48 protein-coding genes and 3 pseudogenes are annotated in these 57,212 nt (G+C 46.1%); 22 read left to right on the top strand and 29 right to left on the bottom strand.

The genetic code is table 11. The annotated features are described in order from the left end of the window. Positions 1–96 precede the first annotated feature (96 nt). The 4 genes from QUB61_RS15165 to QUB61_RS15150 all read right to left on the bottom strand — a co-directional run bounded on the left by QUB61_RS15165 (position 97) and on the right by QUB61_RS15150 (position 6,268). The gene (locus QUB61_RS15165) at positions 97–1,497 is read right to left on the bottom strand and encodes a hypothetical protein (RefSeq protein ID WP_333129557.1); all 1,401 of its coding nucleotides are present in this window, start codon (positions 1,495–1,497) and stop codon (positions 97–99) included. Continuing rightward, a complete protein-coding gene (locus QUB61_RS15160) occupies positions 1,497–1,841 on the bottom strand; it encodes a hypothetical protein (protein ID WP_333129555.1) in 345 nt (114 codons plus the stop codon). The genes QUB61_RS15165 and QUB61_RS15160 overlap by 1 nt, the downstream gene beginning before the upstream one ends. A 193-nt stretch (positions 1,842–2,034) precedes the next feature. Next, the gene (locus QUB61_RS15155) at positions 2,035–5,346 is read right to left on the bottom strand and encodes a CHAT domain-containing tetratricopeptide repeat protein (RefSeq protein ID WP_333129553.1); all 3,312 of its coding nucleotides are present in this window, start codon (positions 5,344–5,346) and stop codon (positions 2,035–2,037) included. A 499-nt stretch (positions 5,347–5,845) separates the two neighbouring features. Further along, the gene (locus tag QUB61_RS15150) at positions 5,846–6,268 is read right to left on the bottom strand and encodes an endonuclease domain-containing protein (protein ID WP_333129551.1); all 423 of its coding nucleotides are present in this window, start codon (positions 6,266–6,268) and stop codon (positions 5,846–5,848) included. A gap of 66 nt (positions 6,269–6,334) precedes the next feature. Between QUB61_RS15150 and QUB61_RS15145 the strand changes: the two genes are divergently transcribed. Then, complete coding sequence (locus QUB61_RS15145; protein WP_333129548.1) at positions 6,335–6,631, top strand: hypothetical protein; 297 nt, start codon at positions 6,335–6,337, stop codon at positions 6,629–6,631. A 103-nt stretch (positions 6,632–6,734) separates the two neighbouring features. On the opposite strand, the gene QUB61_RS15140 is transcribed toward QUB61_RS15145, so the two are convergent. The 3 genes from QUB61_RS15140 to QUB61_RS15130 form a co-directional block, all read right to left on the bottom strand. Next, positions 6,735–10,391, bottom strand: a complete 3,657-nt coding sequence (locus QUB61_RS15140; protein ID WP_333129546.1) for a CHAT domain-containing tetratricopeptide repeat protein — start codon at positions 10,389–10,391, stop codon at positions 6,735–6,737. A 40-nt stretch (positions 10,392–10,431) separates the two neighbouring features. Beyond that, entirely contained in the window at positions 10,432–11,658 is a 1,227-nt protein-coding gene (locus tag QUB61_RS15135) for an RNA-guided endonuclease TnpB family protein (RefSeq protein ID WP_333129544.1), read from the bottom strand. Between the two features lie 691 nt (positions 11,659–12,349). Continuing rightward, complete coding sequence (locus QUB61_RS15130; protein WP_333129542.1) at positions 12,350–13,621, bottom strand: aspartate aminotransferase family protein; 1,272 nt, start codon at positions 13,619–13,621, stop codon at positions 12,350–12,352. Between the two features lie 126 nt (positions 13,622–13,747). On the opposite strand from QUB61_RS15130, the gene QUB61_RS15125 reads away from it, so the two are divergent. Continuing rightward, entirely contained in the window at positions 13,748–15,025 is a 1,278-nt protein-coding gene (locus QUB61_RS15125) for a ribulose bisphosphate carboxylase small subunit (protein WP_333129540.1), read from the top strand. 438 nt (positions 15,026–15,463) lie between these two features. On the opposite strand, the gene QUB61_RS15120 is transcribed toward QUB61_RS15125, so the two are convergent. Both QUB61_RS15120 and QUB61_RS15115 read right to left on the bottom strand, forming a co-directional pair. Then, a complete protein-coding gene (locus QUB61_RS15120; protein WP_333129538.1) occupies positions 15,464–17,011 on the bottom strand; it encodes an AAA family ATPase in 1,548 nt (515 codons plus the stop codon). Positions 17,012–17,765: 754 nt separating this feature from the next. Then, entirely contained in the window at positions 17,766–18,854 is a 1,089-nt protein-coding gene (locus QUB61_RS15115) for an ATP-binding protein (protein ID WP_333129535.1), read from the bottom strand. On the opposite strand from QUB61_RS15115, the gene QUB61_RS15110 reads away from it, so the two are divergent. After that, positions 18,853–19,038, top strand: coding sequence for a hypothetical protein (locus tag QUB61_RS15110; protein ID WP_333129533.1), 186 nt, complete (start codon positions 18,853–18,855; stop codon positions 19,036–19,038). The two genes, QUB61_RS15115 and QUB61_RS15110, sit on opposite strands and share 2 nt — an antisense overlap. Positions 19,039–19,050: 12 nt before the next feature. Further along, positions 19,051–19,260 (top strand): annotated as a pseudogene (locus tag QUB61_RS15105) (TRADD-N-associated membrane domain-containing protein); the annotation flags it as partial. Between the two features lie 132 nt (positions 19,261–19,392). Here QUB61_RS15105 and rbsK read toward each other — a convergent pair. After that, positions 19,393–20,313, bottom strand: coding sequence for a ribokinase (rbsK, locus tag QUB61_RS15100; protein WP_333129531.1), 921 nt, complete (start codon positions 20,311–20,313; stop codon positions 19,393–19,395). Positions 20,314–20,613: 300 nt separating this feature from the next. Here rbsK and nblR point away from each other — a divergent pair, with 300 nt between their 5' ends. From nblR to QUB61_RS15080, 4 genes are all read left to right on the top strand, one after another. Continuing rightward, a complete protein-coding gene (nblR, locus tag QUB61_RS15095) occupies positions 20,614–21,309 on the top strand; it encodes a response regulator transcription factor NblR (protein ID WP_333129529.1) in 696 nt (231 codons plus the stop codon). Positions 21,310–21,472: 163 nt separating this feature from the next. Then, positions 21,473–21,988 carry a DUF192 domain-containing protein gene (locus QUB61_RS15090; RefSeq protein ID WP_333129527.1) on the top strand — a complete coding sequence of 172 codons (516 nt, stop codon included), beginning with the start codon at positions 21,473–21,475 and terminating at the stop codon, positions 21,986–21,988. A gap of 662 nt (positions 21,989–22,650) precedes the next feature. Further along, on the top strand, positions 22,651–22,872 hold the full coding sequence (locus tag QUB61_RS15085; protein ID WP_333129525.1) for a hypothetical protein: 222 nt from the start codon (positions 22,651–22,653) through the stop codon (positions 22,870–22,872). A 106-nt stretch (positions 22,873–22,978) separates the two neighbouring features. Then, a complete protein-coding gene (locus tag QUB61_RS15080) occupies positions 22,979–23,194 on the top strand; it encodes a DUF2949 domain-containing protein (protein WP_333129524.1) in 216 nt (71 codons plus the stop codon). A gap of 55 nt (positions 23,195–23,249) precedes the next feature. Here the strand turns inward: QUB61_RS15080 and QUB61_RS15075 are convergent, their stop codons facing one another. From QUB61_RS15075 to trpC, 3 genes are all read right to left on the bottom strand, one after another. After that, positions 23,250–24,407: an alanine--glyoxylate aminotransferase family protein gene (locus QUB61_RS15075; protein WP_333129522.1), complete on the bottom strand. Its 1,158-nt coding sequence runs from the start codon at positions 24,405–24,407 to the stop codon at positions 23,250–23,252. Between the two features lie 83 nt (positions 24,408–24,490). Continuing rightward, positions 24,491–24,736, bottom strand: coding sequence for a DUF5340 domain-containing protein (locus QUB61_RS15070; protein WP_333129563.1), 246 nt, complete (start codon positions 24,734–24,736; stop codon positions 24,491–24,493). A 353-nt stretch (positions 24,737–25,089) separates the two neighbouring features. Further along, positions 25,090–25,989 (bottom strand): indole-3-glycerol phosphate synthase TrpC, encoded by a 900-nt coding sequence (gene trpC, locus QUB61_RS15065; protein ID WP_333129520.1) that lies wholly within the window; start codon positions 25,987–25,989, stop codon positions 25,090–25,092. A 106-nt stretch (positions 25,990–26,095) separates the two neighbouring features. Here trpC and QUB61_RS15060 point away from each other — a divergent pair, with 106 nt between their 5' ends. Further along, on the top strand, positions 26,096–26,431 hold the full coding sequence (locus tag QUB61_RS15060) for a DUF433 domain-containing protein (RefSeq protein WP_333129518.1): 336 nt from the start codon (positions 26,096–26,098) through the stop codon (positions 26,429–26,431). Beyond that, positions 26,428–26,787: a DUF5615 family PIN-like protein gene (locus QUB61_RS15055; protein WP_333129516.1), complete on the top strand. Its 360-nt coding sequence runs from the start codon at positions 26,428–26,430 to the stop codon at positions 26,785–26,787. The genes QUB61_RS15060 and QUB61_RS15055 overlap by 4 nt, the downstream gene beginning before the upstream one ends. A 165-nt stretch (positions 26,788–26,952) precedes the next feature. Here the strand turns inward: QUB61_RS15055 and QUB61_RS15050 are convergent, their stop codons facing one another. The 3 genes from QUB61_RS15050 to QUB61_RS15040 are packed head-to-tail and all read right to left on the bottom strand — an operon-like array spanning position 26,953 to position 29,045. Next, a complete protein-coding gene (locus tag QUB61_RS15050; RefSeq protein WP_333129514.1) occupies positions 26,953–27,273 on the bottom strand; it encodes a Txe/YoeB family addiction module toxin in 321 nt (106 codons plus the stop codon). After that, complete coding sequence (locus QUB61_RS15045; RefSeq protein WP_333129512.1) at positions 27,257–27,553, bottom strand: type II toxin-antitoxin system Phd/YefM family antitoxin; 297 nt, start codon at positions 27,551–27,553, stop codon at positions 27,257–27,259. The genes QUB61_RS15050 and QUB61_RS15045 overlap by 17 nt, the downstream gene beginning before the upstream one ends. Before the next feature lie 28 nt (positions 27,554–27,581). Beyond that, the gene (locus tag QUB61_RS15040) at positions 27,582–29,045 is read right to left on the bottom strand and encodes an NB-ARC domain-containing protein (protein WP_333129508.1); all 1,464 of its coding nucleotides are present in this window, start codon (positions 29,043–29,045) and stop codon (positions 27,582–27,584) included. A gap of 215 nt (positions 29,046–29,260) precedes the next feature. Between QUB61_RS15040 and QUB61_RS15035 the strand changes: the two genes are divergently transcribed. The 4 genes from QUB61_RS15035 to QUB61_RS15020 all read left to right on the top strand — a co-directional run bounded on the left by QUB61_RS15035 (position 29,261) and on the right by QUB61_RS15020 (position 31,392). Beyond that, positions 29,261–29,794, top strand: coding sequence for a hypothetical protein (locus QUB61_RS15035; protein WP_333129506.1), 534 nt, complete (start codon positions 29,261–29,263; stop codon positions 29,792–29,794). A 33-nt stretch (positions 29,795–29,827) separates the two neighbouring features. Then, a complete protein-coding gene (locus QUB61_RS15030) occupies positions 29,828–30,400 on the top strand; it encodes a hypothetical protein (RefSeq protein ID WP_333129504.1) in 573 nt (190 codons plus the stop codon). Between the two features lie 279 nt (positions 30,401–30,679). Further along, on the top strand, positions 30,680–31,006 hold the full coding sequence (locus QUB61_RS15025; protein WP_333129502.1) for a nucleotidyltransferase domain-containing protein: 327 nt from the start codon (positions 30,680–30,682) through the stop codon (positions 31,004–31,006). Beyond that, on the top strand, positions 31,003–31,392 hold the full coding sequence (locus tag QUB61_RS15020) for a HEPN domain-containing protein (RefSeq protein WP_333129500.1): 390 nt from the start codon (positions 31,003–31,005) through the stop codon (positions 31,390–31,392). The genes QUB61_RS15025 and QUB61_RS15020 overlap by 4 nt, the downstream gene beginning before the upstream one ends. 186 nt (positions 31,393–31,578) lie before the next feature. Here QUB61_RS15020 and lpdA read toward each other — a convergent pair whose 3' ends face one another. Beyond that, positions 31,579–33,015, bottom strand: coding sequence for a dihydrolipoyl dehydrogenase (gene lpdA, locus QUB61_RS15015; RefSeq protein ID WP_333129497.1), 1,437 nt, complete (start codon positions 33,013–33,015; stop codon positions 31,579–31,581). 624 nt (positions 33,016–33,639) lie between these two features. On the opposite strand from lpdA, the gene QUB61_RS15010 reads away from it, so the two are divergent. After that, positions 33,640–33,813 (top strand): hypothetical protein, encoded by a 174-nt coding sequence (locus QUB61_RS15010; protein WP_333129495.1) that lies wholly within the window; start codon positions 33,640–33,642, stop codon positions 33,811–33,813. Further along, entirely contained in the window at positions 33,803–34,081 is a 279-nt protein-coding gene (locus tag QUB61_RS15005; RefSeq protein WP_333129493.1) for a hypothetical protein, read from the top strand. Before QUB61_RS15010 ends, QUB61_RS15005 begins: the two co-directional genes overlap by 11 nt. A 532-nt stretch (positions 34,082–34,613) precedes the next feature. On the opposite strand, the gene QUB61_RS15000 is transcribed toward QUB61_RS15005, so the two are convergent. The 5 genes from QUB61_RS15000 to QUB61_RS14980 all read right to left on the bottom strand — a co-directional run bounded on the left by QUB61_RS15000 (position 34,614) and on the right by QUB61_RS14980 (position 41,603). Next, a complete protein-coding gene (locus tag QUB61_RS15000; protein ID WP_333129491.1) occupies positions 34,614–36,842 on the bottom strand; it encodes an AAA family ATPase in 2,229 nt (742 codons plus the stop codon). Between the two features lie 185 nt (positions 36,843–37,027). After that, positions 37,028–38,590, bottom strand: coding sequence for a polysaccharide biosynthesis/export family protein (locus QUB61_RS14995; protein ID WP_333129489.1), 1,563 nt, complete (start codon positions 38,588–38,590; stop codon positions 37,028–37,030). A gap of 129 nt (positions 38,591–38,719) precedes the next feature. Further along, on the bottom strand, positions 38,720–39,439 hold the full coding sequence (locus QUB61_RS14990; protein ID WP_333129485.1) for a cyanoexosortase B system-associated protein: 720 nt from the start codon (positions 39,437–39,439) through the stop codon (positions 38,720–38,722). Then, positions 39,439–40,314, bottom strand: a complete 876-nt coding sequence (gene crtB, locus QUB61_RS14985) for a cyanoexosortase B (protein WP_333129562.1) — start codon at positions 40,312–40,314, stop codon at positions 39,439–39,441. The genes QUB61_RS14990 and crtB overlap by 1 nt, the downstream gene beginning before the upstream one ends. Positions 40,315–40,463: 149 nt before the next feature. Then, entirely contained in the window at positions 40,464–41,603 is a 1,140-nt protein-coding gene (locus QUB61_RS14980; RefSeq protein WP_333129483.1) for a DegT/DnrJ/EryC1/StrS family aminotransferase, read from the bottom strand. A 215-nt stretch (positions 41,604–41,818) separates the two neighbouring features. Here QUB61_RS14980 and QUB61_RS14975 point away from each other — a divergent pair, with 215 nt between their 5' ends. The 3 genes from QUB61_RS14975 (at position 41,819) to QUB61_RS14965 (ending at position 46,327) form a co-directional block, all read left to right on the top strand. After that, entirely contained in the window at positions 41,819–42,856 is a 1,038-nt protein-coding gene (locus QUB61_RS14975; RefSeq protein WP_333129481.1) for an NADP(H)-dependent aldo-keto reductase, read from the top strand. 178 nt (positions 42,857–43,034) lie between these two features. Then, the gene (locus QUB61_RS14970; protein ID WP_333129479.1) at positions 43,035–43,640 is read left to right on the top strand and encodes a hypothetical protein; all 606 of its coding nucleotides are present in this window, start codon (positions 43,035–43,037) and stop codon (positions 43,638–43,640) included. A 2-nt stretch (positions 43,641–43,642) separates the two neighbouring features. Next, complete coding sequence (locus QUB61_RS14965; protein ID WP_333129476.1) at positions 43,643–46,327, top strand: P-loop ATPase, Sll1717 family; 2,685 nt, start codon at positions 43,643–43,645, stop codon at positions 46,325–46,327. A 42-nt stretch (positions 46,328–46,369) separates the two neighbouring features. On the opposite strand, the gene QUB61_RS14960 is transcribed toward QUB61_RS14965, so the two are convergent. Then, positions 46,370–46,783, bottom strand: a complete 414-nt coding sequence (locus QUB61_RS14960) for a DUF2281 domain-containing protein (protein ID WP_333129474.1) — start codon at positions 46,781–46,783, stop codon at positions 46,370–46,372. A gap of 68 nt (positions 46,784–46,851) precedes the next feature. After that, positions 46,852–48,864, bottom strand: a complete 2,013-nt coding sequence (uvrB, locus tag QUB61_RS14955; protein WP_333129472.1) for an excinuclease ABC subunit UvrB — start codon at positions 48,862–48,864, stop codon at positions 46,852–46,854. Between the two features lie 180 nt (positions 48,865–49,044). On the opposite strand from uvrB, the gene QUB61_RS14950 reads away from it, so the two are divergent. Next, positions 49,045–49,527, top strand: coding sequence for a hypothetical protein (locus QUB61_RS14950; RefSeq protein ID WP_333129469.1), 483 nt, complete (start codon positions 49,045–49,047; stop codon positions 49,525–49,527). A gap of 331 nt (positions 49,528–49,858) precedes the next feature. On the opposite strand, the gene QUB61_RS14945 is transcribed toward QUB61_RS14950, so the two are convergent. The 4 genes and pseudogenes from QUB61_RS14945 to dnaN form a co-directional block, all read right to left on the bottom strand. Beyond that, the gene (locus tag QUB61_RS14945) at positions 49,859–50,251 is read right to left on the bottom strand and encodes a response regulator (RefSeq protein WP_445300997.1); all 393 of its coding nucleotides are present in this window, start codon (positions 50,249–50,251) and stop codon (positions 49,859–49,861) included. Between the two features lie 42 nt (positions 50,252–50,293). Next, positions 50,294–50,398: pseudogene (locus QUB61_RS14940) on the bottom strand (ATP-binding protein); the annotation flags it as partial. Positions 50,399–50,422: 24 nt separating this feature from the next. Continuing rightward, positions 50,423–51,743 (bottom strand): annotated as a pseudogene (locus QUB61_RS14935) (IS4 family transposase). A gap of 512 nt (positions 51,744–52,255) precedes the next feature. Then, positions 52,256–53,395 (bottom strand): DNA polymerase III subunit beta, encoded by a 1,140-nt coding sequence (gene dnaN, locus QUB61_RS14930; protein WP_333129467.1) that lies wholly within the window; start codon positions 53,393–53,395, stop codon positions 52,256–52,258. Positions 53,396–53,674: 279 nt separating this feature from the next. Between dnaN and QUB61_RS14925 the strand changes: the two genes are divergently transcribed. Continuing rightward, complete coding sequence (locus QUB61_RS14925; protein ID WP_333129465.1) at positions 53,675–53,926, top strand: hypothetical protein; 252 nt, start codon at positions 53,675–53,677, stop codon at positions 53,924–53,926. A gap of 408 nt (positions 53,927–54,334) precedes the next feature. On the opposite strand, the gene dnaA is transcribed toward QUB61_RS14925, so the two are convergent. Further along, on the bottom strand, positions 54,335–55,708 hold the full coding sequence (gene dnaA, locus QUB61_RS14920) for a chromosomal replication initiator protein DnaA (protein WP_333129463.1): 1,374 nt from the start codon (positions 55,706–55,708) through the stop codon (positions 54,335–54,337). A gap of 187 nt (positions 55,709–55,895) precedes the next feature. Between dnaA and QUB61_RS14915 the strand changes: the two genes are divergently transcribed. After that, the gene (locus tag QUB61_RS14915) at positions 55,896–57,137 is read left to right on the top strand and encodes an HhoA/HhoB/HtrA family serine endopeptidase (RefSeq protein ID WP_333129461.1); all 1,242 of its coding nucleotides are present in this window, start codon (positions 55,896–55,898) and stop codon (positions 57,135–57,137) included. Positions 57,138–57,212 lie beyond the last annotated feature (75 nt).

The following is a 57,212-nucleotide window of genomic DNA, read 5'->3' as shown; positions in this document are numbered from 1 at the left end:
TAGAGTCGAACTCATGCACTGGCTAATTTCATAAATTCCTTTTTTTGTCAACTCCTAATACTGAACCGACGCCCTAGGCGGACTAATGGTTAATGGCTAATTCTTTGGTCGAGTGCGCCACCAGACGATCGCAGCAGATCCAAGGGCGATCGCGCCACTCAAAACAAAGGAAAATACAAACGGATGCCACAGGATTAAGGGTGCGGGGACGTGGTTTTGTCGCAGCGTCTCAAAGAGTTTGTCTGTGCCGCTTGATGCTGTAATTCCTCCGGCTGCTAAACCGACGCCGATCGCCTGTATTGTGCTTTCTAGGCGATCGCCTCGGTTTTTCTGTGCTAATTCGCTCCTGGCTTGTTCTATTTCTACTATCCCTCGGATTGAGGCGATCGCTTGTTCGATTAAGCCTGTGCCGTGTCGGAAATATCCTAAGTCGCCTGCTATTTGCGATCGCATATATGGAGCAGTTTTTCTACTGAAGTGATTTAATATTGATAGTTCTTCCTCATCGTTTTCTACTTTAGCAGAGATTTGATCTAATTTCTCATTGTAATTGTTAAGATTTATCGCAATTGTATTGCCGTAATCTTCTAATTCTGTCAGCCCTTGAGTGTAAGTCAGTGCTGTTTTCAGTAGCTTTTTCAACTCGTCCTTAAATTCCTGTAAATTGTCGGTAGTCAAGTCGCTGTCTAGTTCATCTATTCGCTGCTGCAACCAATTAACATTATCCACCACTTGTCGGTAAAAATCAAACAGTATGCGGTGAATTTGCCTGCTGTTGTGAAAGGCTTTAATAATTTTAGTGCGGTAGTAAAACAAGTCTACTATTTCCCGCTGGTAAGTACCAAGCTTATCTTCCGATGCTTCGCTGTTGGGAAACCAGACAAGCAAGTGCCGATAATTAGCAGTTTGCTTGATTAAACCGTACTCAAAAATCGGACTCCCAAATAACTCGCCGGCGCGGTTAAAAGGAGGGCGATATTTTTCGGGAAGTAAAGCGTTACAGCATTTGTCAGCTAGAGATTGGAAGGATTCGAGACTTGGTAGTTGTGGTTGCGGGGGTAATTTAGCGGTAATTAGAATTGTTTCACCTAGAAACTCTTCCCCGGTAACGATTCCTAATAAATTTTCGGGGTTAAATGTACTCAGCCATTGCGGGGAAACTTCCTCTACAAAACTATCAGGGAAACCCACATTCAACCACAGGGCATAGGTGTCTCCTATGTTGATGGGTACAGCAAACCCGCTGACATCTAATTGAGTTTCATTGTAGCTGACTTTAGAATTAAAATCCAAGCTGATGTCTGGCAACAAATCAACCGAGAAATTAGATGGTTCTTCGGGAAATTTGAGAAGGGGTTTTAGTTTTTGGGATGTAAAGCTTTCCAAAAAATCATCGCCCCAATTCCAGAGGGGATTATCTCTGCCGCTAGCGTCGCCGATTAGGTGAAAAGCAAAAGCGTAGACATTAGGATTTAAAACTTTTTCAATTTCATTCATTAATTTTCAGGCTTCTCAGATTTTATCCGCTTTTCTAAAGATTCTATCAGCCGTGGAAATAGGCGGGGAAACTGATTTTCGGAAATATTTTCGTCTCCTTGCGGTTGACTGGGTTTAGGGATAACTTTGCCTCTGGTGGCGACGGCTTCCAATGCTTTGGTAATTTCGGGATAGTCGATACACCAATTGCTGAGTATTTTAGAAATTGCTTGATTTGATTCATTTTCGGCAGCCGCAATATCTTTTTCAAGGGTCTTTAATGCTTCTGTGGCTGCTTCGGAAAATAAATTGGGACTGGTTTTCAAGACTACTAGAAATGAATTAATGATTTTTTCCGGCTTCATGGCTGAATTTATGTCTTGTAACTTATAATATTGTCATTTTACCATATTCACAAAGGACACGGCAATGCCATGTCCTGATTGCCCTGTTCTAATTGCCGTGTGACGGATTGTTAAACGGTCGGCACATTGCATTGTTAAATGGGAAGGAAACCATTGCCGTTTCCTACAAAAATTCATTGTTTCGCTGACGAATCTATTGCCCAATCGCACAAAAAGCCGCCCAGAAGTGGGGAGATTGGTAACGTTTGTTTTCGGGTTTTTGACCAAATGCAATAGAATTTTGCATTTCCTCTTTTCTTTCATCTGAAATTAATTTACAACTTGCAACCCAATCTACCAAATCTTGCACTGTTGCATCGCGCAGCCACAACTGAGACTCCCGCAAAGCAATCGCCACAGGCGGGCGACTTTCAGACAGGAAAATCTCATAAAACTTAATCATCAAAATCGCCGTAGATACATCATTGACAGCCCACAAAGTGCTAATTACACTCGTCGCCCCGGCATAGAAAAAACCGCTAGGCAATCCGATATACTCATCAGTATTATCTCTAATATCGGTTAACCCAGTTTCGCAGGCGGAAAGCGTCACTAAACTGCACTTACTCAGCCGCAAATCAAAGATTTCTTCCAGCGTCAGACATTCCGCGATGTCGAAGGTTTCGCCTCGGCGGGAACGAATATAACTTTTGTCGGAGGAAACCCCCCCTAGCCCCCCCTTGGTAAGGGGGGGGACTTCTCCTGTCTCGCTATTTACCAAGGGGAAATCCTCTCCTGTTTCGCCATTTACCAAGGGGAAATCCTCTCCTATCTCGCCACATGGTAAGGGGAAATCTTCTCCTGTCTCCCCCCTTGGTAAGGGGAAATCCTCTCCTGTCTCCCCCCTTGGCAAGGGGAAATCCTCTCGTGTCTCCCCCCTTGCCAAGGGGGGATTAAGGGGGGTTACTTTCGCCCCAGCTAAGATTAAAGCTGATTTCCGGGGATTGGAAAAGTCGAAAAAGCCGTGACAGGAAAAGTGGGCGATGTCGGCATTCTGCAACGCTGCCAACTGTTGCTGGAATCCTGTCTTACTTGCCTTTTCCCGAATCAAAACTTCCGCAGGATTAAAGGATTTGGCAATTGCTTCAACTTCGATATCGGTGAAGTCTAAGTCTTCTGTCGGGTTTTGAATGGCAAACAATCTTGTGGGTGATGATTCTTCCCCAGTCGGATTTACCCGCTGAGATAATTGTAATAGCTGACAACTGGGAGTATATCTCACGCCACCAGGGAAAAGTTCGAGGAGAGTTCCAGTTTCTTCTACATTCTGCCTTACCCTTCGGCTGGTTAATGCGTGAAGTGGCAACAAGTGTAAATATCGGAAGGTAACTAATATCAACCGCTGGCATTTTTCGGGGATGCGAGAAATTATTTCATCGAGGTGCAAGATTTTAGCTAATTTTTCCAGCCGGATTTCTAGCTGTTTTTCCCAGTTATCATTTTGATAGATGTAGTCGTTGATATACTGGTTTGCAAAATCTCTTAATGCTTCCAAGTCTGCATCGGAAGATTGCCAGACATCGGGTTGAGTGGAGTCCTGGGTAATAATAAAAACTTTAAAGCCGTTAAAGGTGATGTACCATTCCAAAATTGCCTCATCTTTACCTAACAGACTGCGAATTTCCTGAAAACTAATCCGCTGTAAATTTTGTGGGAGGCTGCGGGCTTTGTGAAACAATTCTACTAGGTTTCTGGTTTTGCTGCGTTCGATGTATTCTAGGGCGGCGGTTTTATTTTCCATGTCTAGGCAAACTTCTACCATTAGGTAATAAATTCTATTGTATTCTTCCGCTAATTTCTGTCGGTCAGCTTCGCCGCCCCTAATGATTTCACTCCGCATTGATTCGACTGTCTCAATGGCGGTGTTAAAGGTATTGTAAGCTTCTGGGAGTTGGGAATTATACCAGTAGGTAAGTCCGAGATTAAATAAGGTTTCAGCATGATTTATCGGGAATGCCTCGCGGGTGCGAACAGACAAAGCTTTCTGATAAGCGGAAATCGCCATTTCGAGATTATCCGCTTTTTCGCCTCTGATTCTGTAGACGTAGGCACCCGCCAAATTATTTTGACTCCTTGCCCAATCTTCAGGAAATGTCTCGCGGGTGTAAACGGATAATGATTCTTGATAAGCGGAAATCGCCATTTCGAGATTCTCCGCTTTTTCGCCTCTGATTCTGTTGCGGTAGGCTTCCCCCAAATTATTTTGACTCCTTGCCCAATATTCAGGAAATTCGTCGCGGGTGTAAACGGACAATGATGCCTCAGAAGCGGCGAGCGCCATTTCTAGATTCTCCGCTTTTTCGCCTCTGATTCTGTAGAGGTAGGCAATCGACAAATTATTTTGACTCCTTGCCCAATCTTCAGGAAATTCGTCGCAGGTGTAAACGGACAATGCTTTCTCAGAAGCGGAAATCGCCATTTCTAGATTCTCCGCTTTTTCGCCTCTGATTCTGTTGCGATATGCTTCCCCCAAATTATTTTGACTCCCTGCCCACTGTTCAGGAAATGTCTCGCAGGTGTAAACGGACAATGCTTTCTGATAAGCGGAAATCGCCATTTCTAGATTCTCCGCTTTTTCGCCTCTGATTCTGTTGCGGTAGGCTTCCCCCAAATTATTTTGACTCATTGCCCAATATTCAGGAAATGCCTCGCGGATGTAAACTGACAATGCTGCCTCAGAAGCTGCGATTGCCATTTCTAGATTCTCCGCTTTTTCGCCTCTGATTCTGTAGAGGTAGGCAATCGCCAAATTATTTTGAGTCATTGCCCAATATTCAGGAAATGCCTCGCGAGTGTAAACCTCCAATGAGGCCTCAGAAGCTGCGATCGCGATTTCTAAATTCTCCGCTTTTTCGCCTCTGATTCTGTCGCTGTATACAGCCGCCAAATTATTTTGAGTACCTGCCCAATTTTTAGGATATTCTTGACGGGTAAAAACAGTCAGGGCAACTTCATAACCTGCAATGGCAATTTCCAAATTACTCGCCCTACTGCCTAAAGGAAATTTCAGTATTGCATTGCTAAAAGTGTTAATAACTTCTATTATATAATAGCGATATTCTTTGCTGTTTAAATTTGGCAAACTTATCCTCACCCAATTTCCCAAAATTGCAGCAAAATCATCATTAATCAAGTTGAGATTATCCCCTAGCAGGGGATAAATTACATTACGATCGCCACCACTATCTGAAGTTACCTGCAACAGTTGTATCAAAAATTCCCATTGAGAATTAGCAGAGGGCAATTCCAACAATTTAGCGAGTTCGTCAGCCAAATTCGTTAAATAATCCGCTGCATTCTCATTTCCTTTCTGGCGTTTGATTTCTGCAGCCAGTTGCATTACCTGCACCAACCCGGCATCAACTAACTCGGAGTTTGCCTGCAAAATTTTGCTTTCTTCCCCGCTGGGGCAATTCAGTAGCAATTCAATCAGATTAAAATAAGCTTGGAGTCGTTGTTCGTCCATATCGGGTGGCGGGGGATTGGGCGGGGTAATTATTATTTAGTGATTGTATTATATGGAGAACGCGCGTAGTTTGTTAGTGCGATTTCTCAGTCTTGTTTGTGAGTCCACAATCTTTCGATCCCCCCTAACCCCCCTTCCTAAGGGGGGGACAAGAGTTAGGTTGAATATTGTTTGTGAGTCCACAATCTTTCGATCCCCCCTAACCCCCCTTTGTAAGGGGGGGACAAGAGTTAGGTTGAATATTGTTTGTGAGTCCACAATCTTTCGATCCCCCCTAACCCCCCTTCCTAAGGGGGGGACAAGAGTTAGGCTGAATATTGTTTGTGAGTTCACAATCTTTTTAAGTGGGATTCAGGCGTTTCACTAGAAGACTTCGCCCTCTCTTGTCCCCCCCTTATTAAGGGGGGCTAGGGGGGATCAGAACCCCGTTATGAACGAAAAACTTCGCCCTCTCTTGTCCCCCCCTTATTAAGGGGGGCTAGGGGGGATCGGAACCCCGTTATGAACGAAAAACTTCGCCCTCTATTGTTCCCCCCTTAGTAAGGGGGCTAGGGAGGATCAGACCTTCCAACTGATAGCAAACCCCCTCAAAATTCAGCAAAACTTCAACATTAGTAAACCTGACCACCTGAAGTCCATAGCCCTCTAAAATATTCGTCCTCTCCTCATCATAAATTTTCCCCTGTTCAGTAAAATGACTCTCTCCATCAATTTCAATGACCAGTCTTAATCCCGAACAGTAAAAACCAACAATAAAATTATCAATCGGCCGTTGTCGCAAAATGCGAACGGGCAATTTTCGCAAAAAACCTTGCCACATTTTTTTCTCTGTGACTGTCTGGTTTAGCCGCAGTTGTTTAGCGATGGGAACAAGTTTTGGGTTGTAGGGCAAATAAAAACCGGAGTTTTTGAGTTGTAGCACAATACCTCCTAGCTTCCCTGAAAAAGTTAGTATTAGAGTTATTATAGCTTTTTGAGGTACTGTTTAATGCTGGCTCTAGATCTTCAATCAATTCTCAATTCCATTCCCCATGAAATTCGCTGGCAAGACATCGTACAGTTTGAAAAACTAGACGATCGCGTTACCATTGCTGATGACCTTTGTGCCAATATTATTGGTGTAAATGAAGGTACTATCGAATGCGGTTCCAACGAAAACCCACCCAGTCAATTAGAAACGCTCGTTTGGTGGTGGGTTGTGCGTCCAGATTTAGGAGCGGCGATCGCCCTTGAAGCTCCTCAAAAGCTCAAAAACATTATCAGTCAGTACATTTTGCAAAATTGACAAAAATTCAGGATGAAACAACATAGCAAAAACAGATGAAGGCCGATCGCCCTTTATCCATTTCAACCGCCGAATCCTCAAAAGGGTAACTAATGACTGATAACTAAACCCCAGCCGCAGTAAAAGCTGCCCAATGATACGGATTAGCAAAAGGATAGGGTTTGCGGTTGCGAGTGTGCTGCAAAGAAGCCTCAGCAATAACGCGAGAACTGTGAGACAGCCGATCGAACATATGCGAAATTTGAGGTTGAAAATCCGCCAGCAACACCTCCAATTCCTCGCCAGTCAAATTCCGCAGCCACCTTTGAGCATCCGCCAGCGCTCGCGCCACATCTCCCACCTGCAACCGAGGAAACCGTGCGAGATTTTCATAAAACTTGCTCGTCAGCAGCAGCGCAGAAACATCGTTCACCTTCCAAAGACTGCTGACCACACTAGAGGTGCCAGCATACAACAAACCCGCCGACAAACCGACAAAATCTCCTGCAGCACCGCTAATTGGGCCGTGGGCAATTTCGCAAGCCGATAAAGTAACTAAAAAATATTGCCGCAAATCAAGATTAAAAATTTCCTCCAAACTCAGAACATCATTTCTCAAAAACACTGCGGATTTCAGCGGCCAACCCAAATTAAGCAAACTCAAACAAGCAAAGTGAGCGCATTTTTTCTGCTGCAACTGCCCTATTTGCTGGGGTAAATCCCCCTTATTAGCAGACATTCCTCGGGAAAAAGCCTCTTTAATTGCTGGCTTCTGGCGCAAAAGTTCTGCACTAGGAAAATACTGGGAAATATTGGCGATTTCCATGTTGCTGTAAAACGAATCTCTGGTGAAAGTTGGAACTGCCAAAAGGTGCTCCAAACGGGGTCGGTACCGACCAAGAGCAGCAGCGCGCGCACTTTGTCTAAACAGCAATAGCTGACAGCTAGGAGCATAACGAATTCCTCCAGCAAATCGATCGATCAAATAACTAGCAGGCGCTGAAACGTCGCCAAAGGCCGAACCTTGAGAAAAATCCGAACCAGTGTACCCCTCCACATCAAAACCGCTGCGATCGCTCCACCCAGTCCTCCAAATTCCCCTGCCGTCATCAAATCCGTCTCTCACCCCCAGAGGCAAAGCGTGCAGGGGCAAAGCGTGCAAAAATCGGTGCGGCACAAAAATCAGCCGATCGCAATTCTCCGGAATCAGCGCCACCACTCGATCGATTTCCAGCAGCGAGGCCAAGCGTTTGAGGCGAGCCGGGAGATGATTGATCCAGCGACCTTTTTGTTCGGAATAAGCGCTGAGGTACTCCAGGGCCCAACTTTCGGCAGCCACAGCATTTTGCGACGAACACAGGTGAACGGCGGGATATTGTGCACCCTTGACCACCACAAAAGCGACCAGCAACTCCCCCAAACTCGCCCACACCACAGCAGCGCAATTGGCATCAGGCAACAATTGGCGAATTTGCTCGAAAGCGATGGGTTGAACTTTGCGAGCTAGGCTGAAGAAAGGGTCGTTTGCCTGCACCTCCCGAGCAATCAACCCATCAAACTGCCGCCACAATTGATTTAAGTGCATCAAGTCCGAGTTCGGCAGCAGATAACCGCTGTTCAAACCTTGGGTATCGCCCTCAGGAATCAAGGTAGTGTTGGGCTCGGGTTCTCGCTGTTCTTGGTGCCGCTGTTCCCCCGCTATTTCCTGTTGCAGCGACTCCAACTCGCTTCGCACCGCTGCGGAAATTTCGGCTTTCGGAGTCAGTTGGCATTTAACCAGCAGTTCTACTAAATTCCGATTTTTGTGGCGTTCGGCGTATTCCAGAGCCTTAGCGCAATATTCGGGTTCGCTGGCGCCGAGTTCCAGGCAAACTTGCACCAGGCATTTATAGAGTCCAGCCCAGGTGCGGGTTAATTTGACTTTTGGGGTACTCGTCTGATCGCCCCAATCGACTGTATCAAGCTCGGGTTCGGAGCGCAAGAATTCAACAGTATCGACAGCAGCAGCAAAAACCCCGTAGGCGCGAAGCAACTCGCCTCGAACTCGGTAAGCTTGACCCAAATAAAATAAAATTTCAGCCCAGCGGTGGGGATGGGTTTCGCGAGTGTAGACTTGGCAGGCGCTGTGATAGCAGCGGATCGCGCTTTCCATGTGGGACAAGTTTTCCGTCTCTGTCACTTGGGAATAAGCCCTACCGAGATAAATTTGCAGCATGGCCCAGCGGTTGGGAGCTCCCTCCCTGGTGTAGACTTGGGTCGCATTTTGATAGCAGGCGATCGCGCTTTTGAGGTTGCGGTTTTTTTCCCCTTTCAGGTGTTCGCAGAAAGCGCGGCCGAGGTACGCACACAGCATTGCCCAGCGTTCGGGAGATTTTTGGCGGTTGCAAAATAGCAAAGCATTTTGATAGCAGGCCAGCGCCATTTCGATATTTTCAGCTTTTTCCCCTTTCACCCGCCGACTGTAGATCCTACCGAGGTAAGTTTGGATCGAAGCCCAAGCTTCGGGAAATTTGATGCGGGTATAGACTTGTAAAGCATTTTGATAGCAGGCGATCGCCATTTCCACATTTTCCACCGGATCGCCTTTGATGCGATCGATAAACACCCGCCCCAAATTCCTTTGAGTCGTCGCCCACTGTAGCGGAAAAGCTTCCCTAGTCCGCACTTGCAAAGCCCTCTGATAGCAGTTGACCGCGTATTCGAGATTTTCGGCTCGGTTGCCCCGCAGGAACTCGCAGTAAGCATTTGCCAAATTATTTTGAGTCGTGGCCCAGCGGCGGGGAAACCGCTTGCGGTTGTAGACTTGCAAAGCATTGTGGTAGCAACCGACTGCCAGTTCCAGATTTTGGGCTTTGTCGCCCCGCAGGCGGCGGCTGTAAGCACGGCCGAGATTGTTTTGAGTGCTCGCCCACTCTTCCCCGAAAGTTTCGCGCGTGCGAACTCGCAGCGCGTTTTGATAGCACGCGATCGCCTGTTCTAGATTGTCTGCCGGATCTCCTTTGAGGCGCTCGCTGTAAGCGTTCCCCAGATTATTTTGCAGCGTCGCCCACTGTTCCGGGTACTGTTGGGGAGTGCGCAGTTGCAGGGCATTTTCAAAGCAAGCGATCGCCTGTTCAATATTTTGAGCTTTATCACCTTTGGGGCGATCGCTGTAAGCGTTACCCAGATTGTTTTGCATCATCGCCCATTCTTGGGGAAAGTCTTTGCGGGTAAACACCTTAGCAACTGTTTCGTAACCGGCAATTTCGATTTCCAAGTTATTAGCCTTGCTGCCGAGGGGAAACCGCCCAATTTTGTTGCTCAGATTGCCGATCAGGGCTGCAATGCGCCTAGTTTCCGATTCTTTGGCAGCAGAAAACACCAAAGTTGCCCATCCGCGCAGCAGTTGTGCGAAATTATGATCGAGTTTATCTAAATTGTTTCTCAGCAACGGGTACAGGTGCTGCGAATCTGCGCTGCGCGCAACTGCCTGCAATACTTCTGCTAAAAAAGCCAGATATGCTGTCCCGGTTCCGGGCAATTTAGAAGTGCCCTTTGCAGATTCTAAGGGTGCGATCGCCTTTTGGAAAAATTTTGCAGCTTTGAGCAAACTTTCTCGCGTCAGTGCCGGCTTTTCCAAATAAAGCGTTTGCATGAACTCAAAGTCGATCGACTTTGGGTTCGTCCTCAAAATCAAATCTATTCCTGAGTCCACAGGATTTTCCAGCAGCGCTTGGAGCATATTAACATCAGTTTTGCGACGCTTTTCGTCCATCGTGCATTCCGCCAAACTATTAACCATAGGAGCGCTGCTTCCGTGCAACCTTGTGAACTACCCACCGCTAAATCGGAGTACCGAAGATAGTAGGGGCTTGTGTACTCATAGGCGAGGGCAGAAGCTTAGACTTTTGTGCCAGCTTTGGTCTTACCTCGCCTCCTAAAGCAGAGACGGCTGAACCTTCCGCCTTTAGGATTCTGATACCTTCTGCTCTGATATTTATCGCTGCATTCCCCTGCTGATTACGATCTGTACCACAGTGAGGACAAGTCCATTCCCTCATATCTAATGGCATCTCGGTCCTTTGATGGAAACAATTAGAACAGAGTTTGGAACTGGGAAACCATCTATCAACCTCAACAAAGTTCCCGCCTTTGCGTTCCCACTTTTGGGCCCCGAAGTTGGAAAAAGTTCCCCAACCCTTATCAGATATGGCTTTCGCCCAATTTTGATTGCGAACCGTGCCCCAGACATGAAGGTTCTCTACTATGACAGCTTCGCTATCGCTGCCCAACTTATAACTAAGTTTATGTAAAAAATCTTGCCGCGAATGCTTAACGCGTTCGTATACCTTGGGAATAACTTTTGTATATTTGTAACTAGAATTACTTTTTTTCTGCTGGGGCGTTAACTTTTGCTGCTGGCGCTTCAAGTTCTTCTCGTGCTTGGCAAAATGCTTGGCATTGTCATATTTAGATTTTTTTTCGCCCTCGGTGACAATAGCAAAGTGTTTCACTCCTAAATCAATGCCATAAATCCTACCTTCTTTTGTTGTCTGGTTCTCACCCTCTATTTCAGTCAGTATAGATGTCAGAGATTTTCCGGAATAATTCTTACTAATAATTACAGTCGGGATTTTACCCTCAATTAATCTCTGTATTTTTTGTTTTGCTATTCCCAGCTTGCGGGAAATTTTGAAATTACCCTCTACACTTTTAACGTTTTTAGGATACTGAACAGACTGTTTTTTATGCTGAAATTTGAACTCATAAAACCCAGCACGTTGCTCAAGAAAGTTTTTGTAGGCAGTGGTTGCGTTGAGCGTATTAGCTGGCAAAAATTGGTTGTAACACTCACCTAGCCCTGCACTTCTATCTAATTTTTTGAGAGCCGGTAAAAGTGTGTAGAGGGCGGAGCTGCAAATTTTTTTACCAGTTTTTTTATAAAGTTTAATTAATTTATTTAGATTATAATTCCACCACCAACCTGCACCACCAAAAGTGGGAGCTAATTGTATTTGTTGATTTTGGGTAGAAGCATACAAACGAACTTGGATAGCCTTGTGTAGCACTCAACATCACCTCCTTGGTTCTTCTATTCTCTCACAATATACAGTTGACGAGCAAAATTTTACGGAAAAATTTGGTGACGATGATTGCATCTTTCCTCTCTTGAAAGCAGTCTCAAAAATTGCTCAAAGATGCAATCGTCGTCACCCGCCCTTCCCACTATAAGGGTACTAGGTTTAGTGGGAAGGGCGCGAAATAGTTAAACCAGGATTCATATCAATTCCGGTTACACCGTTCGGGATGGGGAGTCGGGAGTCGGGAGTCGTCCGTGGGGGAATGTGGAATTATTGCCCTTGACTTTATCCTTCCCATGCAACCGGAAACGATATCACAAGTCCCAACAGACACGCAGATAGCGAAACTAGCACCTATAATCGCTAATAGTATTATTTGGCGCGTTGATCCTTAGTAAAATCGCGGTTAAAGGCGCCGTCAGTCTGTCGGGGCCGGTTTGACAGACAGTTCTAAATTTGATAAACCCGCCCCGACATACTTGCAGCGGGACGGGTTTACTTTTACTCCGATCGGACTTAGGCTAAGAAACCGGGTTTTTGGGAAACTATTGGGTTTAGTAACGAGAAATCTCGAAAGAAACCGGGTTTCTGAGGAAGAGTGTGTCTTGGACTAAGTGAGTTATCTAGGATATGGCGCGAGTTTCAGCGCTACAGCTAAAAAAAAGCAACTCAGTAGATTTTACTGTACCGCTTGAGAACGCAAGGCTGACTCCACTGCCAGCAGAGCTCGATCGACTTCAGCGGAGGTGACAATCAGCGGCGGGACAAACCTCAGCACTTTCGGCCCTGCAGGAACCAACAAAACTCCTGCGGCGATGGCAGATTGGACGATATCAGCGGATGTAAGTTCGATGTCGGCTTGCAATTCCATCCCGACAATCAAACCCCAGCCGCGCACCTCAGCAATTAAATGCGGATATGCGGCCGCCAACTTGTTGAGCCCTGCTTTCAACTGTTCCCCGCGCTGCTGCACGTTTTCCAGAAGGTTTTCCCGTTCTAAAGTTTGGCACACGCACAAAGCTACAGCGCAAGCAAAAGGATTGCCGCCGAAAGTGCTGGCGTGACTTCCCGGTTCAAATACATCGCAGGAAGATTTGCACAGCATAGCGCCGATCGGGATACCGCCACCCAATCCTTTGGCAGATGTAAAGATATCCGGTTCAATGCCGAGGTTTTCGTAGCCCCAGTATTTGCCGCTGCGTCCCATCCCGACTTGCACTTCGTCGAGAATGAGCAAAATGCCTTTTTCGTCGCAAATTTCCCGAATGCGCTGGAAGTAGGCGATATCTCCCGGGCGAACTCCGCCTTCGCCTTGCAGCGCTTCCAGCATAATTGCAGCTACTTGGCGTTCGTCTTTGTCGAGTTGCTCGATCGCACTTTCGATCGCACTAATATCGTTGTAGGGTACATAGTGAAATCCCGGCACCAAGGGGCTAAAACCCTTCTGGTATTTAGGCTGTCCCGTTGCCGTAATTGTCGCCAAAGTCCGGCCGTGGAAACTCGCAACGGCGGTAATGATTGTCGGATTCGAGATATTTAATTTTTCGTGGGCGTACTTGCGGGCGAGTTTAATTGCCGCTTCATTAGCTTCCGCGCCGGAGTTGCAAAAGAAGGCTCTGTCCGCGCAAGAATGGTCTACAAGCCACTTCGCCAGCTCGCCCTGTACGGGGATATAATAAAGGTTAGAAACGTGGTGCAGGGTCTGAATTTGCTTAGTTACGGCTTCCACCATTGCCGGGTGGGCGTGTCCCAGAGTGCAGGTAGCAATACCGGCCACAAAATCGAGATATTCGCGGCCCTCGGTATCCCAAACGCGGCAGCCGAGGCCCCGTTCTAGGGCGATCGCAAAACGCCCGTAAGTTGTCATTACATAGCTGTCGAAGCCCTCAGAACTGAACAAACTGGCTTCGGCTTGCACGCTTGGTTCTTTTAGTAAGGTTTCTGGACTCACGAATCGCTCCTTAACACATAATATGTAGACCTAGATTGTACGGTAAAAACCCTGGTTAGCGGTGCAGGCTGTTAGTTTTGTCATAAAATCATAACAGTAACAGCAATATCCCTGACAAATCTACTGATGAGTTATTACATTTCTCCTGACTTTCTCGATCGCGTTGCGGTGCACGTCACTAAAAACTTTTTAAATTTGCCCGGAGTAAGAGTCCCCCTAATTTTAGGAATTCACGGCCGCAAAGGAGAAGGCAAAACTTTTCAAACCGAACTGGTTTTTCGGCGGATGGGCTTTGAACCGGTGATGATATCTGGCGGGGAATTAGAAAGCCCGGATGCAGGAGATCCGGCGCGTTTAATTCGCTTGCGCTACCGGGAAGCTGCGGAGCAAATTCGCGTGCGCGGCGAGATGTGCGCTATCTTTATTAACGATTTGGATGCCGGTGCTGGCAGGTTCGATACTACTACTCAATATACTGTCAATACTCAGATGGTCAATGCCACTCTGATGAATATTGCTGATAATCCAACTAATGTGCAGTTACCGGGAAGTTATGACAGCACGCCGCTGCACCGAGTGCCGATTATTGTCACGGGAAATGATTTTTCTACGCTGTACGCGCCGCTGATTCGCGACGGGCGGATGGAAAAGTATTATTGGGAACCGAGCCGGGATGATAAAATTGGGATTGTTGGGGGAATTTTTGAGTCTGACAAATTGTCGAAAACTGAGATTGTCGGGTTAGTCGATCATTTTCCCGATCAGGCGATCGACTTTTTTAGCGCTTTGCGATCGCGCATTTACGACGAACAAATCCGCGAATTCATTCACAAAGTAGGAATCGAGCGAGTTTCCAAGCGTTTGGTAAACACTTTGGAAGCAGCGCCCGATTTTCCCAACCCGAATTTCAGCCTCGCTCATTTAATAGAAATGGGCAGTTTGATGGTGAACCAACAAAAGCGGATTCAGGAAATGCGCTTAGTAGATGAATACAACCAATCGCGGCTGTTTAACGTTAAAGGAACCCCCAATGCCCCTGCTGCTGCGCCAACGCAAAGTCAATTAAACGACCCGTCATCCAAATATTATAAGGCTTACGTTGAGCCAAGTTCTGAAGGCGGTAACGGTCATGCGGCGCGGCTGAGTTCCGAGGTATTGGAACAAGTAAAGCAGTTATTAGCAAGAGGCTGCAAAATTGGCATGGAATATGCAGATAATCGCCGATTTAAAACTGGTTCTTGGCAAAGTTGCGCGACGATTCAAACTGCACAGGAAAAAGATGTGGTTGCATCTTTAGAAACTTGTTTGGCGGAACACGGCGGCGAATACGTGCGGCTGATTGGTATCGATCCAAAAGTCAAGCGGCGGGTAGTTGAAACAATTATTCAGCGGCCGAAGGGTTAAAGCTAAAGTAGTTAAAGTTATGAAGGACACAACAGTGTTGATAGGTGTCAACTTAAGCTGTCAGCCCTCCCACCCGGTAGTCCGCCAGGGAATGAATTCCCTGTCTAATAGCTAAAGTCCACAGCGAGGAGGACTAATGAGTTTAAAAATTTTTATTCTCAGTCCTCTTGATACCAATTTTTTATGAGGCCCCGTAGAATCTGATCCCCCCTAACCCCCCGCGGGAGGGGGGGACAAGATTCTTCTCAAAGTCCCCCTTCTTAAGGGGGATTTAGGGGGATCGAGATATGTGCAACTTCACCTTAAATTGGTATGAGAGGACTTTAGCTTTGAGGCAGGGGTTTCAACCCCTGTCGGACTATCGGTTTAACGTGTTTGTTGACACCAATGAACACTGTTGTGTCCCTACAGGCAATATCTTGTTACTCTCGCCGTAGACTACAGGACAGACAGAGATGATGCAAACCAGCGGCGAATTAATTCTACTTGGAAACGGTAGCCCTCACTAACTTCCTCAATCAATTCGCGTTGCAGAAGTAAATTGAGAGCATCGGATTTATCGGGAAAGTGTTGCAAAATAGTTAATCGGCTGACTGTTGCCCCTTCTCCTTGTGCTGCCAAAAACTGCAAAATAGCTAATCCTGCTGCATCTGCTTGATTGCTTTGAATATCGGCAAAAAAGAAACTGCCAACACTTAAAGCCTCTGGTATTGCTGCTTCTACATCGGCTAAAGTTGCCCGTCGGCGGATAGATGGATTTTGCTCGTTTTTTAGTGCGATAATTTCAGCGCAGAGGAGTTGGATTAGGAAAGGGTGACAGCGGGTGAGTTGCAAAACTTGATCGACCGCATTGGGTTCGTAACGCAGGGTAAAATCTTGGACGGGTTGCTCAATTAGTTGACGCGCTTCGCGTTGTTTCAGGTAGCTGATATGAACGACTTGGACATTGATTAAATAGCTAGCCCAACGCTGAAATTCTTCTATTGTATGGGAACCAGCTAGCAGCACTTTGAAGCGGGGACGATGTTGAATCAGGTGACGCAACATTCCCAGAACATCCTCCCGATCAAAGCGTCCTTTTGTGATGGCATTATCTAGCGCCTCGAATTCATCCAAGGCAAGCAGGGCAATATTTGGTTGTAGCGCTTGTTCTACTTCGTCCAGCCATTCATCAAAGCGGGTGAAAGGGTCATCTTGCAGTGTTTCGCGCTTAAGAGATGGGAGAGTTAACGCACTTTGGCGCTGGGCTGAGTTTGCCATACTGCGGGCGATATTGTAGAGAAAACCAGCATAATCACTCGCTGATGAAACTGGCCCTTGTAAGTCTACAAACATGGGAATAATAGTGCTGGGTAGCAAGCGTCCCAGGTTGTTGAGGAGGGATGTTTTGCCCATGCGCCGCTGACCGTAGAGTAACAAAGGAGGGCGGCGGCGGTCTAGCAGTAATTGCTCGATGCGCGTACTGATGTAAGTTCCACTTAAGTCAACGGGTTTGACAAAGATTTCCTGTTGTTCTGTCAGAGGTATGCCGATTATATAAGGGTTGTCGATTTCTTTTCGCAGTTCGATAACTTCTGCTAGTTCCCGCACATAGTTGGTGACAATTTCATACCAACTATTTGCAATAGGGCGAAAACGTACTGCATATTTGTCACCACTGCGGGTCAATTCTCGAATTAAACTGTTTAATTTTTCTGCTACTGCACTGAGGGCTAAACGCTGGTTGTAAGGACTTTGCTGGTTGAGGGCTGCATCTACGTCTTGGCTGAGATAACTGAAGCTACTCAGTAGGGCGCTGACTGGACTGTTTAATTCGCCGATCGATATACTGTGGTGAGCGTTACTTATGGTTGTTACGTCTGCACAAATTTCTAGCCTTTGTACATCCTGTTTAATCTTTGTTAGCCGATCGGACGATCGCCTATACTTAGTATATCCAAAAAATATAAGTAAAAATGCACAAATGAGAGCAATTACATAAAACATTAGAATATGAGCTAGCAATAAATTAATGCAGCTCGCTAAAATTGCTGTGTTACATTTGCGTTAGGGAAAAAGAGAATAGAGTGCCCAGTACCTTTAGACTCTGGACACCCACGCTCCCCCTGAACATTACCGTTAAGCTACCGTTCAGAAGCTTTGATTAAACTTTTGAACAAATTGGAGAGCTAAATGGCTAATTTTTATCGACCACTGTTAATTGTTGCAGTGGTGATTTGCGCCATATTGAATGACGTACCTTTTAATGATCCAGTCGTGTTTCCCGTTATCATCCAATTACTCATTCCTATGGAGGATAGGAGCAAGGGCAAGGATGAGGACAAGAACGATCGAGACAAGAAGGAGGAATAGAAACCAATGTGAATCGTTGTTGAAGTCCGTTTGTTAATCAATAGGAGCTAAGTAAGGTAACGACTTACTTGGCTTTTTTGTTTTAAACGGTATCCTATCTTATCCTATCTTATCCTAAAACACTTAGAGGTTGATTAAAAGGTTGTCTTGAGGTTGTCTTGAGGTTGTATTAAGGTTGATTTGAAAGAAAGTGGGAAGAAACATTAAAGCTTTGCATAAACAGGATTTACGCGCTCTCTCTAAATTCAAAGGGGTCATCCGATTTTAGATTTTAGATTTTAGATTTTAGATTTTAGATTTTAGATTGAGCCCACAGATAAATGCGAGGGCTTGCGATCAAATTGCTTTACGTACTTAATTTTGAGTAGTTTCCTAAATATAACGATCGCTAGACCAATGGCTCAAATAAATGAGTGAAGGGCTGCATCTGTTGTAACCCTTCTTCATGCCAATCATCCCCCATTTCCCCATCTTCCAGACTAAATAATCGTTCTCGACACAGAATTTGCAGCAGCAGAGGCCAGCATTTACTTTGAGTCAAAATCCACTCGACATCCTCAGCAGGAAAAGGTATGGGCGAACTGGCTATCAACTCGCGCGCTTCAGCTTCAGTCATAGCTGCGAGAGTTGTGGTATATCCAAAGATATTGAAAAAAGGCGAACTATGTCCGGTGCTACGCGCTAATTCGATCGGCGATTCTGGAGTTGCCAAGACAAACCCTAAATTCCCATTGGTTTGGTTAGTTGCCAAAGAGCGCAAACCCTCCCAAAACCCATCATCTAATTCGGGACAGCGTTGCAATCCTGCGCCAATTTCATCTAATAGGATGACTGTAGGTTGACGTAAATTACTGCTAACCACATCCATAAATCTATCTAAGTCGCAAGGGCTGGGAACTGACATTTTTAGGGATTCTAAAATGTAGCGCAGCAGCCCTTCCCGATTTTGCCGTCGCGAATCTTGAAAATCTACGAAAATCCAACGATAGTTTTCTGGATGGGGCAACCAGTCTGATTTTTGACCGGGACGCAACTGTTCTGTTGGGGTGGTGGTAATATTTTTCAAGTATTGCAGCAAAGAAGTCTTGCCACTGCGCCTCTTGCCGATAATCGCAGCATTTTGCAGGGGACGGCGTTTCAGTAAGTCGAATAGGCGTTTGAGTTCCTTCTGGCGTCCAAAAAAGTAGCGCGGATGGGTGATGGGAGTACCAGTGATGAAAGCTGAGGTTTCCTCGAAGATAGGCTTAGGGATAGTTTCGTCTATATGTACGATATTTCTCCATTCATACCCCAATCTTTCGCTAATTTCCAGAAAATATGAGTAATCAACAGGTTGTCCCGTCAGAAATTTCTTGACTGTGGATAGCCCAATGTCCAATTCTTCAGCCAAAGCCTTCTGAGTCGGAAAGCCGTTGCGTCCTAAAGCCGATTTGACTTGTTCGATACACCCTGGAGAAACTTTGAGCGATCGCCCCATGATGCCTTTAGAGAAAATTACTAATTTAGATTATAGGTTCGATCTCAACTACAAGTCAACTCGCTCAACCTTTTTGCTCAACCCTGAACTCACGTTAAATTTAGAGGACGATCGACCATCGTCCTCTGATGATTCTTCCAAGATCGCTCGTCGTTGCCAGATGATTCAAGATAGTTGGCGTTAAGCTCGTTTTAGTTCTAACGCAACTTTTGGATTCATCATCACCAGCGCTTTAGTCAATATTTTAGGCATCGGACTGTTGTTTTCGGGAAAAGTCCTAGAAGGCAAACTTGCCACCGCTGGCGGATTAACATCAAACATTGTCAGCGTTGGGTTACTCAAGTTTACAAAAGAAACGAACGACAGACTCGATCGCTTAGCCAAAGAATTCAAAGACGACGATTAAATAAAAATCGTTAAAGTAGGGTGCGCCTTCGGCACCTGACAAATTAGCAATTCAACTAACGCGCGCTTTACAAGTCAAAGTAGGGTGCGCCTTCGGCACCTGACAAATCCAACTAGTACGCACCTGACAAATTCAAATTAAATCCTGCAAAAATTTATCAAAAGTTGCCCGATCGGGCATAGCACCTTGAGCACCCACTTTAGTTGTGCACAGAGCGCCCGCTGCTGCGCCCCACCGCACCGCCTCTGACAAGGACAGACCGGCATCTAATGCAGAGGCCAAACCGCCGTTAAAAGCATCGCCAGCAGCCACAGTGTCGATCGCCTCCACAGCAAAAGCCGGTACAAAAAAGGTTTCATCCGCCGTAACAGCAACAGCCCCCCGATCGCCCAATTTGACAATAACATTCTTGACACCGCGCTCCTGCAAGTGTTTGGCAGCTACAATCGCTGTTTCCGTGTCATTCACCCGAAAACCGGCTAACTGGCCCGCTTCCACTTCATTCGGCGTGATAATGTCAATTAGCGGATAAAGTTCGATCGGCAAATCCGCCCTAGCCGGTGCTGGATCGAGAATAACTCGCACCCCCGCTTGACAAGCAGCTTCCGCAGCTTTTTGGACAACTTCCAGGGGAATTTCTAACTGTAACAGCACAGATGTAGCTCCTGTTAAGAGTTTTTTGAGACGTTCTATATCTGCTTCACCGACATTGTTATTCGCGCCCGGAATCACAATAATATTATTTTGACCCGTCTCGTCTACCGCGATAATTGCCACTCCTGAATGAGTGTTTTGGTCTATTAATACATTGTCTGTACTTAAACCATAAGATTGTAAATTTGTCAATAATTCTTCAGCAAATTTATCGTTGCCGACGCGGCCGATGATGTTGGTAGAAGTGCCGAGACGGGTGGCCGCGACTGCTTGATTTGCTCCTTTGCCGCCGCCGGCCGTGAAAAAATTGCTACCGATGATAGTTTCCCCTGGTTGCGGCAACCGGGGAGTTTTTGCTGCTAGGTCGATATTGATACTGCCGAATACGATGATGGTCATAATTTAAATTGGGAATTGGGCGAAGCGGAGGGATGGGGCATGGGGCATGGGGCATGGGGCATGGGGCATGGGGCATTATAGAATTGGGAATTGGTAATGGGTAGCAACTCGCAAATAACCCATAACGAATAGACATCTCCCATAATTATCGTGGAACAGGCATCCTGCCTGTTCAAAATCTGCTTTTTAGGAGAAGTCTAATAACAACAAATAACAACAGTCAACAGCCAACAGTTAACAGCCAACAACCAACGGCCATCAAACGTGCTAGAACAGTTATGGTCTTCACCGGTCAATTCAATGGCTGCAATTACTCTCGATCGCAATCCCTGTGTCCTTCTAGTTGAAACAGACGAAGTTCTCGCCGGACACTTGAGTCTCGACTTAAAATCCTCCGGCTACGAACCTGTAGTGGCTTCTAATACCGCCACCGGCCAACATTTAGCCGGTGAATTGCAGCCAGCTTTGATTGTAATTGACCGGATACTTGGTCCTGAGTCGGGGCTCTCACTCTGTTCTCACCTCAGAAGTATTGGCAATCGGGTGCCGGTGCTGCTATTGATCGGTCGTGATACAGTTGACGATCGCGTAGCTTGTCTGGAAGCTGGCGCGGATGATTATTTTCTCAAACCTTACCGCACTGAGGAGTTTTTGCAGTTGGTGCGCTTGTATTTGCAGCCGGATAACACCAGCAACGAACAATTGAGGTTTGGCGATTTAGTTTTGGATTTGGCCTCTAGGCGGGCCCTGCGCAATGGACGGGCGATCGACCTGACGATGAAAGAATTTGAGCTGCTAAAGTATTTGATGGAACATCCCCGCGAGGTTTTGACTCGGGAACAAATTCTGGAAAATGTTTGGGGTTACGACTTTCTGGGCGAGTCGAATGTGATTGAGGTTTACATCCGCTATCTGCGGATCAAGATTGAAGATGAGGGCGAAAAGCGCTTGATTCAGACGGTGCGCGGTGTTGGCTACGTGATGCGCGAATCTTGAAGCAGTCATTAGTCATTAGTCCTTAGTCATTAGTCCTTAGTCAGTTGGCAGTTGTCATTAGTCATTAGTCAGTTGGCAGTTGTCAGTTGGCAGTTGTCAAAAAAAGAATGTTTTAACTTCCAATTACCAATTGCCAATCTCAAATCTAAAATCTTAAATCATTATGAGTTATTTAGCTAATTTTCTGAGTATTGGGGTAATTCTATTTTTGCTGGGATGTTCGCCGGCTTTACCTGTCGCAGATGCTGGTGCTACTGGTATTTTGGCCTCGCAGTCTCCGAGGGCGACAACATCGGGTCAAGTGCTGCCTGTTTCTGCTAGAGCTCGGATAGCCGATCGCCCAATCGAACTCGAAGTGGCGAAAACAGTGGAACAGCAGGCTATGGGTTTAATGTACAGAACTTCTTTGCCGGATGACAGAGGAATGCTGTTTGAGTTTAAACCGGCGCGGTCGGTCAATTTTTGGATGAAAAATTGCAAGATTTCTCTGGATATGATTTTTCTACGGGATGGAGTAGTTGAGGCGATCGAACTTTCTGCACCTCCTTGTACTGCCACTCCTTGTCCTACCTACGGGCCCGATACTGCTGTCGATCGAGTTATTGAACTCCGGGGCGGGCGAGCTGCTGAACTCGGTGTCAAAGTGGGCGATCGTATTGAAATCGAGTTTTTCCAGTAAAACTTCCGACAGTTTCAGTTCCCTCGCGCATGGGGGCTAGAAACCCGGTTTCTTCCGATATTTCTCATTACTAAACCCAAAATTTCCTAGAAACCGGGTTTCTTCGGTCAACCTGCCTCAGCGAACTAAGTTTTGAGGTTGTAGTCTGAAACCCTTATTCTACGGTTGCCAATCAAAAAATGTCCGAAGCGTTGTTCCAGTAAAACCTGCACGCAGACACAATCCCCCGGTTTCCATCGCCCAGAGATCCGCCTGCCTTCGGAATACCGGAGAAAATTTAGAAACTTTACAAAAATTGATTAAATTTGTTAAATTATTAATGTAAGATTCAGTACAGACACCAAAAGATTTGCTAGGATGTCGATCTTACTGAGTCTGAACTTGAGCTTGTTTGCGGAAGCTGTGGATTGTTGGTCGCGGGTGTGAGACGAGTCAGCGACTCGTTACCAATCCTGAGAGACGATACTCAGCCTCAAGAGGTAGCAGCACGAAAAGAAATTCTCTGGAACTTCTGAAGTTCGAGCTAAATCTACTAAACCTATTTGAAGTAAAATTCTACGAGCCAAGTTAATTGGCAAAGTTAACTTCTGGTAGCAGGTAGGGGTTCGATCGAAATATTTAACCAATTTTGAAGTAGATTTGCGGATTCTGCATTTTGGCAGATGAAGTTAAACTCTGAACCTGGTTTATTAGTTTTAGGTAGCAGAATTTATTTCGATTCGCGCTGCAAAGATGCCGAGGTATTCAGTTTAGATTCGATCGCGCTCGCCAGTCGAGCGGGCTGGCAACAGCAAAAGTGCAAAACCTTTAGCTTTTTGGGAAAGGTTTGCTTTACAGTCGCACTGAGAATTACGTTTGGCACTTTCAACCGCCAATACTGTTAAAACAGTTATCGACGGTTACAAGACAGATTTAAAACTGGCTTATTACTAATCAAAAAACATCAGGTTCCATTAGAAAATGGTGTCCTATACAAAGAGGTGAAATCAGATGGCACCGGCTACATACACTCGATTAATTCGATTTTTACAAGAAGATTTGGCAATTTCTCCCGCGTCAATTGCTGTCGCCGAACGTCGTGGCGGTGACAAACAGCGCCAGCGCGATAAAGACCCGGATTCCTTGCCGATGGTTCTGTGGCAATACGGTTTAGTCACTCTCGAACAGTTGGATAAAATCTTTGATTGGTTATCCGAAGCATATTAAAAGGATTTTAGATTTTAGAGAAAATCCAAAATCTAAAATCCTTTAACAACTGAGATTAGGATTCAGCCAAGAATTTGGCAGCAGCGGCAACGCCGGCACCAGGAGTATAGCCTTCATGGCCCAATTCTCGCAACACCGCTTCTAAAGAGGAAATTGCTGCTAGGATATCGCGATCGGACACAAAGCCCAAATGGCCGATTCGGAAGATTTTACCTTTCAAATGGTCTTGTCCGTCGGCGAGAGCAATGTCAAATCTTTTTCTCATCAAAGTCCGTACTTTTTGAGCATCTACGGATTCTGGTGGCATAACCGAGGTAATCGCAGGGCTGGCGGCATCGTCAGCAGCAAACAAAGGTAAACCTAATGCTTTTACAGCAGCGCGAGTAGTTGTCATCAACCGTTTGTGCCGCGCGAAAACGTTTTCTAATCCTTCGGCTTTCATCATCTGCAATGTTACTTGCAGCCCAAAAAACATATTGACCGGTGGAGTAAAAGGAGTCGTATTTTTGGCAGCTTCTTTGCGGTATTTGCCCAAATCTAAATAATAGCGGGGCAGTTTCGCAGTTTTGTAAGCTTCCCAAGCTTTGGGACCCACGGCCACAAAACCCAAACCAGGGGGAATCATGTAAGCTTTCTGAGAACCCGAAGCAATGACATCGATTCCCCAAGCGTCCATCGGAATATTGACAGCACCTAAACTGGTGACAGCATCGACCATAATTAAAGCTTCGCCGTGTGCTTTAACGTGGCGGTTGATGGTTTCGAGGTCGTTGAGGACGCCGGTGGAGGTTTCCGAGTGCGTGATGATGACAGCTTTGATTTGCTTCTCTGTATCTGCTTCGAGTTTTTCGCGGAAGTTTTCGGGGTCTAAAGGTTGGCCCCACTCGGCTTTAATAATTTCGGCGTTTAAACCGTAAGCTTCGGCGACTTCAGCCCAGCGTTCGCCAAATTTGCCGTTAGTACCAACTAAAACTCGATCGCCCGCACTCAGGAAATTAATTATCCCAGCTTCCATCGCGCCGGTACCGGAAACGGTTAAACTCAGGACATCGCTGCTGGTTTGGTGCAACCATTTGAGATTTTCGGTACATTCTGCAAAAATCGCGTCAAATTCCTTGCTGCGGTGGCCCATCGGGTGTTTTGCCATCGCTAACAAGGCCGCTTCAGGCACCGGCGTCGGACCGGGAATCATCAGCATTAATTTGTTGTCCATAATATTGTCCTAAGTTTTTCTGTGGGAGTTATATAGAATAAATCAAATACGATACGTCACGTCACGTCGGTACTCTAAGTTTTTTAACTTTTAACTCCCTTCTGGTTAATTTCATTTAGAGACCAGCGGTGTTCTACCGCTAAGTTCGATCGCTCGCAGCTTTGTTCTAATTGCTTTTGAATGGCAAGGGCTTTGCGCAATGTAATAATAAGTTGGTGAACTTGTTGCTGCTGCTGCGACTGGGGACTGACAGCAAACATCGTTTTGCGTTCTAACAATTGAAGTAGCAATTCATAATGAATGTACGAAGGAAGGGGGATTGGCTCCATGAAAGCTAACATACCTCAGTGAACCGACACCCCATTGCAATTGCATGAGGCATCACAGGTGAACATTAGATGCCCGATTTTTTATTTGTTTTCTAACCGTACAATAACCCCTGCTTTGCCGATCGAATTTTCGGGGCTGGGTGCGTTGGACACGCTAAATTTGGCGGGCGATCGACAGGCTTACAGAATAGATTTAATTGCTTTCTGGCAAAATATTTCTATGCAATGTAGCTTTGAGTGCTATTTTTTTTTACAGTAGCGCTTGAGTCGATGCAGGCTAGAAATTCTCATTATTTACCTACTTAATCACTTTTTATCAGAATTAAGGGGGATTTGTCAAGCGGTCTCGCCTTTCACAGGCCCGGATGCGCTTCGACAAGGGAGGCTAAAGCGGCGCCTGGATCCGGCTGTTTGACCAGAGATTCGCCGATGAGGACGGCTTCGGCGCCGGCGCTGGCAACTTGAGTTAGGTCGTCGGGAGTGTGGATTCCTGACTCGCTGACGATGAGGATGCCTTTTGCTTGGATTTCGGTTTGTCGATCGGCTAATAGTTGACCGGTAGTTTCTAGGCTGACGGAAAAGTCTTCTAGGTTGCGGTTGTTGATGCCGATCAGGTTAACGCCTTGTAGGGTTAATACTCGATCTAGTTCTGCGAGAGTGTGAACTTCTATTAAAGCTGTCATCCCCAAGGTCTTGACAATTTTTACAAAGTATTGTAAGTCTTTGTCAGATAGAATAGCTGCGATTAACAATACAGCATCGGCGCCGTGAATCCGGGCGAGATAGATTTGGTAGGGATAGATAATAAACTCTTTGCAAAGTAAGGGTAAATCGACGGCGGCACGGATTTTAGCTAGGTTGTTGAAGCTGCCTTGAAAGAACTTTTCATCGGTGAGTACGGAGATGCAACTGGCGCCGTTTTGTTGGTAAGCTAGGGCGATCGCTACCGGGTCGAAATCTTCGCGAATTACGCCTTTGCTGGGGGAAGCTTTTTTAACTTCGGCGATGATAGCGGGTGTGGTTTTACTGTTTTTGAGGGCGCCGAGGAAGTCGCGGATGGGCGGTGCAAACGGGAGTTTTTTGTGAAGATCGGCTAACGGGGTGCGATCGCGCTTTTGGGCCACTTCAGCTTCTTTTTCCCAGACGATTTCTTCGAGGATGTGCTGGGGTTCGGCGTCGGGTACGGCGATTTGGTAGCTGAGGTAAAGGACGGAGACTGATGTGCTGGGGGGACGGCGGCGGATTTGAAGCATGATAGGGGGATAAAGGGCGATCGTAACAAGTTTTTATTATATAAGGTCGAGCGCCCTTTTCCATTTATGATAAAATGCGATTAACTAAGTATTCGGAGATTAACCGATGCAACTAGAAGACTATTTTGAATTTTTGGACCCTGATGACATCCGCATCAAAGGACATCGGATCGGCATCGACGACGTAATTAAATATTACTTAAATGGATATTCGCCCGACCAAATTTTGGAGGAATTACCTAGTCTAAATTTAGAGAAAATTTACGCGACGCTAACCTATTATTTGCACAATCGCAAGCAGATGGATGCTTATATGTTGCGCCTGGCGAAGTGGCGGGAAGAACGCTATCAGGAATGGTTGGCTAAGGAACCTTCTGATGTAGTCAAACGTTTGAGAGCAATCAAAGCCCAACGAGAACAGGAGTTACTTCAACTCAAGTGAAAGTTCGTTTTTTACTCGATGAAAATTTGCCGCCTAAGCTGAAAAGTGCTGTATTGCATCTCCAGCCGGAGATAGATATTTTGCGGGTGGGCGACGCCAATGCACCGCCATTAGGAACCCTCGATCCAGAAATCATCAGCTATTTGGAATCATCGCAAAGGCTATTGGTAACGGATAACCGCAAAAGTATTCCTGGACATTTGGAGGAATATTGGGCAACGGGAGGACAAATTTGGGGACTGTTTTGGGTGCGTCCAAGTGCAAGTTTAGGCAGATGGGCAGAAGAAATTGTGATAGTTTGGGAGACTTCGGAAGCTGAAGAATGGATTGATAAATTGGATTGGATTCCATTATAAAAAATTGTTTATAAACTGCGTTAAGCGTAGCTATCCCATAGGGAATAGCACTTTTGGGTCTCCAAAATCCCCGCGCTAACCCGCAAGTCCGCTGGGGGTTGAAAACCCCGTCTCATAGCGAAAGTCCTCTTTTAGAGGACTGAAAAGTCAATTCATTATTTCGGGCTAATCTTCGTAATGATAACGAGCTTGGAGAAAATCAATTCTATTGTCGCTCACTAAGTAAACTATTCTATGTTCTTGAGTAAGCCTTCGCGACCACGTACCCGCATCCAAATATTTTAGGGGTTCTGGTTTGCCGATACCTGTGAACGGATCGCGCACGATCGCCTCTACCAATTTTAAAAGTCGGAGGGCAACTTTGCGGTCAACGTCCACCCAATAGGTAAGGTCTTCTAGGAATTTAGGGTTAAAAACTGCATCGCGAACAGGGGTTTTCTCGGGTTCTGCGGTTTCTTGTGGCGGTTGTTTACGCTTCTTCGACAAGTCCCGACTCCTGGCGCAATTCGCTGACAGTCTGAGGTTTGACTGTTCTGGCTTTTGCCTGTTTCAGGGCACTTAACAAGCGATCGGCGTTTTTGGGCGATCGCAGCAGGTGCAATGTCTCCAATAAGCTTGCTAACTCGTCAGCGGCAATTAAGGCTACGTTTTCGCCGTCTTTGCGGGTAATGATGATGGCATCCCGATCGCTGATGACTTGTTCGCACAGTGCATCAAGATTGGCCAGAGCTTCAGTATAGGTTACTTGGGTTTGTGTGAGTGACATGGTTTTTGGCTTCCCAATACTAAGGATATTATAAGGGCGATCGGGCTTCTTTTTCTATGTTTGGGCGGGAATAGTGAGTATTAACATACTCTTTTAGTACGGGCCCAAGGCTGAAAAATGTGCGATCGCCATCCTGGATTTTTTCAACTAATGAACGCCGTCCCAAGGATTGCATCACTTTCAAAAAGTGCGATCGAGATAATTGCAGATTCTCTGGCACTTTTGAGATGGAAACTGGCGCGGTTTCACTCGCTAGCCATGACATTACCTGTTTTTCTGACTCGGATAAGCGATTAAATGGCTGATGCAGTAAAGATTCTAAATCACCTAAAAATAGTGGATCGTCAGACAAAAATTCCGATAGGCTGCCGTTAAATAAATCTTGAATCATTGTAGCAACTATTTTTAACCACAAGGGATTACCTCTGTATTGTTCAATTAGTTCTGACAATTTTGCATCTTCAGTTAAACGTTTTTCTCTCAGGATTTCCCCCGCGACCGCACCTAAACCATTGAGTTGTAATGAGCGAACTGGCTGATTTTTGCCTTCTAATGCGGCGATTTCTCTAGGCTTTTCCGAACCTATCAGGATTAAGCAACTGTTGTGAGATAATTCTCCTACCTGTCTGAAGAGTGTGCCGTAATCTTCATATCCAGGTTGGTAAATACCAGCGAGTTGTCCGCTGCTATTTACCATTTGTACGTCATCGAGTATCAGCAGACAGCGGTATTTTTGCAAGTAGTTCAGTAGGGGCAATCCCCCTGTGGTTGCCCCCTTCTCTGGGACAACCACGCCGTCGGCATTTGGGGCGGGCACGGGGGCGCCGCCCCTACAGAAGAATTGAATTATATTTGTTTGAAGTATTGACAGGGGTGGAGATGTGGCGAGACTTCGCCAGATGATGAAATCAAATTCATGTTTGATTTGTTCTACTAGGTGTACGGCGAGTGCTGTTTTACCAATGCCGACTATGCCTAGTATGGCGAGTAGGCGGGTGTTTTCCTGGAGAATCCACTGTTTGAGGGTGGTGAGTTCGGATGTGCGATCGTAGAAAATGCCAGACTTAGGCATTTCAGCTAAGAATTGACGCAATTTTGGTTCAGTGTTGCCTTTGTTTAGAGGTTCTTCATCAATTGGTGAGTTGGGTAATTTTGGGGACTGTGAACTATTTTCACAGACGTTGACGTTACCAATGTGTACACAATCTTTATTATTGAAGTTCCAGAGATTGGATAATTTTACTTGCTCCAATCTGACTCTAAAATTTGCTTTATTGACTTCTTCGCCTAATACTTCTGATAGTTGCTTCCATAATGCAGAGGCAATATCTTTAATGTGACCTTCACTACAGTGAGATTCATCAGCTATTTTTGAGTATTTCTGACCTTGTAAAGTTCCCCGCAGTATCACCTCTTGCAGATTGTCTAAGTGTTTTCCCGTATTGATAAAAACTAGGTCGTCGGCAAGTTTTAAGACTTCTTGAACGTCCATAGGTGGGGTTAATGCTGGGGTTTTGCCTATTATATCCTACTCGATCCTACTTTTTCCGACCCGATCGAGTTTCTCCAGCTTTTTCTGGCGTGGGTAAATGGCAAATGATATAAAAGTGCCTACTTTATCCGACTTTTTCCGACTCGACAAGACTGAGATTTTATAGTCACAATCATATTTAAGAGGCACTATTATACCTTTACCATAGAAAAAAAATGACTGCACAAGCATTATCTCTCCCCCAAGCAAACTTAAAAATGGCTCTCTGGCAAGTAGATGCCGATTCAATGAGTAGTAGCGAGTTGTATGTCTGGTTAAATGATTGCGGCTTGCCCCACGAAGTCATTATCAGATTGCACGAGTTGGCTAGCTACACGAAAAAAGCTGGTAACAAAGTTTTGGCTGTAGGGAAAATTGTTCTGATCAAAATTATCGAGTTTGTCAAGGCACATCCTAATTTAGTCATCGGTGCTGGTATCGGTACTGCTTTAGGTGCTGCTGTCGCAAGTTTGATAACTTCAATACCATTTTTAGGTCCATTATTAGCACCGTTAGCAGCCGCTTTGGGATTAACCATTACTGCTTTTGGCGCGATCGCCGGACACAGACTAGATAAACGTGCTCAAGGCAAAGAGGTATCATGTGGAATCATTGGAATTGCAGAAGACATTATTGAAATTGCCAGAGTATTTTTTCAACTATTGATTGATGTTTTTAATGCCGTTTTTCGCAACGTTATTACTGCTTAAAAAACAAAAATTGAAAAAATCAAGAGGCTTAATATGTCAGGAAATAAAAAGGTAACTAAGGAGCAAATCCTTAAAGCGCTCGAGCAACTGGAAAAAAATCCTAATGATAAAATGGGAATTTTAGGTGATATTGGGATTGTAGGAGTTGGTGCAGTATTAGGTGCTGGTGCTGCTGGCACTGTAGCTGCGGCTGCAGGTGCAACAGCTATCCCAATAGTTACAACTGTTGGGTCATGGTTGGGGCTAAGCTTATTAGGAGCAACTCCGGTAGGATGGGTAGTTGGAACTGCAGCAGCAGGTGCAGCCATTGCCTATGGAGTATCGAGGCTAACTAAAGGTGGCGGTTATAATGAAGCGAAACAAGCAGAAATCCTCAAACAGTTAAAAGAACAGCTAAGAGAGGTTGAAACAAAAGAAAGAGCATCTAAGCTTGGAGAGAGTGACAAGACAAAATTTATCGTTTCCTTGAAAGAACCAATTGAGCTTAATCTAATTAGCCCTCAAGATGCTCAGGATTTAATTAGGGCTGTCGAAAGTGGTCAAATACCTATCAAGGAAGCTATTAATATGGTCAAGGCTATAGTTGAAGCAGCTAAACCCCAATAGTCTTTTAAATCCCTGACCGGAAAATGCTAGGCACAGGCTATATTGCTCTGGTATTACTAAAAATTGACTTAGTTGCCGAAAGAGCGATCGCCCTTCCCTCACTGAAGCGCGATCGCTCTTTTTTTGAGTATCACTAATTCTGTTTCTCAACACCATAGGGAATCTTTACCGCTTTGACAACCATTCATAAGACAAACTATAGTGAGTAGGAGAAAATCGGAGTGGGATATTTGGTATAACGAAAGAATCCCGATCGCCCTCCAATCATTTATAAAAAATATGAGAATTAACGATAAACTTAAGAACATACTGATGCAACTTCGATCGCACTTCGAGCAACTGTACGGCGATCGCCTCACCAAAATGGTACTCTACGGTTCCCAAGCGCGAGGCGATGCAGACCCAGACTCTGACATTGATATTTTAGTCGTCCTCAAAGGGCAAGTAAACCCAGGCGAAGAAATTAAAAGAACCAGCCACATTCGAGCCGATTTGTCGCTCCAAAATGATGAAGTCATTAGCTGTCTGTTTATGGACGAACAGCGATTTCTACATTACAACGGGCCTTTATTGAGGAACATTCGTAAAGAGGGAATAGCTTTATGAAACCAGAACAATTAGACTTGCTCCTGAAAGCTCGTCAAAGTCTATCGGCGGCAAAGCTATTACTAAATAATGGTTTCCCAGACTATGCAGCATCTCGCGCTTATTATGCCATGTTTTACATTGCTGAGGCATTTTTAGATGGCGAAGGAATGTCATTTTCCAGCCATGCTGCAGTAATTAAAGCTTTTAGCCGAGAATTTGCCCGGACAGGAAGAGTTCCTGCTGAGTTTCACCGATTCTTAATCGATGCTCAAGACTTGCGAAATAGTGGGGATTACGGGGGACTTGATACTGTCACTGTCGAGCAAGCTGCGGAGCAAATTAACTGCGGCGAGCAATTTCTAGAATTAGCCCAAAATGCGATCGGCACTCTACCGCCGCCCTAAAATAGAATACCCAGATACCCGACTTCTGGAAAAAGTCGGGTATCTAAAAATAGCACTTGCGCGGGGGCGAGAAACCGGGTTTTTTTACGAAAATATTTCGTTCCCACCCACAGATGAGGTAAAAAACCCGGTTTCTTTGCGTGGAGTGCCTCCAGGAGTGTAAAACAAGAGCACCGCCCCTACAGATTAATGACTGCCCGCTCCCGCCGCCCGTTTGAAAGCCTCATCCAACACTTCCGAAAGCGTCGGGTGAGTGTGGACTCGGAATGCTAAATTGTTAACAGAATCGCGCTGGGCGATCGCATTTGCCGCCTCCTGAATCAAATCCGAAGCGTGCAAACCGAAAATGTGAACTCCCAACAACTCCCCAGTATCTTTCCGGAAAATCACCTTAGCCGTACCGTCGGTTTCCCCTTCAGCAATAGCCTTAGAATTTCCCTTAAAATAAGTCTTGACAGAAGCTACCTCAAACCCTTCAGCTTTCCCCAACTCCTTCGCCGCAGGTTCCGTCATCCCCACATAGCTAATTTCCGGGTGAGTAAACGCCGCCGCCGGGATACTTAAATAGTCAACTTCGCGGGCACGGCCACAAATATTTTCTACTGCGGCAATTCCCTGAGCAGACGCAGAATGCGCTAACATCATCTTGCCATTAACATCGCCGATCGCCCACAAATTTTGCACAGGTTCTCCCGCCGCCAAAACCTGCATCTTATCGTTAACAGGGATATAACCGCGCATCGTTTCCACGCCAACAGTTTCTAACCCCAAATTCTTGCTCACCGGAACCCGACCAGTTGCTACCAAACAAGCATCAACTTCCAAAACTTCCACAACTTCCTTAGTTTTGAAATCAGCTAATTCAATAATTACCGGCGAACCGGGAATAATCTTCTTAGCCAACAACCCAACTTTTGTTTCAATATCGCGGGGTGCAATTAACACTCGTTCTGCCAACTTAGCAATATCCGGGTCAAAAGTCGGCATCAATTGGTCTAGAGCTTCAATCATCGTAATTTCGCAGCCCAGGGCCGTGTAAATATCCGAAAACTCCAAACCGATATAGCCACTGCCAATAATTGCGATCCACTTCGGCAGCGATTCCAACCTGACAGCATCGTCGCTGGTAAATACTGTTTTGCCGTCAATTTCTATCCCGGGGGGGACAAAGGGAACCGAACCGGGAGCGAGAATAATATCCTTGGCAGTAATAGTTTTCTCGCCTTTATCGGTTTCGATCGTAATTTTTTGAGAACCGGCGATTTTGCCCCAACCTTGGATAGTATCGACGCTCAAGCGTTTTAGGCTGTTGGTCAAGTCGCCGCGAAGTTTGCTAACAATAGTGTTAGCGTGATTGGCGATCGCCCCGCGATCGAAATCCACACTGCCCAATTGAATTCCCAAAGTCTTCAGGTGGTGGGCATTCCGCAAATCTCGCACCCGTCCCGAAGCCGCCAACAGCGCCTTAGAGGGAATGCAGCCGCGGTTGACGCAAGTCCCCCCCATGTCGCCCGCTTCGATAATTGCGACTTTCAGCCCGCAGCTAACCGCGTGTATGGCCGCCCCGTGTCCGCCCACGCCAGCGCCGATAATTGCTAAATCGTAATCAAATCCCTGAGTCACCTTAAAATCTCCTAATGCCTGTGAAATCTTAGGACTCAAGCAAAAAACACCGTATGTCCGTCCTTTCGAGCTGGCGCGTTGCCATGGCAACCCTGGAACAGCGGTAATAGTTGCGCAAGTCCTGTCTCCTTATTCTCGACTAGACTAGGGTTAATTAGACAACGAAAGAGCCGTAACTAAGATTTTTTCAGAGTCAGTCAGGAACCTCAGCCTAAAGGCATGAGGCTTGGAAGAGAAATCTAACAAGCCGTTCTGACGGGCCTAAGTCCGCAAGCGGACTATGTTTTTTGAGTCACGATACCGGAGAATGCGTAGCTAGTTTTCCGCTCTATCGCTCAAGGTTAAACAGTTCTAAGGTCACTGGAACAGTGCTTTGGGCCTAACAAGCTCACTAAACTTTGGCGAAGCTAACGTTACCCAAAAATGGGATGGAGACAACCATATCTCCAATGGAGGGGCAACCATACCCCTCCGCTCCGAAAGGGGTTTTGATTTAATGTAAAGCCGTCCTGGAAAGACGGGGTTTCTAACCCAGCAATTTTGATGATTTTGAGCTGGGTCTGCACCAAGTCTCACATCGCTCAGTAGGCGGGTGTAAAGTTAAATATAGTTTAAAGGCTGACAATGCCCGCAGCAGCTTTTATATTGGGGCAGCAAGTTCAGCAGCAGGCATTCCACCCTCCGGTTAAATTGTGTCCGCCTGCTTGTTTTAGTCGGGTTTTCATGTCTGCACGCACCGGAGGCGGGCAGAGTTTGTTGGCAACTTTTAGAGTCTATGGAGTGGCTTATGACGGATGACTACGACCAGAAAGATTTACGCCGGGCCTCGGCTCAATCATTTTTTCAGTCCCTGGATGAATTGTTTGATTATATAGAATCGAGCAGTAGTCCAGCGGCAGAACCTCAGTCTCGGCCGCCTCAAGCTAAGCCTTCGAGTCAGTCTTCGAGTCCGGCGAAGCAGGCTAGACCTGCGAAAATTAATTTGTCGGATTTTGAAGATGCGATCGCCGATTTGGAACAGTTTATCCAGAACAAACGCCAGAAACGCCCGGAATCCAATCAATAGTGCGATGACACATTTTCAAGTAATGACTGTTAACGGTTGACTGTTGACTGTTGACTGTTGACTGTTGACTGTTAGCTGTTGACTGATGACTGTTGACTGTTGACTGATGACTGTTGACTGTTGACTAATGACTAATGACTAATGACTAATGACTAATGACTAATGACTAATGACTGTTGACTGTTGACAAGCGAAAAATTTTACACCTAATTTCCCGCTCCCAGATTCATCTGTGGAGTCAATTTTTAAATCTCAAATCTCAAATCTAAAATCGACTGAATGTTGAGTGTTGAACTCGCCCAAAAACTGATACTTGCTTGAAAACAGGAGCCACCCCGATGGCAAAATGTTAGACCAAAGTTCAGCCTCCCAGATTCATCTGTGGAGTCGATTATTCAAATCTAAAATCTAAAATCTAAAATCTAAAATCGAGTGGCTGTTAACGGTGCTTTCGGCTTAAGCTGCTTAGGTTGCACCTACAAAATATTCACATTTTGTTGAGGATTGCTTTAGAAGAATCAAGCCACATAAATTAGCTCAATTTACTATTAATAGCCTTGTTTTTAGGCTTTGACTGCTGCGGTAATTGCCTCGATCGCACTTCGATCGCCCGATCGCCGATCGCACTCAAAGGCAACTCCAATTCATCAATATGGTTGCGGACCTTCACCGCAATATCAGCACCGTTAATAATCGCTCCCAACAACTGCGGCCCGGATTTATGCGACTCCTCCTCGTCAGATTCCAGCAATTGATCGGCAGCCTCAGACAACATACTAGACAAAGTGTAACCAGGCCGCGCCACCAAAATCATACCGTCCGTGTACGGTTCCAGCGTCAGCGCGTCGTTGCACTCGCTCAACGCCGGAGAATCCACAACCACAAAATCAAAGCGGTTGCGAACATCCTCAAACAATCTCCGCATTTCGCTCGACTCGAGTACGGCACAGGCCTGCTGCAAAAAACCCGGACTCGGCACGACGTATAGGTTCTCTACCTCTGGAACCAAAAGGACGCACTCGCTGATATTGCCGTAATAGTGCAAAGGTTCCACCGCCGCCAGAGGTGAGGCGGCGATTTTCAAAGATTCAACATTAGAAGCCGATCGCAAATCTGCTTCAATTAACAAAGTCCGCTTACCCGATCGAGCCGACGCAATGGCCAAATTGTAAGCGGTAAAAGTTTTCCCCTCCAAACCAGTCGCCGAAGTCAGCAGCACCACCTTCACCGGTTTGTCCCCGATCCGGCGCAAATTAGTGCGCAACCGCTCGTAAAATTCCAAATAGGGAGAATTTGCCTCCAGGACGAGCGGCATTTGATTCCCGTAGGAATCAAACACCGTCACTTGAGGCAAAACTCCCAGTATTGGCACCTCTTTTTCCACCAAAGCCGCCCGCACTTCTTCCCAACTGTAAAACTTGCCGTTGAGCATCCCCAACAAAAATATCAACCCGCCGCCCAGCAGCAATCCCACAAATCCCCCCACCGCCAGCATCACGGGCAAACCTCTGTTGTTTGACTCAACGTCATTAGTTTTGGGAAGTTGGGCGATTGTCAAACTTCCCGTTGTCTCAGCTACCGCCGCCTCAGCATCTACCAAAGCCGACTGCATCTTATCGTAGAGAGATTTTTTCAGCGCCACTTGCTGGGCCAACCGCCCTTGTTCTAACTGCTTGTTGGGGATTGTCGCGTGTTCCCGGCGCAATTCTTGTTCTGTTTTCTCGATTCCTTGGAGTTGCTGTTGCACAGTATCCCGCTGGGTTTGCAAAGCAATCAAACTTTGAGCTAACTGCTGTCTGGCCGGGTCTAAAGAAGAGTCTACCCGAATTCGATCGGCACTTCTGAGCGGAGCCGCCACCCCGTTACCGCCGAGCACCTCAGACTGTCGCTGCTGCAACTGCTGCTCAAAAACAAGTTTTTGTTTGACCAATTCTACAATCTTTGGGTGTTCCTCCTGCAAGTCGCTGCGGAGAATTTTGAGCTGAGATTCGAGCGAAAACAATTGCACTCGCAGTTGCGCAATAATTGGATCGGCAGAGAGTGCTTGAGCGACGTAAGCTTGCTCCACATTCAATCCCAAGCGCTCCTGCAAACTGTTAATTTGAGCTTCAATTCCTCCCAACTGCACGCGGAGTTGCCGCTGCTGCTGTTGGCTGTTGGTAATCGCTTGTGGCAGTACACCACTCTGAGCTGCTAAAATTGAAGTTGCTTCTCGTTTTTCGTAGGCTTCAAGTTTTGCTTCCGTGTTTCTGAGTTCCTGAGTTACTTTCGGCAAGCGCTGGTTAATTTGGGCGATCATTTCTCGCAGTCTAGAAGTATTAATAGTTTGGCTGCGAGCCACCATTTCCTTCATCAGCGCCTCTACTACCGCTTCTGCTTTTTTGCGATCGGCATTTTTGTACAATACTTGAATCAAACCGCTGGCGTCATTATTCTTACCCGGCATCTTTACCTGCACGTTTGCTGCCAGCTTTTTAGCAGAAAGATTTACTTTTTTCGCTGCTGCTTCAACCACCCTTCTATCCAGCAGCATATCTTTAGTTATTTCTTGTCCTTCCTGTTGAATTTTAGTAGTAGTCGATGAAAAAATTACCGGTAGCCGGCGGTATGCCAGCATACCTGCAGCAACGTAAACTGGCGGCGGAGTTGGCTGCAAAGCCACTACTCCGGACACGCCCACAGTCACCGCCAGAGTAGCCAGTCCCACCCACTTGTATTGGTCGAAAGCAATTAAATAACGTTTAACAACGGATAAAGTCATGACGTTTTTAGATTTTAGATTTTAGATTTTAGCTTGCTAATTCTTAACGATAATTCATAACTAATCACTGATGACTAATGATTAATAACTACTGCGACCACTAAAAAAATGCAACTTTAAGCAAGCTTCCCACCCTGGTAGTCATAAGTCCTTACCAATCGAAAATCGCAAATCGCAAATTATGACTACCTATCATTAGGTGACGGTCCGAACAGATTAGTCACCCCATTTCTTAATTGCTCAAAGAACAGAATAAATCCCAAAGAATCGCGGAATGGTCGAGTAAAACTATTGATTACATAACCAATGCGCTCAACCAGATTCCTACCAATCACAATTACATCATTATCTTCGAGCATCGGGTTCTGAGAAACATTGCCCTCCAAAGCAGCTTTAGCATCTATCGAACGGTTGATTGCTCTACCTTGCTTTTCGTCGAACCGAATCAGGGCTATTTTCCGCAAGTCAGCAAGATTAACAGGCAAGTTGTTGAGAGCATCCAAAAACTTGCTGCCATTTTCTAGGTAGAACGAGGTCAAACCACCACTAGCGTAACTCAAAACTCGAACGTAGATCCTGGGCTTAATCAGGGTAGACCTCGCCACCAGAGCTTTGTCATAGTCTAGGTTTTTGGTACTAGGGTCTAATTCCGGGATGACAATCACATCTCCCGAGGCCAAAGGAAAATCGAACAAATCGTTAGCCTTTGCTAGGGGAGTGTAGAGGTCGATTGGTTCCTCCACCGACGAACCGTCCACCGTAGTCCGCCGCACTCGCACCGCCCGTAAATCGGCTTTTCCCGTGACTCCCCCCGCAAGCACCAAAGCAGCCGAAATTCGACCAGAACCCGCCGGAAGCGTGTAAAAACCCGGTTTGCTGACTTCTCCGGTGACAGTGATTTGGACGGGGACAGCGGCAGCAGCTAGGCTGTACCTAGATGCTAAATCTCGATCGGACTTGCTCACGGGCATAACCTGTTTATACGGTACGACGATCGCATCTCCATCTTCCAAACGCAAATCCGGCGGAGCAATACCAGTTTGCAGCGGTGTCAAAATATCAACAATTTGCTCGGCGACAGCACCGGAAGGCAGAGTCCGCCGCACCCGCACCGCCCGCAGTTCGGCCGATTGAGTAGTCCCAGCAGCAGCCGCCAGAGCCGCCGGAAGCTGGGGGGTTTGCAGCGGATAAAAACCCGGTCTCGCCACTTCCCCCGTCACCGTCACCACTACAGGGCGCTGAACCACCAAAGCAGCCGAGACTTGAGGATTTTTGATAAATTGGGAAAAGCGCTCCCGGAGGCGCTGCTGTGATTCTTCGACTGTGAGACCGCGCACATTTACTGTTCCGATTAGCGGCAGTACAATTACCCCTTCAGGACTGATTGCACCTGTAAAATTTAGCTCGGGGAAGCGCTGAACTTGAACAGAAATCTGGTCTCCCGGGCCCAGGCGGTAGGGCCGATTCCGAAAAGCTGGGTTAATTTCCCGGTTGAAATTGGCAGGCGGCGGTGGCGGTGGTAGCACGAGCCGCTCGTCTCTTGGAACAACAGATTGAGCTAAAGCCGTTTCCGAAAAAATTTTGCTGTTAAAGCCCCAGAATACAGCAGCAAAAGATAGAGTCCAAGCAGTTGAATACAAGCCTGCCAAGGAAACAGCAACGCGATTTTTAATTGTGGATTTTACTCGCATTTTGGGAGAATTAAAAACAGAAATATTTTGAATAATTAGCTGACTTTTAAGTTTCATCTAAGTAGAGCCGCGCGAAAAAACAATAAGATATTGTAGGGGCGGGTTGAAGCCGGATATTTACTAGGAGGCAGTTTATTGTGCCAAAACCCGCCCACCCCGTAGCCCGATTTATTTGCACCTACCTACTTACTCAAACCGAAAAGTTTCTGCAATTAATTTAGCCTGAACAATTTTGCCGAGAGATTCGAGCAATGGTTGAGCTATCTTAATGTCGCTCTGCGGTTGAATGGGAACGATGATACTGACAGCAACCCAAGAGGCGCGGCGGTTCCACAGTCTAGCCATACTGTCTTCCCAAAACCAGCGGCTGGTTGTTGGAGAACCCCCGTTAGCCCAAGCGTACCACTGGAGGACAGCAAAAGTTTGTTGGGGAGTCCAGCTACGGAAAAACCGGGCCTCGACAGTAGGCGGTGGCTTGTCGGGTATTGACCCTAATTTAACTGTAAACCTCAAAGTGCGATGAGAATCTGTTTGCCACCGATGAAATCCATCGATATCTAGCCATTCTACTTGGGGCTGGTTTTTGGGGCTATTTTGAGGCAACAGCAATAAAAGACCAATTGTTCGATCGTTTTTAATTTCTTCAACTAACCATCTGTGACCGCCAATTTGGACGTTATTCTGGACGCGGCTAACCTCCCATCCGGGAATTGTCATCCCGTTTTTGCGCAAACTTCTTAATTGATTGAGGTTGGCAAGTGGTGGCGGGTTTGTCCAAGGCCACCTTCCCGTCGCGTAGCCGGGAATTGCTACTGCCCCAACCAATACCAGCAAAAACACCAGTACCATAATTTTAGATAATTGATACCGCCGCAATAATTTCCGTGCTGAAATCATCTGTTTCATTAATTGCCAGACTGGGTTGGGAAATACTTTTCCACCCCGTTGAGGAGAAGTACCAATAAGCCTAGTATACAAGCAGAATACAAGTCTCCGCCCCATCCGGCGTGCAGCCAAGTAAAAAGCCCCTCTCTCTCGGTTCCGTGAAAGTAAGTTAGCAAAGTGTTGCGGAAAATGTTGGAAGTAATGCTAATGATAGATGTACTCACTAAAAACAAAATGCTTCTTTTGCGGGAACTCCAAACTCCCGTCCAATCCAGCAGAATTAAGCTGACGTAAAGACTGGTAAACAGCATTTTAAAGCCTGCACAGTGAGGAGCAACTTCTACAATGCGATCGTTTACGTACAGATAAATTTCTTCCACTCTCACGTTGAGACCAACGTTAATTAATATCAAGCCTGATGTTTCAGCAATGAATTGCTGCAACGGCAAGGCGTAGGGTTCTATGAGGTAAGGAATGTGGTTTGGTGAGGCAAGAAATACGAATAAAAGCGGCATCGCCTGCAATTGCAAGCCGGGAATTCCTTTTAAAGATAAGCAAATACTGGCTAGCATTACTGGCAGGGAGAAATTTACTAAATCGCTCAAGCGACTCAGATAAAAAAGCGTCGCTAGTACCAGCAAAAAGCCTCCCAAAGGATGCGGTGAGTTGGGCAAGCGGCGCCAGCACTTTCGGTTCGTCCAAGCAATATAAGCTGCGTAGGGCAAACCAATTAGTCCGTGGCTGAAATATTCGTGTTCGAGGCTGATGTTTTTGTTCAACCAGCCATTGTACCAGTGTACTAGCAGGGGGGCGTACAGCAGTACTAGGAGCACCGTGATACCTTCCCCCAGGAGGTATCGCTTCAAAACAATGCGAATTCTGCGCTGGATGTGCATGGTTTGAGAAGTTTTGAGATGGCCGCGCTGGATTCGCAACGCTTTGCGGTTTTGAACTGTGAGTTAAAGATTTGTTAATTCTCCACAAAAACGCTTTGAGAACCGCACCCTACTGCTTGAAACACTTGCAGCATAAATTTTATGAACAATTAGCAATTCAATGATAGTGCGATCGCCCCAACTACATCCTCGATCTGAGTATTGCTCAATCCGGGATAAATCGGCAATGATAAAATTTGTTGGCACAGGGTTTCTGCGTGGGGGAAGTCGCCCCGATTGCCTAAGTTTTGGTAGGCGGGTTGCAGGTGACAAGGTACGGGATAGTGTATGCCTGTTTGAATCCCGTCTTGGGCGAGTTTTTCCTGAAGGGTGTTGCGGTCGATCGAGCTTTCCTCAGTAATTTGGATAACATAGAGGTGATAAATGTGACCGCTGCTGCTGTGGTTGGCGATCGGTACAATGCCTTTGTGTTTCAGGGGTTCTAGTAGAGTATCGTAGTGTTGGGCGGCGGCGGTGCGATCGCGATTCCATTTTTCTAAGTAAGGCAATTTAACGTTGAGCACGGCGGCTTGCAAATTGTCGAGACGGCTGTTTGTACCGATGTCTGTGTGTAAATATTTACTGGGTGCTCCGTAATTGCGGAGAGTTCGCATTTTGTCTGCGAGCTCTGCATCGTTAGTAATTAACATCCCGCCGTCGCCAAAAGAACCGAGGTTTTTGCTGGGATAAAAGCTGAATGCTGCTGCTTTACCAATGGAACCGGCGCGGTATCCTTCTCTGTGGGCTAAGTGCGCTTGAGCGGCATCTTCAAATACGATCAAATCGTGGCGGTTCGCAAAATCTAAAAGCTGCCCGGGCGACACCATTTGACCGTAGAGGTGTACGGGGATAATTGCTTTAGTTTTCGAGGTAACTGCTGTGGAGGCTGCTGTGAGGTCAATCAGGGCGGTTTCCGGGTCGCAATCTACAAGAATAGGTATAGCTTTGGCTTGGAGGACGGCGATCGCGGTGGCGATAAAAGTGTTAGCGGGTATGATAATTTCGTCGCCCGGATTAATGCCGCAAGCTTGGAGTCCCAGAGCGATCGCATCTGTTCCGCAAGCCACTCCTACGCCGTATTTTACTCCAGAAGCTGCTGCAAATGCTGTTTCAAATTCGGCGAGTGCTTGGCCTAAAATAAAGTGTCCTTCCTGGATAATTTTTCTAATTGCTTCTGATATTTGGGATTGGATTGGTTGGTGTTGCAGGGAGAGATTTACAAAAGGAATTTTGGGCGCACGGTTACTCATAAACTATCGGGGCATAATTCTTTATATTAACATTTAAGGGCAAATAGCTTTTAAAATATTTTAACCGCAGAGGGCGCAGAGGGCGCAGAGTGAAAGAGGGAAAAGGGAGAACTTTTACAAAATAGCTGCGCTTCACTTACTTTTTTTTGTTCAGCAACTAAATGATTTTTTCGGTAATATAGAATCAGAGAATTTTGCAGTAAGCAATCGCAATCATGGAATACAAAAAACTCGGCGACAGCGACTTATCAGTATCTGAAATCTGTTTGGGTACGATGACTTACGGCCAGCAGAACACCGTTGCAGAAGCGGCCCAACAGCTCGATTTTGCGATCGATAGAGGAATCAACTTTATCGATACGGCAGAAATGTATCCCGTCCCTGGAAAACCGGAAACTCAGGGAAAAACAGAGGAATATATCGGCGAATGGTTGGCGAAACAGCAGCGGGATAAAGTCATTATAGCTACTAAAGTGGCGGGCAGAAGCACTCGATTAAAGTGGATTCGGGAAGGGAAAAATCAGATCGATCGCCCAAATGTCGAAAAAGCCCTGAATGACAGCCTGAAACGCTTGCAAACTGACTACATCGACCTGTATCAGATCCACTGGCCAGACCGCTACGTCCCCTTATTTGGCGCGCCGGATTACGACATCGCCCAAGAGCACGAAACTGTACCGATTTTGGAACAGTTAGAGGTATTTGCTGACTTAATTAAAGCTGGCAAAATCCGCTATTTGGGTTTGAGTAACGAGACGCCTTGGGGAGTTTGCGAGTTTTGCACGTTGGCTGAAAAACACGGCTTACCGAAGGTTGTTTCGATTCAGAATGCTTTCAGTTTGAGCAATCGGACATTTCACATAAATTTAGCAGAAACTTGCCGTTTTAAGAATGTGGGATTGATGGCTTACAGTCCTTTGGGGTTTGGGCTGTTAACGGGTAAATACTTGAATGGAATTCCAGAAAATTCTAGGTTGGCTTTATTCGCGGGATTTGGTCAGCGTTACGATAAAACTAATGTGAATGATGCGGTGAAAGCGTATGTTGAGATTGCGGGGAAACATGGGATAAGTCCGGCGCAGATGGCTTTGGCGTATGTGCGATCGCGCTGGTTTGTAACTAGCACAATTATCGGTGCAACCAGTCTCGCACAGTTGGAGGAAAATATCGGTAGTTTGGAGGTGAATTTGGATAAGGATATCATAGCGGAAATCAATGCGGTGCACGCTAAGTATCCGAATCCGACACCGTAGTTGACAACTGGTCTTAAGTCTGAATATTATGGGGCAGGCTAACCGTGGCAGCAAGCTTGCCTGCCCTCCTAAAGCCAAAAATCGGCAACAGTTTATCTTGCCAAGCATCTACTAATTTTTAGGTAGTTAGGTATTGATAGCTCAGCTATAATATAAGAATAATACATTCAAAGCTACTATGCCCGACTCTCTAGCCAACCTAGACTTTTCTAAACTGAATCTCGATCGGCCAACACTGAATGCGATCGAGCAGTTATTGAAGGACATCGAATTGCTAATCCACTCAGAACAAAAGTCTGAGCAACTCAATTATTTATATAAGCTACAAAATGATCTAGTCCAAATCAAAGGTCAAAAAAAAAAGCAAGGCTCTAAAATGGTTGCTGCTGATGTGAGGGGATTGAAGAACGCCTTTAATGCTCATAAGGCCGCATCTCAACAAACGCAAGGCATTTCCTCTTACTTGTTACTCTTTTATGCTGCTGAATGCGGCATGAAGTGTGTGTGGTTAAAACAGAATAATCTCAGAACGACAAATGATATTGCCGACTCAACACTTTTATCTCCAGATGGCCATAATTTAAATAGATGGAAAAAAGAACTCAGAATTTCTGCTAGCATTGGTAATGCGCCTGCTTTCAGCTTGGCTTTTAGTGGAGCTGACTTAGAAGTAGCCAAAGCTCATCAAGTATGGCGATATGGAATTGGGATGAACCCCGCTAAGGAACAGCAGCTAGTTGAGTGGCTGAAAAAAATCTACAACTGGATTAAAAAGGAAATATAGCGATGATTCCGTCAGATATTCGTCTTTACACTTGGGTTGACGCAGAAGAAGTCCTACTGCGAATGCAACAGTGGCCAGAATGGCTGCTATGGGCAAGAGCTTATTGGGACGAGCTAACTATGGGAATTCGCCCCGGCACTCAAGAACAAGCAAAGCATTGGTTGTACCAGGTCTATGATCCTCGGTTCCGAATTAATCCAGAGCAAGAGATGGTAGAGGGTTTGATTGTTTTAGAAAGTCTCCCCAACCATGAACGTACTCTCCCAGTTTTTTTTGAGGAGACAGAAGAAGAACCATCTACTCGTAGACTAACCCCCAGTTTGTCCAGACCAGCAGTGATTTGGCATCCTAGCGAAGATATTGAATATCCAGAGATTTTACCATCTGATTTACCGCCAGTAGTAGCTTTCCATTCGTTTAAAGGTGGCGTGGGACGTACAACCCATGCTCTTGCGTTGGCACAGGCTCTAACTTCTAAAAACCAGAAAGTTCTGCTTGTAGATGGGGATATGGAAGCACCTGGAATCAGTTGGGTTTTTGAGCGGAGGTTGCCTAATTCACCTGTATCTTTTGCCGATCTTCTTGCTCTGGCTCATGGCGATCCCTCTCCTGAAGCGGAAGATGCGATTCAATTAGTTGCCGACAGACTTTTGAGTTCCTTGACTGATGGTATTTTTGTCTTACCTTCATTCCGTTCAAATGAAAAGTTGTTTTCTATACAAATTCGACCAGAGCATCTAATTGTAGGTGCAAAAAACCCTTTTATTCTGACCAATCTCCTAGCAAATATTGGGAAAGCTTTAGGCGTAGATGTTGTGATAGTAGACCTACGGGCTGGAATTTCCGAACTTGCCGCAGGTTTGATTTTAGATCCGCGAGTCTACCGGATCTTTGTTACTACCTTGAGCGGACAGTCTATTTCAGGGACAATTCGACTTCTAGAGCTGCTGGGAGAAAAATCACCTTCGACCCGCGATACTGACCCATTACCCACACTGATTATTACCCAGGTTCCGGAAAATGAACAAGGCACCGATCTAGTATTGGAAGCAGACAATAAACTGCTTGAAGCTTCGAGAAAAATTATAGGAGAAGACCGCGAACTTTTAAGAGTAATTACACCATTCGCTGATAGTTTGCTAGTTTTGCCTCCGGCATGGGAAGATGTCATCAATCGCCTTCAGCGATCGGGAATTGTCGATGCTGTACGTCCCTTAGTGGAGTGGTTGCCCGGTAAGCAAGCACAACAGAGTCCAACAAGCCTTACGAACTTAAAGTCTCAAAGAGAACTACTCCAAGATAGAGCTAAAGAATCGGTATATGCAGAGAATGGAGAAGTCGAGGAGTTTTTACCTACCAATCCCTTGCGGAAATTGGCTTCGGATAATCGGCATCGCCTCCCCATTGTGGTGATAGTTGGGGCGAAAGGTTCAGGAAAGACTTATACTTTTCTTCAGATTGTTAATCGAGAAAATTGGCAAATTTTTGTACGAGATGCGCGTGTCGGAGAAATTGAATCTAATGCTGTTATTTGCCCGCTTTTGGAGTCAAGTAACCTTCAGGCATCTGCTAAAAAGAGAGTTCAAGAAGTGCGAATGCAAGCAGCAAAGGTACTGGGTTTTGGGATATCGGGAAATAGCGTAGCTATCCAGGATTATATTAGAGATGGTTATGATCTCGATTTGCACGAAGGGCAGTGGCGCGATCGTTGGTTAGATGTAATAGCTTTGGGTATTGGTTTCGCACCTCAAAACAAAGACTCCAAAACAGAAACATCTAAAATAGAAGGTGCAGGTAGAAAATTAACTGAACATCTGGTAGCAACCAAAAAACAACTGATTGTTGTCATTGACGGCTTAGAAGACCTTTTCCAAAACTTTGCAATTGAGGAACGTCAACAAATAGCTCTGAGAGCTTTACTTCAGGATGTACCAGAGTGGCTGGGACAACAACCCGGTCTGCCATTAGGTATTATCATTTTTGTGCGGCGCGATATGGTGCTTGCGACTGTGCGCCAAAATGCTGCTCAAATGATGGCTAGATATGAACCTTATGCCTTGAAGTGGGATCGGGAAGAAGCTCTCAGACTGGTTGCTTGGGTAGCTAATTTAGCGACAATACTTCCCAGCATTAACATTACACAACTTCATGATATGAGTGAAGTCGAGCTTACTGAAGCTTTAATACCTTTATGGGGTAAAAGACTGGGAAGTGAGCGCTCTAAAGAAGCAGGTTCTGCGAGATTTACGCTGGCAGCGCTGTCAGATTTCCGAGGACAAATTCAAGCAAGAGACTTAGTACGTCTCCTACATTTAGCTGCCAAAGGGTCTGTCAATGATACCCGTTTCCAAGACAGAATACTTGTCCCGCCTGCCATTAAGGGGGCATTGCCTGAATGCAGCCACGAGAAAATACAAGAAATAGAAAATGAAAACACTAGCTTGAAAAATGTATTTGCTAAGTTGCGTGACTTACCAGAAGCAAACCGAAAAATCCCGTTCATACGGGATACAATCCAATTATCACTGGAAGAAATGAAAATTTTGGAAGATAATGGCGTAGTTATTCGTGAAAAGGATGAGTATTATATGCCAGAGATTTTCCGTTTGGGATTGGGATTTGTGCTAACGGCTGCTGGGCGTCCGAAAGTTATAGCTCTGGCACGCCGTCCCGGACAGGGAGGTTGAAATTAGTAAGTTGCTCAGTTTCAATCCTCAGGTCCTAGCAGTTTATCTGGCAGGTGTTTGGGGCGAGCGCACTTTTTGCTGTTTTTCCTGCAAAAACTCCGCAAAATCGCAGACTTCAGCCACTAACTCGTCAGGTAAATTATTTAAAACCGACAGTAAATGCTCTCGAATCCCCATCATTTCATCGGCAGATTTTACTAATTGCAACTGATGCGGATAAACTGTTTCAAGACCAATCGTTTCCATAAATGCGCCCGGTTCATCCTCAGTTGCAGGCACAAAATCCCCGCCAACTTCTGCTTTCACCCATCCCCCAAATAATTCTACTAAATAAGCTTCACCGTTCTTGAAAACCTCAACAATTTTCCCGGCTGTTTGTTGCGGTGCAATCTCGCCATCAGCGAGGGCGACTGCTTCGGTTAAAGTCACTGCATCCAATAATTGAAATTTGCTCATTTATGTCTCGCATAATTCTTGTGGAGCAGGCATCTTGCCTGCTCAAGACTCTGCTTTGCATCAGAAGTCTAATGTCCCAATAGCTTATCCCGCAAATGCTTAATCCGATCGCGCAATTTACCCGCCTCCTCAAACTCCAACTTCTTAGCCGCCGCCTTCATCTGCGCTTCCAACCGCCCGATTAACTGAGGAATCTCATCCAAAGATAACTCATTTACCTGTTCGTAAACCTCCTCCAACTGCTGAGAATTCAGCTTGCGCGACACATCCAAAAACGCCAAAATCGCATTACTCGATCGCTTTTTGGCGATCGGCTGCGGCGTAATCCCGTGCATCTTATTGTACGCTAGCTGAATCCCCCGGCGTCGATCCGTTTCGTCGATCGCCTTAACCATACTATCCGTCAAATTATCCGCGTACAGAATAGCCTGTCCCTGAATGTGCCGCGCCGCCCTTCCAATCGTTTGAATCAACGAACGTCCCGATCGCAAAAACCCCTCTTTATCCGCATCCAAAATTACCACCAGCGAAACTTCCGGCAAATCCAAACCTTCCCGCAGCAAGTTAACACCAATCAATACATCAAACTTACCATCCTGCAAATCTTGGATAATTTCGATGCGTTGAATCGACTGAATTTCCGAGTGCAAATACCGCACTCTAATTCCCCTTTCCTGCAAATATTCCGTTAAATCTTCCGCCATCCGCTTCGTTAAAGTCGTCACCAACACACGCTCGTCCCGACTTACTCTCTCCTTAACTTCCCCCAACAAATCATCAATTTGTCCTTGCGTCGGGCGCACAAAAATTGTCGGATCTACTACTCCGGTAGGGCGAATAACTTGCTCTGCGACTCTGCCTTCAGATATTTCCATTTCCCAATCCCCAGGCGTAGCAGAAACAAAGATGCACTGATTCTCTTTTGCCCAGAATTCCTCTGCTTTTAAAGGGCGGTTATCGGCCGCGCTGGGCAAGCGGAAACCGTGTTCGATCAATACTTTCTTGCGCGCTTGGTCGCCGTTGTACATCCCCCGAATTTGCGGCACTGTGACGTGAGATTCATCTATCACCAACATCCAATCTTTCGGGAAATAATCAATCAAACATTCTGGCGGTTCCCCCGCCTTTCTCCCTGCTAAATGCCGCGAATAATTCTCGACTCCGTTGCAGTATCCTACCTCGTGCAGCATTTCCAAATCGTAGCGCGTCCGCTGTTCCAACCGCTGAGCTTCTAATAGTTTCCCCTCTTTTTCAAATTCTGCCAGTCGGTCTTCTAATTCGAGTTCTATCCCTTGGCAAGCAGCCTCTAATTTATCTTCGGCAGTGACAAAGTGGCGCGCTGGATAGATATTTAAAGCCGTTGAACTTTGCAGGATTTTACCTGTTACCGGGTCAACGTAGCGAATGGCATCGATTTCGTCCCCGAAGAATTCAACGCGAATAATTCTATCTTCGTAAGCGGGACCGATTTCCAAAACATCGCCTTTGACGCGAAATTTGCCTCTGCCTAAATCTATGTCGTTGCGGCTGTATTGGACGTTGACTAAATCTCGCAAAACTTGCCGCTGGTTGACTTCCATTCCTACTCGCAAAGGAATAGCCGCTTTCAGGTATTCTGCGGGCATTCCCAAACCGTAGATGCAGCTAATTGAAGCAACTACAATCACGTCACGACGTTCAAAGAGCGATCGCGTGGCGGAGTGCCGCAGCATATCTATCTCGTCGTTAATTGCTGCCGTTTTCTCAATGAAAGTATCGGTGACTGCGATGTATGCTTCAGGTTGGTAGTAGTCGTAATAACTGACAAAGTATTCGACTGCATTGTTCGGGAAAAAATTTCGCAGTTCGTTGCACAGTTGAGCTGCTAGGGTTTTGTTGTGTGCTAGGACTAAGGTGGGTCTGCCAACTTTTTCAATCACCGAGGCAATGGAGAAGGTTTTGCCCGTACCTGTGGCGCCGAGTAAGGTTTGAAATCGATCGCCCGCTTCGATGCCTTTGACAAGTTGCTCGATCGCTAGCGGTTGGTCGCCTGTGGGCTGGAAGGGCGCTTGCAATTGAAAAGATGCTGCCGCAGTTACCATAGGAAAATGTAGCTATTACCCATAAATCTTAACAAAAATGCAGAGATTCTGCAATTTCTTTAATAAAATAGTTAAACTTTGTAATATTATTTTAATCATCGGCCCAAATAGAAAGCAGAAAGCCCACAAAAGCAGTTGTCCGAACCCAGCAATCAACAGCAATAAGCGAGGAAAAGAATTATGGATACGAGCAGTACAGGTACAGGCAAAGGCAAAGCACTCGCCCGCCGCGGCAAAGCAAGTTCCAAAAGCCAAGCGACAGAACCCACGGATGCCAAAGCAACAGGAATTCAACTTTATCAGCCCCAACACCTGCATGACAACCGCCCCGTCGGCCCAGACGATTTTACCATCAGCGAGATCGTCTCGATATCGGGGGAGCGCCCGATCGGCACTAGCACCCTGCACATCAGCGAAACCTACGGCATTGTAGCCAATCGCCCGGTCGAATCCAGCGACTTTGAAGTGGTTGCTACACTTGGCAATCGCCCGATCGGCTCCAGCGCCATGCAAGTCAGCGAAATGTTCAGTATGTCCGGTGCCCGCCCTATTGCCATCAGCACTCTGCACATTGATGAAGTTTACTCCACAATGGGAGGAAACCGCCCTATTGCCTCAAACGAAATTGACGATAGCTCGGCATTAATGGGCTTCTTAGATTAATTAGTCATTAGTCATTAGTTATTAGTTTTTCGCTGTTAACTAATGGCTAATGAAACATTTTTAGAGAAATTCTTGACGAACGCGATCGAACAATTGAATCATATCAAGTGATTTATTTAACCCTACCAATTTTCACAATCGCCCTTGCTGATTTATGGTATGAACAACTCTATCTGCAAAAAATGAAACAAGCGCCTCAGAACATCTTCGGAATTTGCCACTTACAGCAGTTCTCAATATAGTCAGTTGGAAAGCATAATTTAATTCAACAGCCAACAGTTAACAGTCAACAATATCTGGCTCGTGCAAGCAGAATAGATATGACTAATAACTACTTCCCGAGACCCTGATATTTGCTCAATAAAGCAGCAAAGCGCTTGTAATCCAAAGGCTTCCTCAAATACTCCGCCGCTCCCAATTTCAAACCATGATTTTTGTCGTCCAAAAAAGTTATCATAATCACCGGAATATCAGCTAAATCCGGATCGGCTTTCAACGCCGACAGCACCGCCCAGCCGTCCATACTCGGCATCATCACGTCCAGAATAATCGCGTCTGGCTGCAACTGCTTAGCCAACAGCAGCCCTCCTTCACCGCAAGCCGACGATCGCACCCGAAATCCCTGTTTCGACAAGCAGCGGGTCATCAAATCCCGCGCGTCTGGATCGTCGTCAATCACTAGGACAGTAGCAGCAGCGGGCAGCCCCAGCGGTTTCGATCGCACCTCTTTTTCTTCTTTCTGGCTTTCTACCACAACCGGCAACCGGATCGTAAAAGTAGAACCGCAATCAAACTTGCTCTCAAGCGTAATGTCCCCGCCCATCATCTGACAAAACTTCCGGCTAATTGTCAGCCCCAAACCGGTGCCGCCGTATCTGCGGGCATTGGTAACAAGTTAAGGCTGCATGGCAGTTGTCAAGGGGATTTCCGTAGCAGCCTTAAAGAAAAATTGGTCAGGGTCTCGCTGTCGTTCGGGAAAAGGCGCGACAATTAACTTAATATTTGGTTTTCGTTGTCGTTTAACAATACCTAAATCTTGATTTTCAGGTGCCGTGAAATATGAAATCGGGTTCGTTGCCTTACCTTGTTGATGGGCGACGTAAAAATGGTAAAGACCGCGGTAAATCATTTCTAATGAGATGGCATCTATTGGCAAACAGAGTTGGTCAGCAACAGTATCACCTAAATCGACCAAGACAGCATAAAATAGCCAAGTCCCCCAAATTTGTAACTGAATACCGTTGAGAGAACCCGTCCACAAATAACTTAAGCCCAAGAGTCTTTTAACGGTATTAAAGGCTTCTTCAATTCGCCACCGCCTGCGATATAAATCTGCCACGACGTAGGGTGGTAACACCTGAGGGTCAAGTACACTTGTTAAATAAGAATGCCAGGTGTTGCTAGAACGAACCTCAATCAGACGTAAGGTGATATATGGAGTTTTTGCAGTTCCTGAACCTAAACGGATTAGACTATCTCGAAGGTCGTAACTCTGGGTGAATACTTGCTCGATTTTAATTGATGCTCCTTTTTTTAACCGAGTAATTAAGTGAATCTCTCGTTCGATTAATTTGAGCCAAAAGCTAAAATGATAGAAGCCCCTATCCAGTAAAAGTAATGTTTTGCCTTCAACCAATTGCAAAATGTTTTCTTCCAGCTTCACATCAGAAGCTTTGGGGTTTTCCTGAAACCAAATTTCGACAGGTAGCCTGGTCATTAAATCTATGACTGTTGCCATTTTTCCTGCCAACTGCCCTCTTGGCACATCTTCTAGGCTTTTGAGCTTGCAAAATAATGCTTCGAGCGTCGCAGCTCTCTACTATCCAAACTCGTGAAAATTTCCTCAAGGCAAATTGAATGCTTTCTGGTAGAGGTCGTTGGTTTCTCCTGTACCAAGCAGTTCTTAAACTTGGCAATAAATTTTTGAAGACTCCCTCAAATAAGCAAGCAGGAAAACTTAAAAACCTTTGAGACATTGCTTGTTGAGTAACTGTCGTAGGTCGGCACCACAAAAAACCTTCTCTTGCCAGCATTCTTGTGAGTTCTGTCACTCCCCCCACGTCTCGCCACAGTAAAGTTAATACCGCTGCTACCATCAACGGTAGGTTAAGAATTCTCCCTCGTAAACCCAGCTGACGGTAGTAATTTTCTTGTGAGGTGATGGCTGGTGTAAGTAATGCCGATAGTTGCGAGGCAATCACCTCATCTTCCACCATCGGTCTGGTGGTTTTTTTGGCATGGTCACGGTTGGTTTTTTGACTTGACGCCATATTTACTGACCTACATAATTGCTCAATTTTTTGTCAATTCTATCGTTTGATAATACCAACGCCCGCAACTATCATGCGGGCCCGGACGCTTGGCGCTTGCCCGCAATTAGAGCGCTTGCGGTGCAACTACCAGCGAGCGCCCGCGACTAGAGCGAGCACACCACTTATTAATAATGATAATCGCTGTCGGTGGGATAGTCCGCCGTATTCAAACTCTCCCACCTTTACCCCCTTGTTTGATTATCATTATTATTCAATTATCTTTCTACACAAAGGAGTATTGACAAAATCTACTTCCTTTTAACTTGTTACCAATGACCGCAGATACAGGCAGATTAACACCGATTAACGCAGATAAATTAGATAAATTCCAGTTGCACCATCGGTGATTGTTGACTGTTGACTGTTGATTGATGACTACTGACTAATGACTAAGGACTACTGACTGCTGACTCTTTTTAAGCTCTTAGCTGAACGGGCATTACTAAGAATGTAGCATTAACTCCGCCCAAAGGCTGGAAAATTACTGGTGCTAAAGCACCGTTTAATTGCAGTTGAATTTCTGGGGATTGAGCAGTTTTCAAAATGTCAATTAAGTATTTCACGTTGAAAGCAACATCTATGCTGTCTCCCGAAATTTGGGCGGGCATTGACTCTTTGCCACAGCCGACATCTTTAGCATCTACAGACAAAGTAATTTCCTGATTCTCCTCGTCGATGCTGCATTTGAGAATATTATTTTTTTGGTCGGCAAAAACTGCAATTCTTTCTACTGCTGCTAATAGCGATCGCCTTTCTAAGGTAATTTGCCGCTCAAAAGACGGCGGAATCAACTGCCTATAGGCGGGATATTGCCCTTCCAAGGTGCGAGTTGTCAGCCGCTGGTCGGCCCATTCAAACACTACTTGACCCTGTTCAAAATGCAGGGTGACAGGTTCAGTCCACTGTCGCATCACTAGCATTCTTTCTACTTCCCGCAATGCTTTAGCGGGAACAGTCACCTCAAATTCTTCCTCGGTTTCTTCCCCTTCGCCTTTTTCATTTGCAGTTTGAACTACTGCCAATCTGTGGCCGTCTGTAGCTGCAAATTCCAGACAATCTTGCAATACCTTTAAATGCACGCCTGCAAGTACCTGTTTTGCCTCGTCGGGGCTAGTAGCAAATAAAGTTCCTTTGAGTCCTTCTATCAAGGCTTCGGGTGGCAATTTGAGGATTGTTCCGGCTTCGATTGCGGGCAATTCGGGGAATTCTTCCGGGCCCATGCCTCTAACTTGGTAGCTGCCAGAACTGCAAGTGAGATATGCTACTGTTTCTCCCGCTTCGTCTTCTAAAGTAATCTCTCCATCTGGGAGTCTCGAAACAATATCGTTGAGTAATTTAGCGGGTATGGTAAAACTGCCGCCGCCAGTCACTTCTGCTGCAAAGCTGGTACGAATGCCCAAACTGAGATCGAAAGCTGTCAAGCTAACCCGCTGATTTTCCTCATCCGCTACTAAGAGCACGTTGGCTAGTACCGGATGTGTCGGGCGGGAGGGAACGGCCCGACTTACCAACGAGAGGTTGGCGTTGAGGTCACTTTGGCTGCAAACCAATTTCATGGGTGGAAGGTTAATTAACCGGATTTGAAACAGAAACAAATGGTATCACAGAAAGCCGGCGGGTCGGTTTTTCTCTGTCAGGGCTCCTCTGATGGGCGCTTATTCCCGGTTTCTACGCAAAATTTGGTCTGTAAAAATGAGAAATCTTCGTAGAAACCCGGTTTATCAGGTCAATCGATTTTAGATTTTAGATTTTAGATTAAAGAATTGAAGCCTTGAACCCACGGATAAATTCGGGGGGCAAGTTTCATCGGATACAGGTTTTTTATTTCTGGACGGATGAATCCGGGGGCTTGTATCCTGGATGCTTTCGGTCAGCGCGCGTCGCGAACTATCTGTGTAGGGTGCGAAGCGATCGCCTATTTTTTTATTTTAGTGAATTATTTTGTGCCGATCGCCCTGTGGAAACTGTGGAAAAAAAAGTTAACTGCTTGCTGGGCGTCACTTGTAACTAAGAATTACCTGTGGAAAACTTGTGGAAAAGCTGGTGCGGTCGATCGCCCGTCGGTTTTGGTGCAAAAACTATTGTGAGCGATCGAGTAAAGTTTTCCACAAACTCCGGGCAAATTTTCCACAGGTTTTTCCACAGGCCTTTCTCAAATCCGGTGCCATCGAAATTGATAAGCTGTTGTGCATTTAAATTGTATATTTCGAGTCCCGATCAAAAATCGTCAAATCCTCTCCCCCTCTCCCCTTCACCCCCTCTCCCTCTCTAATACCATAGGCAATCTAGATGCAACACAGCTTATTACCCACAGTCAGGATACGGCGCTGTGACGTTTCCCGAAAATTAATCGGGCGATGGTTACATCTCTCATCGAGTGCGATTGATTATTTGGGGGTAGGGAAACGGCACCGTGGGGTGTCCAGAGTTGGCTATCTGTTTATCCGTGTATCCGTGTCCGAATCCGTGTCGTGCCTTCCTTCTTCCTTGATTGTTCAACTTTTGCGGCTGACAGCGTTAATTCGATCGCTCAACTGACGCAAAGTTTGGGCCAAATTCGGGTCAGTGTTCCGCAACTGAGCAATTTTGTCACAACTGTAAAGCACAGTCGTGTGGTCTTTTCCGCCGAACACTTCGCCAACTTTCGGCAAACTCAAACCAGTATGCTGCCGAATTAAATACATCCCTATTTGACGGGCGAGACTAATTTCTCGCCTGCGGGAAATGCCTTTCAAATCTTCAACAGAAACATCAAACGCCTCGGCCACAACTGTAATTACTGCATCGGGAGTCGCCTCTACGCTTTCAGTTTGCGGGTTCAAAACCGGGGTGATATTCTCCACGGTCATCGGCAAACCGGTAATTGAAAGATATGCTACCGCGCGAATCAAAGCACCTTCTAATTCCCGAACGTTGGAAGTGTAACTAGAAGCAATGTATTCAATGACATCTCGCGGCAACCGCATATTTTCATACTCAGCTTTTTTCTGCAAAATTGCCATCCGAGTTTCCAAGTCTGGCAATTGAATGTCGGCAATTAATCCCATGGAAAATCTGGAGCACAAACGCTCTTGCAGGCGGGGGATTTGCTGTGGCGGACGGTCGGAAGCTAAAACTACTTGGTTTCCGGATTCGTGCAAAGTATTAAAAGTATGAAAAAATTCTTCTTGAGTGTATTCTTTGCCTTCAATAAATTGGATATCATCTATTAATAAAACATCGGCAGCCCGATAATGGTCGCGGAAAGTTTGCATACTGTCTTTGCGAATAGCGGCAATTAAATCGTTAGTAAATTTCTCAGTAGAAACGTAAAAAATCTTGGCGTTGGGGTCAATTTCCAAGCGATAATGACCGATCGCCTGCATCAAATGAGTTTTGCCCAAACCAACGCCACCGCACAAAAATAGGGGATTGAATTCTCGGCCCGGAGACTCGGCTACCGCGAGGGAGGCCGCGTGAGCCATGCGGTTGTTGGAACCGACGACAAAGCGGGAAAATAGGTATTTGGGGTTTAAATTGGCGGGTTTGGGGGGGTGAAGCGAGTGGCTTTCCGGGACATCGGCAGCGATGGGGGACGGCCAAATCATGGCGGAGTCACTGCTGCCGCCTGTTTCGTTTCCTCCGGCAATTGTCAAGTAAATGTCTACGGGATAGCCGAGAATTTCTTCGACTGCATCGGCAATGGTTTTGACGTAATATTTTTGCAACCAATTGCGAGCAAAGGGGTTGGGGGCGCTGACGATCAAACAGTTATTTTCGAGTTGTTCGGCCCTGGCAGTTTTGATCCACGTCTCAAAGCTAGGTCTGCTCAGTTGTACCTGGAGACGTTCAAGTATCTGATTCCACAGACTTTCGAGGGGAATGTCCACTGCTCACCTCTGCCGATCGGCATACAAGATATTAATTCTACAGTCTAGAGAGTTTATTCCTCAGATGCTAAAGTTTAAGGGAGTCTGCCGATCGCCAAAATTTTTGCCGCTCTGCAGCCCTGCGCCTGGTATCGGGTAGCTGCTCAGCAAATATTTAGATTTGGCAGGAAAGCCTAAAAACGTGGCCATGAAAAGTTCAACTGGCAAATTTTGGAAGCAACCGGCAATTTACATATTGCTGCTGGTAACGGGAGCCGGGGCCGCCATGTTGGGCGATCGTCTGACGGTTTCTCAATTTCGTGCAAATTCTGGCGACTCGGGACAAAGGGCCCTGGAACCGAAATTGCAACTGCCTCCTAATACAAAGGATCGAGCTAGCAATGTCTTGCCGCCTGCTTCCTTGTCGGGCGATGCAGGTAATGTGAATTTTATTGTGGCTGCGGTGGCAAAAGTGGGTCCGGCAGTGGTTCGGATCGATGCTTCGCGCCGGGTGAAACCGGGAAATAGAGGGCTGTCGCCGGAAGATTTTTTTGGCATAGAACCGAATTCGGGCGGCCGGGGCGGGATCGAACGGGGCACTGGTTCGGGTTTTGTCATCGGTGCCGACGGCGTCATTCTCACTAACGCTCACGTTGTAGAGGGAGCCGATACCGTAAATGTAACTCTCAAGGACGGCCGCAGCTTTCAGGGGCAGGTGTTGGGGGCGGATAAGGTGACGGATGTGGCTGTGGTGAAAATTGAGGCGAACGCTCTGCCTGTAGCGGCGATCGGCAATTCGGATAAGCTGTTGTCTGGGGAATGGGCGATCGCGATCGGCAATCCTTTGGGTTTGGACAATTCCGTAACTGCAGGGATTATTAGCGCTACGGGGCGATCGAGCTCTGATGTGGGCGTACCCGACAAGCGGATCGGTTTTATTCAAACAGACGCTGCAATTAATCCGGGGAATTCCGGCGGCCCGCTGCTGAATGCTTCGGGCCAAGTTATTGGCATGAATACGGCGATTATTCAAGGTGCTCAAGGATTGGGGTTTGCGATTCCCATTCAGGCGGCCCAAGAGGTGGCGAAGGAACTGATTTCGACAGGGAAAGTCGAACACGCTTATTTAGGCATTGAAATGGCGACGCTGACTCCGGAGGTTAAGCAGCAAATTAACAGCAATGCTAACAGCAGCCTGCGAGTTGCAGTCGATCGGGGTGTGGCTATTGTTAGCGTTGTTCCTAATTCTCCCGCAGCAGCAGCAGGTTTGCGGGCTGGAGATGTGATTCAAAAAATTAATAATCAGCCGATTATTCAGTCGGAAGCTGTTCAGGAGTTCGTGCAAAATGCTAAGGTTGGCGGTGTGTTGTCAATGGAAATCAACCGCAACGGGCAAATAGTTAATTTGACTGTTAAACCGGGGAGTTTGCCGATTCAAAAAGTTCGATAAGAAGGAAGAAGGAAGAAGGAAGAAGGAAGAAGGAAGAAGGAAGAAGGAAGAAGGAAGAAGGAAGAAGGAAGAAGG

The sequence above is a fragment of the Microcoleus sp. C2D2 genome, assembly GCF_036702495.1.
Classification (GTDB): Bacteria; Cyanobacteriota; Cyanobacteriia; order Cyanobacteriales; family Microcoleaceae; genus Microcoleus.
Note: the sequence above shows the minus strand (reverse complement) of the source record. Positions and strands in the feature narration are given on the sequence as shown.

Coding starts and splice junctions, on each gene's coding strand:
- QUB61_RS15165 (WP_333129557.1), bottom strand. CDS start 1,497: ATGAATGAAATTGAAAAAGTTTTAAATCCTAATGTCTACGCTTTTGCT.
- QUB61_RS15160 (WP_333129555.1), bottom strand. CDS start 1,841: ATGAAGCCGGAAAAAATCATTAATTCATTTCTAGTAGTCTTGAAAACC.
- QUB61_RS15155 (WP_333129553.1), bottom strand. CDS start 5,346: ATGGACGAACAACGACTCCAAGCTTATTTTAATCTGATTGAATTGCTA.
- QUB61_RS15145 (WP_333129548.1), top strand. CDS start 6,335: ATGCTGGCTCTAGATCTTCAATCAATTCTCAATTCCATTCCCCATGAA.
- QUB61_RS15140 (WP_333129546.1), bottom strand. CDS start 10,391: ATGGTTAATAGTTTGGCGGAATGCACGATGGACGAAAAGCGTCGCAAA.
- QUB61_RS15125 (WP_333129540.1), top strand. CDS start 13,748: ATGAGTTATTACATTTCTCCTGACTTTCTCGATCGCGTTGCGGTGCAC.
- QUB61_RS15120 (WP_333129538.1), bottom strand. CDS start 17,011: ATGTTTTATGTAATTGCTCTCATTTGTGCATTTTTACTTATATTTTTT.
- QUB61_RS15110 (WP_333129533.1), top strand. CDS start 18,853: ATGATGCCTTTAGAGAAAATTACTAATTTAGATTATAGGTTCGATCTC.
- QUB61_RS15115 (WP_333129535.1), bottom strand. CDS start 18,854: ATGGGGCGATCGCTCAAAGTTTCTCCAGGGTGTATCGAACAAGTCAAA.
- rbsK (WP_333129531.1), bottom strand. CDS start 20,313: ATGACCATCATCGTATTCGGCAGTATCAATATCGACCTAGCAGCAAAA.
- nblR (WP_333129529.1), top strand. CDS start 20,614: ATGGCTGCAATTACTCTCGATCGCAATCCCTGTGTCCTTCTAGTTGAA.
- QUB61_RS15090 (WP_333129527.1), top strand. CDS start 21,473: ATGAGTTATTTAGCTAATTTTCTGAGTATTGGGGTAATTCTATTTTTG.
- QUB61_RS15085 (WP_333129525.1), top strand. CDS start 22,651: ATGAAGTTAAACTCTGAACCTGGTTTATTAGTTTTAGGTAGCAGAATT.
- QUB61_RS15080 (WP_333129524.1), top strand. CDS start 22,979: ATGGCACCGGCTACATACACTCGATTAATTCGATTTTTACAAGAAGAT.
- QUB61_RS15075 (WP_333129522.1), bottom strand. CDS start 24,407: ATGGACAACAAATTAATGCTGATGATTCCCGGTCCGACGCCGGTGCCT.
- QUB61_RS15070 (WP_333129563.1), bottom strand. CDS start 24,736: ATGGAGCCAATCCCCCTTCCTTCGTACATTCATTATGAATTGCTACTT.
- trpC (WP_333129520.1), bottom strand. CDS start 25,989: ATGCTTCAAATCCGCCGCCGTCCCCCCAGCACATCAGTCTCCGTCCTT.
- QUB61_RS15060 (WP_333129518.1), top strand. CDS start 26,096: ATGCAACTAGAAGACTATTTTGAATTTTTGGACCCTGATGACATCCGC.
- QUB61_RS15045 (WP_333129512.1), bottom strand. CDS start 27,553: ATGTCACTCACACAAACCCAAGTAACCTATACTGAAGCTCTGGCCAAT.
- QUB61_RS15040 (WP_333129508.1), bottom strand. CDS start 29,045: ATGGACGTTCAAGAAGTCTTAAAACTTGCCGACGACCTAGTTTTTATC.
- QUB61_RS15035 (WP_333129506.1), top strand. CDS start 29,261: ATGACTGCACAAGCATTATCTCTCCCCCAAGCAAACTTAAAAATGGCT.
- QUB61_RS15030 (WP_333129504.1), top strand. CDS start 29,828: ATGTCAGGAAATAAAAAGGTAACTAAGGAGCAAATCCTTAAAGCGCTC.
- QUB61_RS15025 (WP_333129502.1), top strand. CDS start 30,680: ATGAGAATTAACGATAAACTTAAGAACATACTGATGCAACTTCGATCG.
- QUB61_RS15020 (WP_333129500.1), top strand. CDS start 31,003: ATGAAACCAGAACAATTAGACTTGCTCCTGAAAGCTCGTCAAAGTCTA.
- QUB61_RS15010 (WP_333129495.1), top strand. CDS start 33,640: ATGCCCGCAGCAGCTTTTATATTGGGGCAGCAAGTTCAGCAGCAGGCA.
- QUB61_RS15005 (WP_333129493.1), top strand. CDS start 33,803: ATGACGGATGACTACGACCAGAAAGATTTACGCCGGGCCTCGGCTCAA.
- QUB61_RS15000 (WP_333129491.1), bottom strand. CDS start 36,842: ATGACTTTATCCGTTGTTAAACGTTATTTAATTGCTTTCGACCAATAC.
- QUB61_RS14995 (WP_333129489.1), bottom strand. CDS start 38,590: ATGAAACTTAAAAGTCAGCTAATTATTCAAAATATTTCTGTTTTTAAT.
- QUB61_RS14990 (WP_333129485.1), bottom strand. CDS start 39,439: ATGAAACAGATGATTTCAGCACGGAAATTATTGCGGCGGTATCAATTA.
- crtB (WP_333129562.1), bottom strand. CDS start 40,314: ATGCACATCCAGCGCAGAATTCGCATTGTTTTGAAGCGATACCTCCTG.
- QUB61_RS14980 (WP_333129483.1), bottom strand. CDS start 41,603: ATGAGTAACCGTGCGCCCAAAATTCCTTTTGTAAATCTCTCCCTGCAA.
- QUB61_RS14975 (WP_333129481.1), top strand. CDS start 41,819: ATGGAATACAAAAAACTCGGCGACAGCGACTTATCAGTATCTGAAATC.
- QUB61_RS14970 (WP_333129479.1), top strand. CDS start 43,035: ATGCCCGACTCTCTAGCCAACCTAGACTTTTCTAAACTGAATCTCGAT.
- QUB61_RS14965 (WP_333129476.1), top strand. CDS start 43,643: ATGATTCCGTCAGATATTCGTCTTTACACTTGGGTTGACGCAGAAGAA.
- QUB61_RS14960 (WP_333129474.1), bottom strand. CDS start 46,783: ATGAGCAAATTTCAATTATTGGATGCAGTGACTTTAACCGAAGCAGTC.
- uvrB (WP_333129472.1), bottom strand. CDS start 48,864: ATGGTAACTGCGGCAGCATCTTTTCAATTGCAAGCGCCCTTCCAGCCC.
- QUB61_RS14950 (WP_333129469.1), top strand. CDS start 49,045: ATGGATACGAGCAGTACAGGTACAGGCAAAGGCAAAGCACTCGCCCGC.
- dnaN (WP_333129467.1), bottom strand. CDS start 53,395: ATGAAATTGGTTTGCAGCCAAAGTGACCTCAACGCCAACCTCTCGTTG.
- QUB61_RS14925 (WP_333129465.1), top strand. CDS start 53,675: ATGAATCCGGGGGCTTGTATCCTGGATGCTTTCGGTCAGCGCGCGTCG.
- QUB61_RS14915 (WP_333129461.1), top strand. CDS start 55,896: ATGAAAAGTTCAACTGGCAAATTTTGGAAGCAACCGGCAATTTACATA.